Source organism: Brevundimonas sp. TWP2-3-4b2 (genome assembly GCF_049897345.1).
In the GTDB taxonomy this organism is placed as follows: domain Bacteria; phylum Pseudomonadota; class Alphaproteobacteria; order Caulobacterales; family Caulobacteraceae; genus Brevundimonas.
The window spans coordinates 613954-669439 of the sequence record NZ_JAFCWB010000001.1; the positions used below are offsets into that span (position 1 = coordinate 613954).

56 protein-coding genes (1 of these 56 cut by a window edge) are annotated in these 55486 nt (G+C 68.1%); 21 read left to right on the forward strand and 35 right to left on the reverse strand.

What is annotated here, in order from left to right; translation table 11 throughout:
- Positions 1-60, reverse strand: the 5' end (the start) of a protein-coding gene (rph, locus tag ACP7AS_RS02965) for a ribonuclease PH (RefSeq protein ID WP_426027341.1). The gene continues 657 nt to the left of window position 1, outside the view; only the first 60 of its 717 coding nucleotides appear in the window; it begins with the start codon at positions 58-60; its stop codon lies off the left edge, out of view.
- A 165-nt stretch (positions 61-225) separates the two neighbouring features.
- On the opposite strand from rph, the gene hrcA reads away from it, so the two are divergent.
- Entirely contained in the window at positions 226-1299 is a 1074-nt protein-coding gene (gene hrcA, locus ACP7AS_RS02970; protein ID WP_426027499.1) for a heat-inducible transcriptional repressor HrcA, read from the forward strand.
- 47 nt (positions 1300-1346) lie between these two features.
- Positions 1347-1928, forward strand: coding sequence for a nucleotide exchange factor GrpE (gene grpE, locus ACP7AS_RS02975; RefSeq protein WP_426027500.1), 582 nt, complete (start codon positions 1347-1349; stop codon positions 1926-1928).
- Positions 1929-1999: 71 nt separating this feature from the next.
- Here the strand turns inward: grpE and ACP7AS_RS02980 are convergent, their stop codons facing one another.
- The 3 genes from ACP7AS_RS02980 to ACP7AS_RS02990 form a co-directional block, all read right to left on the reverse strand.
- A complete protein-coding gene (locus ACP7AS_RS02980; protein WP_426027342.1) occupies positions 2000-2905 on the reverse strand; it encodes a dienelactone hydrolase family protein in 906 nt (301 codons plus the stop codon).
- 56 nt (positions 2906-2961) lie between these two features.
- Complete coding sequence (locus ACP7AS_RS02985; protein WP_426027344.1) at positions 2962-3597, reverse strand: alpha-ketoglutarate-dependent dioxygenase AlkB; 636 nt, start codon at positions 3595-3597, stop codon at positions 2962-2964.
- A gap of 86 nt (positions 3598-3683) precedes the next feature.
- Complete coding sequence (locus ACP7AS_RS02990) at positions 3684-4094, reverse strand: hypothetical protein (RefSeq protein ID WP_426027345.1); 411 nt, start codon at positions 4092-4094, stop codon at positions 3684-3686.
- A gap of 305 nt (positions 4095-4399) precedes the next feature.
- Here ACP7AS_RS02990 and dnaK point away from each other — a divergent pair, with 305 nt between their 5' ends.
- The 3 genes from dnaK (at position 4400) to dapB (ending at position 8504) form a co-directional block, all read left to right on the forward strand.
- Complete coding sequence (dnaK, locus tag ACP7AS_RS02995; RefSeq protein WP_426027347.1) at positions 4400-6313, forward strand: molecular chaperone DnaK; 1914 nt, start codon at positions 4400-4402, stop codon at positions 6311-6313.
- A gap of 188 nt (positions 6314-6501) precedes the next feature.
- The gene (gene dnaJ, locus ACP7AS_RS03000) at positions 6502-7683 is read left to right on the forward strand and encodes a molecular chaperone DnaJ (RefSeq protein ID WP_426027348.1); all 1182 of its coding nucleotides are present in this window, start codon (positions 6502-6504) and stop codon (positions 7681-7683) included.
- A 71-nt stretch (positions 7684-7754) separates the two neighbouring features.
- Positions 7755-8504 carry a 4-hydroxy-tetrahydrodipicolinate reductase gene (gene dapB / locus ACP7AS_RS03005; protein WP_426027349.1) on the forward strand — a complete coding sequence of 250 codons (750 nt, stop codon included), beginning with the start codon at positions 7755-7757 and terminating at the stop codon, positions 8502-8504.
- 167 nt (positions 8505-8671) lie between these two features.
- Here dapB and ACP7AS_RS03010 read toward each other — a convergent pair whose 3' ends face one another.
- The 18 genes from ACP7AS_RS03010 to ACP7AS_RS03095 form a co-directional block, all read right to left on the reverse strand.
- The gene (locus ACP7AS_RS03010; RefSeq protein ID WP_426027350.1) at positions 8672-9034 is read right to left on the reverse strand and encodes a hypothetical protein; all 363 of its coding nucleotides are present in this window, start codon (positions 9032-9034) and stop codon (positions 8672-8674) included.
- Between the two features lie 73 nt (positions 9035-9107).
- On the reverse strand, positions 9108-9557 hold the full coding sequence (dut, locus tag ACP7AS_RS03015; protein WP_426027351.1) for a dUTP diphosphatase: 450 nt from the start codon (positions 9555-9557) through the stop codon (positions 9108-9110).
- Between the two features lie 12 nt (positions 9558-9569).
- Positions 9570-10796: a bifunctional phosphopantothenoylcysteine decarboxylase/phosphopantothenate--cysteine ligase CoaBC gene (gene coaBC, locus ACP7AS_RS03020; RefSeq protein WP_426027501.1), complete on the reverse strand. Its 1227-nt coding sequence runs from the start codon at positions 10794-10796 to the stop codon at positions 9570-9572.
- A gap of 656 nt (positions 10797-11452) precedes the next feature.
- Positions 11453-11869 carry a helix-turn-helix domain-containing protein gene (locus ACP7AS_RS03025; RefSeq protein ID WP_426027352.1) on the reverse strand — a complete coding sequence of 139 codons (417 nt, stop codon included), beginning with the start codon at positions 11867-11869 and terminating at the stop codon, positions 11453-11455.
- Between the two features lie 159 nt (positions 11870-12028).
- On the reverse strand, positions 12029-13648 hold the full coding sequence (lnt, locus tag ACP7AS_RS03030) for an apolipoprotein N-acyltransferase (protein WP_426027353.1): 1620 nt from the start codon (positions 13646-13648) through the stop codon (positions 12029-12031).
- Positions 13623-14096 (reverse strand): rRNA maturation RNase YbeY, encoded by a 474-nt coding sequence (gene ybeY / locus ACP7AS_RS03035; protein ID WP_426027355.1) that lies wholly within the window; start codon positions 14094-14096, stop codon positions 13623-13625. The genes lnt and ybeY overlap by 26 nt, the downstream gene beginning before the upstream one ends.
- Positions 14093-15088: a PhoH family protein gene (locus ACP7AS_RS03040; RefSeq protein ID WP_426027356.1), complete on the reverse strand. Its 996-nt coding sequence runs from the start codon at positions 15086-15088 to the stop codon at positions 14093-14095. The genes ybeY and ACP7AS_RS03040 overlap by 4 nt, the downstream gene beginning before the upstream one ends.
- Positions 15078-16481, reverse strand: coding sequence for a tRNA (N6-isopentenyl adenosine(37)-C2)-methylthiotransferase MiaB (miaB, locus tag ACP7AS_RS03045; protein WP_426027358.1), 1404 nt, complete (start codon positions 16479-16481; stop codon positions 15078-15080). The genes ACP7AS_RS03040 and miaB overlap by 11 nt, the downstream gene beginning before the upstream one ends.
- A 64-nt stretch (positions 16482-16545) precedes the next feature.
- Positions 16546-17025, reverse strand: a complete 480-nt coding sequence (locus ACP7AS_RS03050; protein WP_426027360.1) for a Fur family transcriptional regulator — start codon at positions 17023-17025, stop codon at positions 16546-16548.
- 27 nt (positions 17026-17052) lie between these two features.
- The gene (locus tag ACP7AS_RS03055; RefSeq protein WP_426027361.1) at positions 17053-17478 is read right to left on the reverse strand and encodes a GNAT family N-acetyltransferase; all 426 of its coding nucleotides are present in this window, start codon (positions 17476-17478) and stop codon (positions 17053-17055) included.
- 14 nt (positions 17479-17492) lie between these two features.
- The gene (gene tsaB, locus ACP7AS_RS03060; RefSeq protein ID WP_426027363.1) at positions 17493-18176 is read right to left on the reverse strand and encodes a tRNA (adenosine(37)-N6)-threonylcarbamoyltransferase complex dimerization subunit type 1 TsaB; all 684 of its coding nucleotides are present in this window, start codon (positions 18174-18176) and stop codon (positions 17493-17495) included.
- Positions 18177-18201: 25 nt separating this feature from the next.
- Entirely contained in the window at positions 18202-18591 is a 390-nt protein-coding gene (locus ACP7AS_RS03065; RefSeq protein WP_426027364.1) for a helix-turn-helix domain-containing protein, read from the reverse strand.
- Between the two features lie 70 nt (positions 18592-18661).
- Complete coding sequence (locus ACP7AS_RS03070) at positions 18662-19261, reverse strand: helix-turn-helix domain-containing protein (protein ID WP_426027366.1); 600 nt, start codon at positions 19259-19261, stop codon at positions 18662-18664.
- A 78-nt stretch (positions 19262-19339) separates the two neighbouring features.
- On the reverse strand, positions 19340-19897 hold the full coding sequence (locus ACP7AS_RS03075; RefSeq protein WP_426027368.1) for a NifU family protein: 558 nt from the start codon (positions 19895-19897) through the stop codon (positions 19340-19342).
- A gap of 141 nt (positions 19898-20038) precedes the next feature.
- On the reverse strand, positions 20039-20509 hold the full coding sequence (locus tag ACP7AS_RS03080) for a universal stress protein (RefSeq protein WP_426027370.1): 471 nt from the start codon (positions 20507-20509) through the stop codon (positions 20039-20041).
- Between the two features lie 59 nt (positions 20510-20568).
- Entirely contained in the window at positions 20569-25449 is a 4881-nt protein-coding gene (locus ACP7AS_RS03085) for an NAD-glutamate dehydrogenase (RefSeq protein WP_426027371.1), read from the reverse strand.
- 198 nt (positions 25450-25647) lie between these two features.
- Positions 25648-26481, reverse strand: coding sequence for an outer membrane protein (locus tag ACP7AS_RS03090; protein ID WP_426027373.1), 834 nt, complete (start codon positions 26479-26481; stop codon positions 25648-25650).
- A gap of 322 nt (positions 26482-26803) precedes the next feature.
- A complete protein-coding gene (locus ACP7AS_RS03095; protein ID WP_426027375.1) occupies positions 26804-27934 on the reverse strand; it encodes an AI-2E family transporter in 1131 nt (376 codons plus the stop codon).
- Between the two features lie 104 nt (positions 27935-28038).
- Here ACP7AS_RS03095 and ACP7AS_RS03100 point away from each other — a divergent pair, with 104 nt between their 5' ends.
- Positions 28039-29616, forward strand: a complete 1578-nt coding sequence (locus tag ACP7AS_RS03100; RefSeq protein ID WP_426027376.1) for a helicase HerA-like domain-containing protein — start codon at positions 28039-28041, stop codon at positions 29614-29616.
- Positions 29617-29789: 173 nt separating this feature from the next.
- Here the strand turns inward: ACP7AS_RS03100 and ACP7AS_RS03105 are convergent, their stop codons facing one another.
- A complete protein-coding gene (locus ACP7AS_RS03105) occupies positions 29790-30929 on the reverse strand; it encodes an MltA domain-containing protein (protein ID WP_426027378.1) in 1140 nt (379 codons plus the stop codon).
- Positions 30926-31570: a TIM44-related membrane protein TimA gene (timA, locus tag ACP7AS_RS03110; RefSeq protein ID WP_426027379.1), complete on the reverse strand. Its 645-nt coding sequence runs from the start codon at positions 31568-31570 to the stop codon at positions 30926-30928. The genes ACP7AS_RS03105 and timA overlap by 4 nt, the downstream gene beginning before the upstream one ends.
- A gap of 190 nt (positions 31571-31760) precedes the next feature.
- Between timA and secB the strand changes: the two genes are divergently transcribed.
- Positions 31761-32270, forward strand: a complete 510-nt coding sequence (gene secB, locus ACP7AS_RS03115; protein WP_426027381.1) for a protein-export chaperone SecB — start codon at positions 31761-31763, stop codon at positions 32268-32270.
- Positions 32271-32408: 138 nt separating this feature from the next.
- Here the strand turns inward: secB and dnaQ are convergent, their stop codons facing one another.
- The 5 genes from dnaQ to ACP7AS_RS03140 all read right to left on the reverse strand — a co-directional run bounded on the left by dnaQ (position 32409) and on the right by ACP7AS_RS03140 (position 36079).
- Entirely contained in the window at positions 32409-33125 is a 717-nt protein-coding gene (dnaQ, locus tag ACP7AS_RS03120; RefSeq protein ID WP_426027382.1) for a DNA polymerase III subunit epsilon, read from the reverse strand.
- 5 nt (positions 33126-33130) lie between these two features.
- On the reverse strand, positions 33131-33772 hold the full coding sequence (gene coaE / locus ACP7AS_RS03125; RefSeq protein ID WP_426027383.1) for a dephospho-CoA kinase: 642 nt from the start codon (positions 33770-33772) through the stop codon (positions 33131-33133).
- Positions 33769-34560, reverse strand: coding sequence for a shikimate dehydrogenase family protein (locus tag ACP7AS_RS03130; protein WP_426027502.1), 792 nt, complete (start codon positions 34558-34560; stop codon positions 33769-33771). The genes coaE and ACP7AS_RS03130 overlap by 4 nt, the downstream gene beginning before the upstream one ends.
- Positions 34561-34562: 2 nt before the next feature.
- Positions 34563-35108: a Maf family protein gene (locus ACP7AS_RS03135; RefSeq protein ID WP_426027503.1), complete on the reverse strand. Its 546-nt coding sequence runs from the start codon at positions 35106-35108 to the stop codon at positions 34563-34565.
- An 86-nt stretch (positions 35109-35194) separates the two neighbouring features.
- Complete coding sequence (locus ACP7AS_RS03140; RefSeq protein ID WP_426027384.1) at positions 35195-36079, reverse strand: pyruvate, water dikinase regulatory protein; 885 nt, start codon at positions 36077-36079, stop codon at positions 35195-35197.
- Between the two features lie 483 nt (positions 36080-36562).
- Between ACP7AS_RS03140 and hemE the strand changes: the two genes are divergently transcribed.
- The 11 genes from hemE (at position 36563) to ACP7AS_RS03195 (ending at position 47040) form a co-directional block, all read left to right on the forward strand.
- Complete coding sequence (gene hemE / locus ACP7AS_RS03145) at positions 36563-37609, forward strand: uroporphyrinogen decarboxylase (protein WP_426027385.1); 1047 nt, start codon at positions 36563-36565, stop codon at positions 37607-37609.
- On the forward strand, positions 37606-38667 hold the full coding sequence (hemH, locus tag ACP7AS_RS03150) for a ferrochelatase (protein ID WP_426027386.1): 1062 nt from the start codon (positions 37606-37608) through the stop codon (positions 38665-38667). The genes hemE and hemH overlap by 4 nt, the downstream gene beginning before the upstream one ends.
- On the forward strand, positions 38667-39128 hold the full coding sequence (locus ACP7AS_RS03155) for a CopD family protein (protein ID WP_426027387.1): 462 nt from the start codon (positions 38667-38669) through the stop codon (positions 39126-39128). The genes hemH and ACP7AS_RS03155 overlap by 1 nt, the downstream gene beginning before the upstream one ends.
- 254 nt (positions 39129-39382) lie before the next feature.
- Complete coding sequence (gene rho, locus ACP7AS_RS03160) at positions 39383-40798, forward strand: transcription termination factor Rho (protein WP_426027388.1); 1416 nt, start codon at positions 39383-39385, stop codon at positions 40796-40798.
- Positions 40799-40838: 40 nt separating this feature from the next.
- Positions 40839-41066 (forward strand): DUF6489 family protein, encoded by a 228-nt coding sequence (locus tag ACP7AS_RS03165; protein ID WP_426027389.1) that lies wholly within the window; start codon positions 40839-40841, stop codon positions 41064-41066.
- Positions 41067-41210: 144 nt separating this feature from the next.
- Entirely contained in the window at positions 41211-42518 is a 1308-nt protein-coding gene (mnmE, locus tag ACP7AS_RS03170) for a tRNA uridine-5-carboxymethylaminomethyl(34) synthesis GTPase MnmE (RefSeq protein WP_426027390.1), read from the forward strand.
- Positions 42519-42622: 104 nt separating this feature from the next.
- A complete protein-coding gene (mnmG, locus tag ACP7AS_RS03175) occupies positions 42623-44479 on the forward strand; it encodes a tRNA uridine-5-carboxymethylaminomethyl(34) synthesis enzyme MnmG (RefSeq protein ID WP_426027391.1) in 1857 nt (618 codons plus the stop codon).
- A 53-nt stretch (positions 44480-44532) separates the two neighbouring features.
- The gene (gene rsmG, locus ACP7AS_RS03180) at positions 44533-45105 is read left to right on the forward strand and encodes a 16S rRNA (guanine(527)-N(7))-methyltransferase RsmG (RefSeq protein ID WP_426027504.1); all 573 of its coding nucleotides are present in this window, start codon (positions 44533-44535) and stop codon (positions 45103-45105) included.
- A complete protein-coding gene (locus ACP7AS_RS03185; RefSeq protein ID WP_426027392.1) occupies positions 45089-45901 on the forward strand; it encodes a ParA family protein in 813 nt (270 codons plus the stop codon). Before rsmG ends, ACP7AS_RS03185 begins: the two co-directional genes overlap by 17 nt.
- Positions 45902-45986: 85 nt before the next feature.
- Entirely contained in the window at positions 45987-46829 is an 843-nt protein-coding gene (locus ACP7AS_RS03190; RefSeq protein ID WP_426027505.1) for a ParB/RepB/Spo0J family partition protein, read from the forward strand.
- 25 nt (positions 46830-46854) lie between these two features.
- Positions 46855-47040 (forward strand): hypothetical protein, encoded by a 186-nt coding sequence (locus tag ACP7AS_RS03195; RefSeq protein ID WP_426027393.1) that lies wholly within the window; start codon positions 46855-46857, stop codon positions 47038-47040.
- 12 nt (positions 47041-47052) lie between these two features.
- Here the strand turns inward: ACP7AS_RS03195 and holA are convergent, their stop codons facing one another.
- From holA to ACP7AS_RS03215, 4 genes are all read right to left on the reverse strand, one after another.
- The gene (gene holA, locus ACP7AS_RS03200; RefSeq protein WP_426027394.1) at positions 47053-48105 is read right to left on the reverse strand and encodes a DNA polymerase III subunit delta; all 1053 of its coding nucleotides are present in this window, start codon (positions 48103-48105) and stop codon (positions 47053-47055) included.
- A 10-nt stretch (positions 48106-48115) separates the two neighbouring features.
- The gene (gene lptE, locus ACP7AS_RS03205) at positions 48116-48598 is read right to left on the reverse strand and encodes an LPS assembly lipoprotein LptE (RefSeq protein WP_426027395.1); all 483 of its coding nucleotides are present in this window, start codon (positions 48596-48598) and stop codon (positions 48116-48118) included.
- The gene (gene leuS, locus ACP7AS_RS03210) at positions 48595-51153 is read right to left on the reverse strand and encodes a leucine--tRNA ligase (protein WP_426027396.1); all 2559 of its coding nucleotides are present in this window, start codon (positions 51151-51153) and stop codon (positions 48595-48597) included. The genes lptE and leuS overlap by 4 nt, the downstream gene beginning before the upstream one ends.
- Before the next feature lie 62 nt (positions 51154-51215).
- A complete protein-coding gene (locus tag ACP7AS_RS03215) occupies positions 51216-51683 on the reverse strand; it encodes a DUF3576 domain-containing protein (protein WP_426027506.1) in 468 nt (155 codons plus the stop codon).
- 336 nt (positions 51684-52019) lie between these two features.
- Between ACP7AS_RS03215 and ACP7AS_RS03220 the strand changes: the two genes are divergently transcribed.
- Positions 52020-52412: an NtrZ family periplasmic regulatory protein gene (locus ACP7AS_RS03220; protein WP_426027397.1), complete on the forward strand. Its 393-nt coding sequence runs from the start codon at positions 52020-52022 to the stop codon at positions 52410-52412.
- Between the two features lie 6 nt (positions 52413-52418).
- Here the strand turns inward: ACP7AS_RS03220 and ACP7AS_RS03225 are convergent, their stop codons facing one another.
- A complete protein-coding gene (locus ACP7AS_RS03225; RefSeq protein ID WP_426027398.1) occupies positions 52419-53060 on the reverse strand; it encodes a thiamine phosphate synthase in 642 nt (213 codons plus the stop codon).
- Between ACP7AS_RS03225 and ACP7AS_RS03230 the strand changes: the two genes are divergently transcribed.
- Together ACP7AS_RS03230 and ACP7AS_RS03235 are read left to right on the forward strand one after the other, a co-directional pair.
- Positions 53059-53775: a YggS family pyridoxal phosphate-dependent enzyme gene (locus ACP7AS_RS03230; RefSeq protein ID WP_426027399.1), complete on the forward strand. Its 717-nt coding sequence runs from the start codon at positions 53059-53061 to the stop codon at positions 53773-53775. The genes ACP7AS_RS03225 and ACP7AS_RS03230 overlap by 2 nt on opposite strands.
- 62 nt (positions 53776-53837) lie before the next feature.
- Entirely contained in the window at positions 53838-54524 is a 687-nt protein-coding gene (locus ACP7AS_RS03235) for a response regulator transcription factor (protein ID WP_426027400.1), read from the forward strand.
- Position 54525: 1 nt separating this feature from the next.
- Here the strand turns inward: ACP7AS_RS03235 and ACP7AS_RS03240 are convergent, their stop codons facing one another.
- On the reverse strand, positions 54526-55320 hold the full coding sequence (locus ACP7AS_RS03240) for an exodeoxyribonuclease III (RefSeq protein ID WP_426027401.1): 795 nt from the start codon (positions 55318-55320) through the stop codon (positions 54526-54528).
- Positions 55321-55486: the final 166 nt, after the last annotated feature.

Sequence of the window (55486 nt, forward strand, 5' to 3'; positions counted from 1 at the left end):
CACCCCGGTCTCGAGCGTGACGGTGCGAAGCTGTTCGGGCGTACGTTCGGAGGGGCGCATGACGGTATTCCTTGGAAGCGGCAGCGGCGGTGCTTATCCTGAAACCGTGACCCTGTCCCCCGCATCTTCGGCCAGCCTCCATAACCGCCCGTCGGACGCAGGACCTGTGCGCTGCCGGAATGATGAGGCCCGGCGATGAAGCCCACGCTGCTGACCTCGACGGCGATGGAGACCGGCAGCCTCACCGGCCTGGACCAGCGCGCCCGCGACATCTTCCGCCGTATCGTCGAATCCTATCTCGAGACGGGCGACCCCGTCGGCTCGCGCACCCTGTCGATGACCGGCGTGTCGCTGTCGCCCGCCTCGATCCGCAACACCATGCAGGATCTGACCCTGGCGGGCCTGCTGGGCGCGCCCCACACCTCGGCGGGCCGGATCCCCACCCACGCAGGTCTGCGTCTGTTCGTCGACGGCCTGCTGGAGATCGGCGACATCGGGGCGGAGGAGCGGCGCGAGATCGACGCCCGGCTGGCCGCCAGTTCCGGCAAGAATGGGGGCCGCAGCTTCGATGAGGCGCTGAATGAGGCGTCGTCCCTGCTGTCGGGCCTCGCCGGGGGTGCCAGCATCGTCGCCAGCCCGATCCGCGACGCGGGCGTCAAACACGTCGAGTTCGTGGCCCTCGGCCATGACCAGGCGCTGGCGGTGCTGGTCGGCGATGACGGCTCGGTCGAAAACCGGCTGATGCCGCTGAAGGCGGGCGTCACCCCCTCGACCCTGACCGAGGCTTCCAACTTCCTCAATGCCCGCCTCAAGGGCCGCCCGCTGCACGAGGCGCGCACCGAGATGCGCACCGAGCTGGACGCCGCCCGACGCGAGCTGAACGCCGCCGCAGCCCGACTGGTCGAGGACGGCATGGCCGCCTGGTCGGGCGGGGCCGAACGCGAGCGGTCGCTGATCGTACGCGGCCGCGCCAATCTGCTGCATGATCGCGAGACGGCCGAGGATCTGGAAAAGGTCCGCACCCTGTTCGACGACCTGGAGCAGAAGGAACAGCTGATCGGCCTGCTGGACGGCGTCTCGACAGCGCAGGGCGTGCGCATCTTTATCGGCGCGGAGACACGGTTGTTTTCGCTTTCGGGTTCCGCCGTGATCGCGGCGCCCTATATGACCGGACGGCAGCGGGTCCTGGGTGCCATCGGCGTGATCGGACCCGCGAGACTGAACTATGCCCGCATCATTCCGTTGGTGGACTATACCGCCCGGGTGCTGGGGCGAATACTGGACGGACAAGAGACTTGAACCAGACACACGACGACTTCCCGGATTCCGAGGAACTGGCCGCCGACATCGCGGAGGCCGAGGCCAATGCCGAAGCCGGTCTTGACGACGGCCTTGGGCCTATCGACGCCCTGATCGCCGAGCGCGACCAGTGGAAGGACCGCGCGCTGCGGGCCGTCGCCGAGGCCGAAAACACGAAAAAGCGGGCCGAGCTCTCGAACAACGACGCCCGCGCCTATGCCATCCAGAAATTCGCCCGCGACCTGCTGGGCGTGGCCGACAATCTGGAACGCGCGCTGCAGGCCGCGCCGAAAGACGCCGATGCGGGCGAGGCCGGACTCGTCACCGGGCTGGAGCTGACCCAGAAGTCGCTGCTCCAGGCCTTCGAGACCAACCACCTCAAGCGTGTCGCGCCCGAGCCGGGCGAGGCCTTCGACCCCCACCTGCATCAGGCCATGATGGAACAGCCGTCCGACAGCGTTCAGGGCGGACAGGTGATCCAGACGCTCCAGCCCGGCTACGCCCTGTTTGGTCGTACGGTGCGCCCGGCCATGGTCGTGGTCGCCGCCAAGGGCTCCGGCGCCGCGGCCGGCAACGCGGCCTATGCCGCCACGGGCGCGACCGGCGGGAATTTCGACGGCAAGGCCTGAGGCCTGACAGCAGTGTGAAAGGTGGGCGAGGGATGAGCGCCGCTTGGCTCACCCCTTGCTCACGGGCTCTTTCACGCCTTCAGCCGGGCCTCGAACAGCGCCAGAAGCTTTGACCAGCCGTCCGCGGCATCGGCGGCGCGGTAGCTGTCGCGGTAGTCGGCATGGAAGCCATGCGGCGCGGCCGGATAGACGTCGATGCGGCTCTGCGTCTGGCCGGCCCGCTGCAAGGCCGCGCGCATGGCCTCGACGCTGTCCAGCGGAATGCCGCGATCGGCCTCGCCATAGAGGCCCAGCACGGGTGCCTTGAGGTCGTCGGCCAGATCCACCGGCCAGGGCTGGCCGCCGGCCGCCTGCTCCGGCGTGGCGGTAGCCGCGGGGGCGAGACGCCCATACCAGGCCACCCCGGCATCGATGGCGGCGAAGCGGGCCGCCGCCTGCCACACCACCTTGCCGCCCCAGCACCAGCCGGTGATGCCGACCTTGTCGGCATTGGCCCACAGTTGTGAACTGGCCCAGTCGAGGGTCGCGGCGACGTCGCCCATCACCTGCTCATAATTCGCCGCGGCCACAATCTGCTGGATCCGCGCCATGTCCGCGAGCGGTGCCGGATCCTCGACCCGCATGAAGAAGGCCGGCGCGATCGCGGCATAGCCCGCCTTGGCCAGCCGGCGGCAGACGTCGCGGATATATTCATGGACGCCGAAAATCTCGGACACCACCACCACCACGGGGAAGGGCCCTTCCCCGTTCGGACGGGCGACATAGGCCGGCAGAGCGAAGCCGTCCGGCGCGGGATAGGTCGTCTGCTGGATGGTCAGGCCGCTGTCGTCGGTGGTGACGGGGGCCGCCTGCCGCGCGAGCGCCGCCGGGGCGTAACCGACGAAGGCCAGGCCGCCCACCATGCCGGTCGCGAGGGCGCGGCGGCTGAAACGGAAGTCGTCGGCCTCGGGACCTTCGGGGCGGATCAGTTGGGTCACGGCAGGCTCCGGCTGGCAAAAGACAAATACTGGCCCGGTGTCCGGGAGGCGTCCATTCACGATTGCTGTGAAGCTGGCGCGGCCACCCGCAGCGTCAGATTGATGCGCCCGCCGCCCGGGACGAGGCTTGAGGAACCGGCGATCACCCGGTCGATGCCGTGCCGCGCCAGCCGCGCCGGCCCGGTCAGGGCGCAGACGTCGCCCGAGGACAGTTTCAGCGACCGGGTCGGCCCGCCCCCCGCCGCCCCGATCCGGAACACCGCCGCATCGCCGAGCGAGACCGACAGCACCGGTGCCGTCAGATCCGCCTCGTCGCGGTCCTGATGCAGGCCCATCTTCGCGCCCTCACGGTACAGATTGACCAGACAAGCGTCCGGCGGCTGGTCCGCGCCCGTCAGGTCTCGCCACAGCGCGAGCAGAAGGCCCGGAATCGGCGGCCAGTTCGACCCGGTCACCGGATGGGTCGACTGGTACCGGTATCCCGACCGGTCGGACACCCAGCCCAGCGGCCCCAGACCGGTCATCCGCACCGAGAACGGCCGCCCCCCCGGCGTCATCGGCTGATAGAAGGGTGCCGCCGCCTCGGCCGCCAGTACCTCGGCCAGCAGATCGGCCTGTTCGGACATGGAAAGGGCTCCCGGCCAGAACCGGAAGCCCTCCATTCCCGTATCGATCTCGGCGCGCGCGGACATCCGGCTTATTTGGGTGCCGCCCCCGCGGGCTCAAGCCATGCAAGACGCGGGCGCGCGGATTTTGAAGAGCGTTGACCGGTTGGCAATCAGCGCGTGTAGTAATAATCCGCGATCTCGCACACGTTGATATTGTTACGGATCAGGCTCTGACCGTTGGTGAACTCGGCCTTGAAGTCGAACAAACAGGCACCGGTCCCGTCGTCGATGTTCATGACGATGCTGTCGTTATTGGCCAGCACATCATCGCCGAGGATATCCTCTTCCCAGTCGCTAGTGCGGACGTTTGACGCATAGAAGCGCAGCATGGTCCAGCCGGTGCTGTTGTGGACACGCACGCGGCGGTTCTGGCCGTCGCGGGACTGCACCGGCGCGCTGACGGTGGCAGGCGCGACAGCGATGGACCGTTCGGGTGTCGTCGTGGTGGCGGCGGCGGCCGCGGTCGATGCCAGGGCCGCCATAACGAGGGCGGCACGGGCGATGGTCTTGCGAACGTTCATTCGGTTTCTCCCCGGATACCAGCCCCCCTGAGGCCGGTTAACGCTGCAATTAGTACACCAATGTTCGACGAAATCACCCCTGCAGATTCAGCAGCGAATCTTTTCCTCAAGGCGTTTGGGACTTGCAGGCCCGGGGGCGTTTCCCATATCGGCCACAACCGCCGTAAAACCCCGCACATCGTGGGGCTTTGGGGCCGGAACCGTACCAACCGACCAAAGACCCTGACACTGGGGGCGGTCACGCGCTGCGCTTCGCTTTAAAAGGCCGCCGCACCGCCCGCTGAAATGGAGTGAAAGACCTACACATGGCCAAGATCATCGGTATCGACCTGGGCACCACCAATTCGTGCGTGGCCGTCATGGACGGCAAGAATCCCAAGGTCATCGAAAACGCCGAGGGCAACCGCACCACGCCCTCCGTCATCGCCATCCAGGACGGCGGCGAGACCCTGGTGGGTCAGCCGGCGCGCCGCCAGGCCGTGACCAACCCCACCAACACCTTCTTCGCCATCAAGCGCCTGATCGGCCGCTCGTTCGACGACCCGGTGGTCGCCAAGGACAAGAAGATGGTCCCCTATGACATCGTCAAGGGCCCGACCGGCGACGCCTGGGTGCGCGCCAACGGCAAGGACTATTCGCCCCAGCAGATCTCGGCCTTCACCCTCGGCAAGATGAAGGAGGCCGCTGAGGCCTACCTCGGCGAGACCGTGACCCAGGCCGTCATCACCGTGCCGGCCTATTTCAACGACGCCCAACGTCAGGCGACCAAGGACGCCGGCAAGATCGCCGGTCTCGAAGTCCTGCGCATCATCAACGAGCCGACCGCGGCGGCCCTGGCCTATGGCCTGGACAAGAACGACGGCCAGAAGATCGCCGTCTATGACCTCGGCGGCGGCACGTTCGACGTCTCGATCCTTGAGATCGGCGACGGCGTCTTCGAGGTGAAGTCGACCAATGGCGACACCTTCCTGGGTGGCGAGGACTTCGACCTGCGCCTGGTCGACTATCTGGCCGACGAGTTCAAGAAGGAGCAGGGCGTCGATCTTCGCTCGGACAAGCTGGCCCTGCAGCGCCTCAAGGAAGAGGCCGAAAAGGCCAAGAAGGAGCTCAGCTCCACGACCCAGTACGAGGTCAATCTGCCCTTCATCACCATGAACGCCTCGGGCCCGCTGCACCTGAACATCAAGCTCTCCCGCGCCAAGCTGGAAGCCCTGGTCGACGACCTGGTCCAGCGCACCATCGAGCCCTGCGCCAAGGCGTTGAAGGACGCGGGCATGAAGGCCTCGGACATCGACGAGGTCGTGCTGGTCGGAGGCATGACCCGCATGCCGATGGTCCAGGAAGCCGTGAAGAAATTCTTCGGCAAGGAGCCACACAAGGGCGTCAACCCCGATGAAGTCGTCGCGCTCGGCGCGGCGGTTCAGGCCGGCGTGCTGCAAGGCGACGTCAAGGACGTGCTGCTGCTGGACGTGACCCCGCTGACGCTGGGCATCGAGACCCTGGGCGGCGTCTTCACCCCTCTGATCGAACGCAACACCACCATCCCGACCAAGAAGAGCCAGGTCTTCTCGACCGCCGACGACAACCAGTCGGCCGTGACCATCCGGGTCTTCCAGGGCGAGCGCCCGATGGCGGCCGACAACAAGGTGCTGGGCCAGTTCGACCTGATGGGTATCCCGCCCTCGCCGCGCGGCATGCCGCAGATCGAGGTCGCCTTCGACATCGACGCCAACGGCATTGTCCACGTGACGGCCAAGGACAAGGCGACCAACAAGGAACAGTCGATCCGCATCCAGGCCAATGGCGGCCTGTCGGACGCCGACATCGACAAGATGGTCAAGGAAGCCGAGGCCAATGCGGCCTCCGACAAGGCCAGAAAGGAAATGGTCGAGGCGGTCAACGCCGCTGACAGCCTGATCCACTCGACCGAAAAGGCCATGGCCGAACACGGCGACAAGGTCGGGGCCGAGGAGAAGGCCGCGATCGAGACCGCCCTGGCCGAATTGAAGACCGCCAAGGACAGCACGGATCCGGAAGACATCCGGACGAAGACCAACACCCTGGTCCAGGCCTCGATGAAGCTGGGTGAGGCCATGTACGCCTCGCAACAAGGCTCGGGCGACGGCGATGCGGCTGAAGCCCCCGCCGACGACGGCGTGGTCGACGCCGAGTTCGAGGAAGTCTCGCCGGACGCCGACGACGACAAGAAGAGCGCCTGACAGCCAACGGAGCCTCCCCCTCAGTGAGCGGGAGGCTCCGTCACGGTCTGCTTGCTCTGAGGCCGGCGGAGCCGTTTCATGAAACTTGCATCATTTCGCCGGGTGCCCATGTCAGCCCGGTCAGCCGTTTAGGTCGCCGCCCGGCAAGAGGCGTGGACCTTCGGCACGGGTAAGAGGACGAACGCCTGATGGCGACGCGTGACTATTACGAAGTTCTCGAGGTCGAACGGACCATCGACGCCGCCGGACTGAAGGTGGCCTATCGCAAACTGGCCATGCAGCACCACCCTGACCGCAACGGCGGGTGTGACGAGTCCATGGCCCGGTTCAAGGAAATTTCCGAAGCCTATTCCGTGCTCTCGGACGACCAGAAGCGCGCGGCCTACGACCGGTTCGGTCACGCCGGGGTCAATGGCGGCGGCGGCGGATTTGGCGGCCAGGGCCAGGGCTTTACCGACGTCAACGACATCTTCTCCCAGGTCTTCGGCGACGCCTTCGGCGACGTCTTCGGCGGACGGGGCGGCGGCGGGGCCCGCCAGCACGGCCCGCGCCGCGGTTCAGACCTGCGCTACGACCTCGAAATCACGCTGGAGCAGGCCTACAAGGGCGCCGACGTCGAGATCGCCATCCCGACCACCGCCACCTGCGAGACCTGCGAAGGCTCGGGCGCCAAGCCGGGCACCAAGCCAACCACCTGCAGCACCTGTCAGGGCGCGGGCCGGGTCCGGTCGGCCAACGGCTTCTTCCAGGTCGAGCGGACCTGCCCCCGCTGCGGCGGCCAGGGCCAGATGATCGCCGAGCCCTGCACCACCTGTGCGGGCCACGGACAGGTGCGCAAGAACCGCAAGCTTCAGCTGAAAGTCCCCGCCGGGGTCGACGACGGCTCGCGCATCCGCCTGTCGGGCGAAGGCGACGCAGGCACGCGCGGCGGCCCGCGCGGCGACCTTTACGTCTTCCTGTCTGTGACTCCCCACGAACTGTTCGAACGCGACAACCTCGACCTGCTGGTCACCGTCCCGGTGGCCATGACCACGGCCGCCCTCGGCGGTGAGGTCGACGCCCCGTGCCTGACGTCCGAGGCCTGCGACGGCCGCTGCAAGGCCCCGGTCACCGTCCCCGCCGGCTCCCAGACCGGCAAGACCGTGCGCATCAAGGGCAAGGGCATGCCCCATCTGAACGGCAAGAACCGCGGCGATCTGGTGGTCGAACTGTTCGTCGAGACCCCGACCGAGCTGACACCGCACCAGAAGGAACTGCTGCAGGAACTGGCCGCCTCGCTGGGCGAAAGCCAGACGCCGCGCAACTCGTCCTTCGCCGGCAAGGCCAAACGCTTCTGGGCCGACATCCTGGGCGCGGACGGCCCGCAGTAGGGTCCGGCATCCGGAAGATGACGGCGTCTGCGAATGCCGTCAGACTGACCGCGAACTGACAGGGGTCCGAGTTGAGCGCCATCTTCCATGCCGGCATCTCCGGGGCCCGCGGCCGTATGGGCCGGGCGGTCTCGACCGTTCTGGACGCGCGCGAGGACGTGGTGGTCGCCGCCCGGTTCGACCGTGGCGAGACACCCGACCTGTCGCTGTGCGACGTGATCATCGACTTCTCCACGCCGGACGCCTCCGTCGAACTGGCCCGGACCTGCGCCGCGCGGGGCGGCCCGGCCCTGGTGATCGGCTCGACCGGCCTCACGCCAGAGCAGGAGACAGACATCCACGCGGCGGCGGACAAGATCGCCATCGTCCGCAGCGGCAATTTCTCCCTGGGCGTCAACATCCTGATCGGCCTGGTCGAACACGCGGCCCAGCGGCTGGACCCGCGCGACTGGGACATCGAGGTGTTGGAAGCCCATCACCGCCGGAAGGCCGACGCACCTTCGGGCACTGCCCTGATGCTGGGCGAGGCTGCCGCCAACGGCCGCGGCGAGGATCTGGCCGATGTGCGGACGGCTCCGTATGACGGCATCACCGGCGAGCGCGAGCCGGGCAAGATCGGCTTCGCCTCGCTGCGCGCCGGCGGCATCATCGGCGAGCATACGGTCCTGTTCGCTTCGGAAGACGAGACCCTGACCCTCAGCCACTCGGCGATCGACCGGTCTCTGTTCGCGCGGGGGGCTGTGGCCGCCGCCGCCTGGGTCCGCAGCCGCAAGCCGGGGCTCTACGACATGCAGGACGTTCTTGGTTTTCGGCAGGCCTAGAAGAACCCTCTCCCCTTGGGAGAGGGCTTGAGCGCACGGCGGCGAAGCCGTCGTTCTTGCGCGAAAGGGTGTGGGTCGACCGTCTCGGGGCGGCTTCGCCGCCTCAACCAGCCGACCTACATCCGGCCCTCCGGGCCACCTTCTCCCAATGGGAGAAGGAACGATTTCTAGTGCGCGTGGCGATGGCGACGGCTGCCGCCGGTGAACAGCGACTTGATGAAGAACATCACCGCGATCACCACCGCGAAACCGAGGAACAGCGCCAGCACGGTCATCCAGAAGGCCAGGGTGAGCAGCGGCGGCATCACGAAGACACCGCCGTCCAGCAGCGGACGCAACAGGCCCACGAGGATGAAGACGAGGGCGGCCCCCAGCGAGGTGGACCAAAGCCGGCTCCAGGCGGGCATCATGAAGGTGGCGATCACCGCGATGACCAGACCCGTGACCTGATTGATGGTGTCGAACCCGCCCTGGGCGAGGCCAAACAGGCCGGTCAGAAACGCACCGATCGAATCGAACAGGGACTCCATAACGCCGACCTCCTTGATACGGCCAAGCCTGGCCGAACGCAGGGTTAACGCCGGTCGCGGTGAATGGCTCCGCTTATCGTCCGGTCGAGCCGAAACCCCCTGTGCCGCGGGCCGTTTCGTCCAGCGCCTCGACCTCGACCAGGGTCGCCTGTTCGTGTCTGGCAATGACCAGCTGGGCAATGCGCTCGCCGCGGCGGATGACGAACGGTTCCTGCCCGTGGTTGATCAGGATGACGCCGACCTCACCGCGATAGTCGCTGTCGATGGTGCCCGGCGAATTGAGACAGGTCAGGCCGTGTTTCAGCGCCAGGCCCGAGCGGGGCCTCACCTGGGCTTCGTAACCCGGCTCGAGCGCGATCCTGAGGCCCGTGGGCACCAGGGCGCGGGCCCCCGGGGCCAGTGTCATCGGCGACTCTTCGGCCAGGGCCGCCCTCAGGTCCATCCCGGCCGAACCCCCGGTCTCATAGGCCGGCAGGGGCAGGCCTTCGGCATGGGCAAGGCGTTCGACGCGGACGGTGGTCATGCGGACGGGCTCTCAGGCTTTGAAATGGTCGGCGATTCTGGCGGCCAGCTTGCGCGCCACCTCGGCCTTTGGCTGGCGCGGCCAGCGCTCCGCCGAACCGTCGCGGGTGAACAGGGTCACCGCATTGCCGTCGGCGCCGAACACGTCGTCGGACACGTCATTGCCGACAATCCAGTCGCAGCCCTTGCGCGACAGCTTGCTCCGGGCATTGGCCTCGAGCTCGGTGGTTTCAGCCGCGAAGCCGATGACCAGTTTGGGGCGCCGCTTGCCGGGGGCTGAAACGCTGGCGAGGATGTCGGGGTTCTCGATCAGGGCCAGCGAGGGCGGACCGCCGGGGGCCTTCTTGATCTTGCCCGAAGCCACGCCGTCGACGCGCCAGTCGGCCACGGCGGCGCTCATCACCGCGATATCGGCCGGCAGCCGGGCTTCGACCGCGGCCTTCATCTCGCGGGCCGTTTCGATCCACACCCGTTCGACCCCCACCGGGGCCGGCAGGGCGACCGGACCGGACACCAGGGTCACCTGGGCACCCAGCCGGGCCAGCGCTTCGGCGATCGCATAGCCCTGTTTGCCGCTGGAGCGGTTGGTCAGGCCGCGCACCGGGTCGATCGGCTCAAACGTCGGCCCCGCGGTCACTACCGCTTTCCGACCCGCCAGCGGACGGCCGTCCGGCCCTTCGAGCAGGCCCTCGATCACGCCCAGGATCGCCGCCGGCTCGGCCATCCGGCCGGGGCCGAACTCGCCGCAGGCCATTTCACCCTCATCGGGGCCGACCACGGCCACACCGTGGAAGCCGTCAAACCCCTTGAGCCGCTCCATATTGGCCTGCACCGCCGGATGCAGCCACATCCGCACATTCATGGCCGGGGCCAGCAGAACCCGCTTGTCCGTGGCCAGCAGGGTGGTCGAGGCCAGATCGTCAGCCAGTCCGTTGGCGGCCTTGGCGATCAACCCCGCCGTCGCCGGAGCGACCACCACCAGATCGGCCCAGCGCGACAGCGCGATGTGGCCCATGGCCGTCTCGTCCTCGGGCATGAACAGGGTCTGGCGCACCGGATGGCCGGTCAGGGCGGCCAGCGACAGAGGCGTGACGAACTCGGCCCCCGCGCCCGTAAGCACTGTCCGGACCTCGGAGCCGGCCTTCTTCAGCAGGCGTACCAGCTCCAGCGCCTTGTAGGCGGCGATGCCGCCGCCGACGATCAGCAGGATCTTGCGTCCGGACAGGGCGGCATGGGTCATGCGGGTCATCTAGCCATCCCGCCTCGCGCCGTCGAGAGATCGGGGTACGAATCGGAACATTGCCAGAACAAGAGACCTATGGTTATGGTGGTCGCGGGACTTTTCAACCATGGGAGGATTCAATGGTCTCCAGGTTCTGGATTGCGGGCGCGGCGATCATTCTTTTGGGTGGATCGGCCTGCGGCAACGGGGATACCGCGGTCGAGACGCGCGACCGTGAAAAGGACGGCTCGGGCACGCTCCTGACGGCCGCAGGCGGCGCACCGGCGGCGGCGGCGGCTGCTCCCATCGAGGCTGAACAGGCGCAACCCGTGCTGACCGGCAATCGCCGCGAGACGGTCGACGCCAAGATAACGCGCCTGTTTGAGCGCAACGGGTCCGATTTCGGAGCGCGCACGCCGCAGGATTATCTGGCCAGGGTCCAGGCCTTCACCGCTCGCCCCCCGGCCGGCACTGACCGCGTCGAGCGGCCCAACGGCGATGTGCTGCTGTATCAGGCCTCGACCAACACCTTCGCCGTGGTGTCACGCGACGGCGTGCCCAAGACGATGTTCAAACCGCGTGATGGCGCGGCCTACTGGTCGGAGCAAAGGACCGTGCACCGACCTTCGGCCAGAGACGGGCAACCTCGGATCAGTGAGGGGCCGGCGGACGGGTCAGACCTCGTCCGTCTCCTTGCGGTCGGCCATGTCACGCATCAGCTCGAGCGCCAGCTTTTGTTGTCGGCTGGACAGCTGGGGTGCCAGGCGGCTGATCTCGATGGTGTAGCGCGTGGCCGGAAAATCATGCTCGTAGGCCGCTCCGCCCTCGGTCACACCGGCCAGCTGGGCACCCGACAGGCCCTCGAAGAAATAGCCGATATCGACCTTGAAGAACCGCGCAATGTCCCAGAGCTTTGAGGCGGACACGCGGTTGGCACCCTTCTCGTATTTCTGGATCTGCTGGAAGGTCAGTCCCAGGGCACGCCCGAGGTCACTCTGGTTGTAGCCAAGCGCCAGACGCTTTTCGCAAACACGTCGACCCACATGTCGATCCACAGGATGAGGGCCGTCTTCGCCCTTGCCTCTCGCCATAGTCACTCGTCCTTCGGTTGGTACCGTTGAGCCTGAATGCGCCCGGCTTTGGCCGCTGTCATTAAAAAATGCAAAAACATCGGTGCCACGCACAACACGGGTTGCGTAACGGGTTCCATGCCTCGCGCGACGCGGGAAACTCGCCTGAAAAGCGAGCGCTCAGGAGCCCTGGACCGTCATCCGACGCCGGGTGAGTCGCCGCCACGGAGCCGCCACCGCAAGGCCGGTCAGCACCGCCAGCCAGAACAGAAGGTCGCCGAACCGTCCGTACGGCGTCACCCCGGTCGGCTCCGGCAGGCGCGCGTCGATGACGCCGCTCTCGCCCGGCTCCAGCCGCTGGTCCCCGACGACCTGTCCCCAGGGGTCGATCATGGCCGATACACCCGTGGGCGTGGCGCGTACGATCGGCAGGCCGGTCTCGATGGCGCGATAGCTGGCCAGGTTCAGATGCTGCAACGGGCCCGACGTGCGCCCGAACCAGGCATCGTTCGAGATGTTGACGATCCAGCCAGGCCGGCCCGAGGCGCCGGGCGTGAAGCCCGGATAGAGGCTCTCGTAGCAGATCAGCGGCTGGGCGCGCGGCGCTCCCGGAATATCAATCGGGGCCGGCAGGGGGCCGGCGCTGAAATCGCTCGGCATATGGGTCAGGCTGCGCACGCCCAGCGCCCCCATCAGCCCGCCGGCCGGCAGATATTCGCCGAACGGCACGAGCCGGTATTTGTCATAGGTGGCGGTGATGCGAAGACCGTCGGCACCCTCGTCCGTCAGCACGAACAGACTGTTGTAATAGCGCCCGCCCTCGGGAGCGGCGGGATCGGGAACCCCGCGCCCCAGCCCCATGATCAGGCTCTGCCCCGGCTGGACGGCGCGGGCGATAGCCGCCGCGTCCGGCGAGCCGGGCGCAAACACCTGATTGGCCGAGGCCGGCAGCGCCCCTTCGGGCCAGATGATCAGGTCCGGAACCAGCGCGCCGGGCCGGGCGGTCAGATTGACGTAGCGGTCGACGATCCCGCGATAGGCCTCCGGGGTCCATTTCGATTCCTGGGGCACATCGGCCTGGACGATACGCACCACGGTGTCGGTGTATTCGAGCCGCGCCTGTGACAGGCGGACGCTCCCGCCGATCACCAGGGCGACAAGCGCCAGCGCCCCCAGAACCGCCGCGCCGATGCGGCTCTTGCGCGGGCCGGCCCCCAGCAAGGGTCCGAACGCCGCCGAAGCCGCCACCGTGAGGAAACCAAGGCCATAGACGCCGGCCACGGCCGCGAACTGCGATCCCGCCGACCCTGCCCTCCAGCTGGCCCCGGCGGGGTTCCACGGGAAGCCGGTCAGAACATGGCCCCGCAGCCATTCCAGCAGGCAGAACAGGGCGGCGAAGACCAGCACCCGCTTGACGCCTACTGGCATGATCCACCGATACAGGGCCGTCGCCGTGCCCCAGAACAGTCCCAGACCAATGGGCAGCAGACTGGCCGCGAACGGGGCCATCCACGCCTGCTCCGGATTGACCATGAAGGCCTCGGCGACCCACCAGCAGCTGATAAAGAAATAGGCAAACCCCGCCAGCCAGCCCATCCAGAAGGCCCCGCGCACGCGCGTCGAGCGCTCGGACAGGAACATCAGCAGGGCATAGCCTAGCAGGCCCGGCAGGATGCCGAACGGCGGATGCGCCAGCGCCGCCGCCGCGCCCGCCGCCAGCGCCAGACCGATGCGGCCGAACCGCAGGATCAGCCGCGCCCGGGGGCCGTCATGGTCAAGCGTCACTGCAGGATCCGTCATCGGGCCTGTATGGGTCGGGGACGCCCAGGCTGGCAAGAATGGATCGCTCCTCGGCCTCCATCGCCTCGGCCTCGTCTTCAGCCATGTGGTCGCGCCCGAGAAGATGCAGGACACCGTGCACGGTCAGATGGCTCAGATGGTTCGACAGGGTCTTGCCCTGCGCCGCCGCCTCTTCGGCGCAGATTCCATAGGCCAGAACCAGGTCGCCCAGATGGGGGGAATGCCCCGGTATCGTCATTTCCGCCGCCGGGAATGACAGCACATTGGTCGGCCCGTCCTTGTCGCGAAACCGGCTATTAAGATCACCAACCGTGGCGTTGTCTGTCAGCAGGACGACCAGGTCACCCTCGACCCTGCCGAGCGCAGCCGTGGCCGCACGTTCCACCAGGGCCGTGGCCTCCGGAAGGGCAGCGCTCCAGGCCGCGTCCTCGATCTCGACCTCGATCACGCGTCCGGATCCTCAAGATCGGCGGGTGAGCGCCGGCCGGCCATGTCGGCGTCATAGGCGCGCACGATCCGCTCGACCATGGCGTGACGCACCACGTCCTGGGCCTCGAAACGCTGCACGCCGACCCCCTTCACATCCTCGAGGATGCGCAGGGCGTGTTTCAGGCCGGAATCGCGCGGGTTCAGCAGATCGACCTGCGACGGATCGCCGGTGACCACCATCCGCGCGCCCTCGCCCAGCCGGGTCAGGACCATCTTCATCTGCAGGCGCGAGGTGTTCTGGGCCTCGTCGACGATGATGAAGGCATGGGCCAGGGTGCGGCCGCGCATGAAGGCGATCGGTGCGGCCTCGATCTCGCCCTTGTCACGCCGGCGGCGCACGTCGTCGGGACCGAGGATGTCGTTCAGCGCCTCCCAGATGGGGGCCAGATAGGGGTCGACCTTCTCGTTCAGATCGCCCGGCAGGAAGCCCAGCTTCTCGCCCGCCTCGACCGCCGGTCGGGTGATGACCAGCCGGTCCACCTGTCCCCGGCGCAGCAGGGAGGCCCCGTAGGCCGCCGCCAGGAAGGTCTTGCCCGTCCCCGCCGGACCAACCCCGAAGGTCAGTTCGCAGCGCGACAGCAGCGACAGATAGTTGGCCTGGGCCGCCGTCTTGGGGGCGATGGCCCCGCGCCGTCCGACCGGCAGGGCGATGGCGTCGGGGGCGACACTCCCCTGCCCTGCCCGCGGCTGGGCCGTCGCTGCGCCCAGGGCGGTGCGCACGTCCGCCTCGGTGATCTCGGCGCCCGTCTCGGCGCGATTGGCCAGGGTTTCGATGACCCGCTTCGCCTGCGCCCGGTCGCGGGCCGAGCCGTTGATCGACACGCCGCCACCCGGGGTCTCGACCAGAACCTTGAAACGGTCCTCGATCAGGGCCAGGTGCCGGCTGCCGGGACCGATGACGGCGCGCAGGGCGTCGTCGCCCAGGGCCAGAAACTCACTCTCACGCGCCATCCAGTGCCATTTCCATCAGTCGGCCCTTCAGGGAATTCTGCTGGCCGTGTTTGATCAGGACCGGAACGATCCGGCCGATCAGATGATCCGCATCGTCGGCATGCACTGACTGTAGCCAGGGCGAGCGCCCGATGGCCTGCCGCCCGTGACGGCCCGGCTTCTCGAACAGGACGTCGACCGTCCGCCCGGTCTTGTCCATGTTGAAAGCCAGCTGCTGCTCGGCCAGCAGGGCCTGAAGCGCATGCAGCCGCTCGCGCGCGATCGCGGCCGGCACCGGCCCGGCCATGCTGGCGGCAGGCGTCCCGGGCCGGGGTGAATAGGCAAAGGCAAAGGCCGAGGCGTAACCGACGCGCCGCACCAGATCCAAGGTCTGCTCGAAATCGGCGTCCGTCTCGCCCGGGAAGCCGACGATGAAATCGCCCGACAGCGCCATGTCGGGCCGGACCGCGCGGATGCGATCGATCAAGGCGAGGTATTTCGTCCGTCCGTGCTTGCGGTTCATGAGCCGCAGGACGCGGTCCGACCCCGACTGCACCGGCAGGTGCAGCCACGGCATCAGGGCGTCCAGCTCGCCATGGGCGGCGATCAGATCGTCGGACATGTCGTTCGGATGGCTGGTCGTATAGCGGATGCGGTCCAGTCCGGGGATGTCGGCCAGCGCATAGGCCAGCCGCGCGAGGGTCGAGGGCGCGCCATCCAACCCCTCGCCGTCATAGGCGTTGACGTTCTGGCCCAGCAGGGTGACCTCACGCACCCCGCGCGCCGCCAGCTCGCGCGCCTCGGCCAGCACCGCCGCGACCGGTCGCGACCATTCGGCACCGCGCGTATAGGGCACGACGCAGAAGGTGCAGAATTTGTCGCAACCCTCCTGCACGGTCAGGAAGGCCGTCGGGCCGGTCACGCCGCGGGCCTTCGGCAGGGCGTCGAACTTTTCGACGGGGGCGAAATCGGCCCCGATCCGCTCGCCCCGCGCCCGCGCCGTGCGGGTCAGCAGTTCCGGCAACTGGTGATAGGCCTGCGGGCCGACGACGATGTCCACCGCCGGCTGACGCCGCATGATCTCTTCACCCTCGGCCTGGGCGACGCAGCCGGCGACGGCGATCGTCAAGCCCGGCTGACCGGCGGCCAGACGAATGTCGCGCAACTCCCGCAGCTTGCCGAGCTCGGAATAGATCTTCTCGGCCGCCTTTTCACGAATGTGGCAGGTGTTCAGGATGACGAAATCCGCGCTCTCGGCAGTGTCCGTCGCCGCATAGCCCAGCGGCCGCAGCACATCGGCCATGCGCTCGGAGTCATAGACATTCATCTGGCAGCCGTAGGTCTTGATGAACAGCCGCTTTGGCGCGGCCGGCCCGTCAGACGCCGACGCGGACGGGACGAGGGTCTCGGTCATGGCGCCGCTTCTAATCTGCCTGTGCGTGTCACGCCATGCCGCCGGCTACCGGACCCGACGCCCGTCAGCCTGCGTCTGAGGGGTCGATGCGTGCGGCAAAGCGTTTGAAGATCAGGCCGTCGCGCTTGCCCGGCTCGGCCCCGACGATCGGCTTGCCGTAGAGCTCCAGCTTGTGGCCGATCAGTTCGAAACCCAGCCGCTCGGCGATCTCGGTCTTCAGCCGTTCAATTTCAGCGTCGAAGAATTCAATGACCTCGCCGGACCGGGTGTCGATCAGATGGTCGTGGTGGTCGTCGCCCGCCTCTTCATAGCGGCTGCGCCCGTCTCCGAAATCATGCTTCTCGACGACCCCGGCCTCCTCGAACAGACGGACGGTCCGGTAGACGGTGGCGATCGAGATATGGGGGTCGATGGCGGCGGCTCGCCGATACAGTTCCTCGACGTCGGGATGGTCGTCCGCGTTCGACAGGACACGCGCGATGACGCGCCGCTGTTCGGTCATTCGCATGCCGCGGTCGGCGCAGAGTTTTTCGATCCGGTCCATGGACAGAGAATAGGCGGGCGGCCGCGCTTAGGGAAGCCGTCCGCTCAGGGTGAGGGCCAGGATCAGGGCGTCGGTCCGCGAACCGTCGGCTCGGGCATAGTAGCGGGGCCGGCGCCCGGCCTCGACGAATCCGGCGCGCTCATAGAGGCCCCGGGCCGCTGCATTGTCTTCGGCGACCTCGAGAAACAGCCGGGTCGCCCCTTGCATCGCCGCGACCGACGCGCCCCGGGCGACCAGGTCGGTGGCGATGCCGCGACGGCGGTCGGCGGGTCGCACGGCCAGCGTCAGGATCTCGGCCTCGTCGGCGACCGTCCGTACAAGGATGAAGCCCCCGGCGGCCTCGGCCATATGCACTCCGGCCTGACCCAGCAGGGTCTCGAAGGCCGCCGCGTCCCAGGGCGCATCGAAGGCTTCGGCGTGCAGCATCGCCAGGCGTTCGGCTGCGGTGTCCATCACGCCGGTCCCGCTCATGACGGCCGCGCGGGCCGGGCCTGACCGGGCAGCCGGGTGGACGGCACGGCATCGGGCGCGCGCAGATACAGGGGCCGGGGCGCGGCGGTCGCGGGATCGGCGGCCGCGACCAGACGGGCGAGCGCCCCGGGGTCCGGTCCGGCCCGTGGCTCGGCGGTCAGATCCGGGAAGGCTTCGGCGAACAGGGCCGCGCCGGACCCGATCAGTCGACTCCCGGCGGGCATCCCGCCGATCCTTGCCGCCGCCGCCTCCAGCGACAGGGCTTCGTCGGGACCCGATGCGACGCGGTCGACCATGAACCGGGCGTAGACCTGCCCCCGGCGGGCGTCGATCACGGCCGCGACCGGTCCCGCCCCGGCCGAGGCCGCCAGGGCCGCGAGACTCGAGATCCCCACCACCGGCCGGTCCAGCGCCGCGCCCAGTCCCTGGGCGAAGGCCAAACCGACGCGCAGGCCGGTGAACGATCCCGGGCCCACGGTCACGCCGATCCGGTCGATCGCATCGAAACCCGCACCGGCCTCGCGCATCGCCTCGCGCGCAAAGCCCGCCACCCGCTCGGAATGGCCCTTGCTCATCGGCTCCGACCGCAGGCCCAGGCAGCGCACGTCATCACCAGCACCGGCCTCGAACAGTCCGACCGTGCACAGGCCCAGCGCCGTATCGACGACCAGCACCCTCATACCGCCCGCCCCGGAGCCGCGCGGCTCAGGGGTCCCGCGACAGGGCCTGAACGATCCGCGCCACCGCCTTGCGCAGCTCGCGGTCCTCGATCAGCGGAAAGCCCGCGGCGACCGTGCGGCCGTCCACGGTCGCGGTGATGAAGCGCAGCATGGCCCAGCCGTCGTCGGCCGCACCGCGGGCCGTCTCCACCGGCGGAAAGAAGGTCTCGACCGAAGTCCCCAGCACCGTCGCCGCCCGATGCAGCCGTGAGGCCGAGATGCGGTTCTGGCCGGTCTCGTATTTCTGGACCTGCTGGAAGCTGATCCCCAGCTGCTGGGCCAGGGCGCTCTGCGACAGGCCCAGCGCCGACCGACGCAGGCCGATCCGCGCTCCGACATAGGCGTCCACGTCGTCCCGTCCGCCGATCCTGGCCATGGTCGTCCGTCTCCTGATCCACTCTGTATGGTTTCATGGAAACGAAATCGTTGCAACACATGAGTTTCATTCAACGCTCCAGACGCGCGACCACGGCGGAGACAGATCGCGTGTCGACGCGCGCGATCCTTTCCTCGACCGAAAGACCGCCGGGCCCACCGCGCACGACCAGCCCCTCGGCATCGGCCCGGTCGTAGAGCCGGACCCGCGTCTCGCCCCCCGCCATCTCGATAACGCAGCCCTGATCCCGCCGCGGCCAGCGGCCCGGCTCATATTCCAGCACCACGCCCGAGGCGGCCCAGGGCGCGAGATCGTCGTTGGACAGTTGCACCTGCAAACGCCCGGGCGGCGGCGTAGCCTCAGCCCTGAAAGGCCGACCACGGCTGGCCAGACCGGGCCCGTCCGCCGACGGCGACTCCCCCATCGCGGGCGACCCAGCGTGCACAAGGGCCAGGGCCTCGGCCGTGGATCCGATCGCACCGGTCAGGCGACGCTGGACGTCAGGGCGGAACAGGCCGGGGCGCTTGCCGGTCTCATAGAGGCCCCAGCCCTGACTGGTCATGCCGGCGCGCTGACCGGCCTCTGCCTGACTCAGGCCGGCTTCGCGACGCAGGGTCGCCAGCGCCTCGCCGAGCCGCCGCACGTCATCATCACTCTCGAACCGGGACATACAGGGATGATGGCGCCGTCCGGTCCGCGACGCGAGGACGGATTCGTTTCAGGGCCTCGGTACCGGTGCCGCTGGAATTCACAGCACCTGTTCGACGCGGGTCACTTCGGGGACGTAGTGTTTCATCATCTGCTCGACCCCGGCCTTCAGGGTCATGGCCGAGGACGGGCAACCGGCGCAGGCCCCGCGCATGCGCAGGGTCAGGACGCCCGTCTCCTCGTCGAAGGCGTCAAACAGGATATCCCCGCCGTCCTGGGCCACGGCCGGGCGCACGCGGCTGTCCAGCAGCTGTTTGATCTCGGCCACGACCTCGGAGTCCTCAACCGCACTGGCCTCCGTCCCCGGGGCCATGGTCCGCAGCAGGGGCGCGCCGGAGACGAACTGGTCCATGATGGCCGCCAGTATGGGGGCCTTCATCGCGCTCCACTCGGGCCCGTGGGCGTCCCGGGTCACCGAAACATAGTCATAGCCGAAGAAGACGCCGGTCACGCCCTCGAGTCCGAACAGCGTTTCCGCCAGCGGCGAGGCCGCCGCCTCGTCGGCGTTGACGAAGTCGGTCGGTGATTCGACGAGATCAAGTCCCGGCAGGAATTTCAGCACGTTCGGATTGGGGGTCGGTTCGGTCTGGATGAACATGACACTTAAGTGCGCCGCCGGAGCGGCGGGTTCAAGACCTGAGGAGCGGCTAGTGGCTGGCGACAGCCACGTCAGGCTTCGACAGCGAGTTGCCCCGGCCAGACCAGACACTCACCAGTCACTAGCCACTGACCACCTTCTTCACGCCAGGTCCTCGATGTCCTTCTCGGTCAGTTCGCCGGGAACGATGGTGACCGGCAGTTTGCGGCCGGTGAAGGCCGCGCCCTGTTTGACCACCGCCGAGACCAGGGGGCCGGCACCACGTCCGCCCCCGCCGGCGGCCAGCACGAGGATCTTGATCTCCGGGTCTTCGCCAACGACCTTGCGGATCGCCGCCTGGGCCTCGCCGCGCTCGATCAGCAGGACAGGCATGGCCCCTGACCGTTCCGCCGCCTCTTCCGCCCATCGGTTCAGGGCGGTCTCGGCCTCGAGCCGCGTCTGGCGCTCGATCTCCTCGCGCACGCCGGACCAGTGGGCGTCCGACGCCGCGGCCGGGATCACGTGCAGCAGGGCCACTCGTCCGCCGGTCGAGCGGGCGCGCCGCGCCGCATAGCGCAGCGCCGCCTCGAACTCGGGGCTGTCATCGACCACGACCAGAAATTTGCGCGGCATAGGCCTGTCCCCGGCTGATCGGTGTCGCGGAACCCGAGGGGTCAGAGCCCCGGAACCCCTTACCCCGCTGCGGACGCTATCTCACGAATGGCGCTGTTGGCGATGGTCAGTTTGGCGAAGGTCCAGCCCGAGCCCGAGGCCTCGATCTCGTCAACGGCGGCGCGCACACCCTCGACCGTGGCCTGGCGCGGCCCGATCCAGGCGTCGACGGCGGCCTCGGCCGTCGCCTCGCTGGCCCCCACGGAGACTTTCGAGGCCTTGGCGACGGCGCAGGTCAGCAACACCTGCTCGGCCATGAGATCCTCGATCAGCCGGCGCACCGCCAGCCGGTCGAAGTGATCCACAGTCGGCACAATGCCCGCCGCGGCCCGCAACCGGTCGAAATCGAAGGCCGCCCCCACCTGGTGGTAGAGCATCGCCATGGCCGGTTCGGGCCAGTCGGCCTCCCGGGCCAGATCGCCGATATCTGACGTCGCGACCAGCGGACGCAGCATGGCGAAGTCGCGCGCCATGGCCTCCGACGCGCCCAGGCCCACGAAGGTCTGGACCCGGCTTTCCAGCCGTTCCCGCTCGAAGCGCGACAGAACCGCCCCACCGGCCGCGCGCAGGGCGTCGGCCGCCGGGCGATAGGCGGCCGCCAGACCGTCGACCGTGGTCCCCGGCCGCATGGCCCGGCGTGCCAGCCAGAAGGTCTGCCGGCGCAGCACGGTGGCGATCTCCTGATAGAGGGCTGTCTGGGCCCCGGCCGTGACTTTCAGGTCCAGGGCCGACACCGCATCCCACGCCTCGTCGAGGCGGAAGACCTGCCGTGCCGCCTCGAAGGCGATGACCAGGGCGTTGGTGTCGCAACGCGCGGACTGACGCAGTCGCTCGGGGAAGGTCGGTCCGGCCATGTTGACGATCTCGTTCGACAATATGGTCGAGACGATTTCGCGGCGCAGCCGGTGCCGCTGCATGTCGGCCTCGTATTTCGCCAGCGGTGCCGGGAAATAGCGCACCAGGGTCTGTTTGAAGAAGGCGTCGTCCGGCGCGGCCGAGCCGACGATCTCGTCAAACAGCTCCAGCTTGGAATAGGCCGTCAGCACGGCCAGTTCGGGCCGGGTCAGGGCCTGGCCCGCAAGCTTCATCTCGGCGATCTTCAGGTCGTCGGGAAGGCCCTCGACCTTGCGGTCCAGCTTGCCCCTGGAGCCCAGCCACTGCATGAAGCGCTGCTCGGAATCGAGCGCGCCCGGTCCCTCGGCCTCCTGCAACGAGACGGCCAGGGTCTGGTCGTAGTTGTGGACCAGCACCTTCAGACCGACCTCGTCGGTCATCGAGGCCAGCAGCGCGTCGCGGTCCCCCGCCTTCAACGCGCCCGAAGCGATCGCCGCCCCGGTCAGGATCTTGATGTTGACCTCATGGTCGGACGAATCCACGCCCGCCGAATTGTCGATGGCGTCCGTATTGATGCGTCCGCCGCTTCGGGCGAAGGCGATGCGGCCCGCCTGGGTCAGGCCCAGGTTGGCGCCCTCCCCGATGACCCTGGCCAGCACCTCGCCGCCGTCGATGCGGATGGCGTCATTGGCCTTGTCACCGACCTGGGCGTCGGTCTCGGTCGGAGCCTTCACATAGGTGCCGATGCCGCCGAAATAGAGCAGTTCGGCGGGGGCCTTGAGGATGGCCTTCATCAGCGCCGCCGGATCGACCACATCGTCCTGGATACCGAGCGCCGTCTTGATCTCGGGGCTCAGCTCGATCGACTTGGCCGAACGAGGGAAGATTCCGCCGCCCTTCGATATCTTCGACCGGTCGTAGTCCTGCCAGGACGACCGCGGGAGTTTGAACATCCGCTCGCGCTCGATCCAGCTGGAGGCCGGATCCGGGGTCGGATCGATGAAGATGTCGCGATGGTCGAAGGCCGCGACCAGCTGGATCTGTTTCGACAGCAGCATGCCATTGCCGAACACGTCGCCGCTCATGTCGCCGACGCCGACGACGGTGAAGGGCTGGCTCTGGATGTCCTTGCCCATCTCGCGGAAGTGGCGCTTGACCGCCTCCCACGCCCCGCGGGCGGTGATGCCCATGACCTTGTGGTCGTAACCGACCGACCCGCCGGACGCGAAGGCGTCGTCCAGCCAGAAGCCGTAGTCACGCGACACGCCGTTGGCGATGTCGGAGAAGGTCGCCGTACCCTTGTCGGCGGCCACGACCAGATAGGGATCGTCGCCCTCGAAGCGGATCACCTGCGCCGGCGGTACCACAGCACCGGATTTGTCGATGTTGTCGGTGATGTCGAGCAGGCCCGACAGGAAGGTCCTGTAGGCGCGGATGGCCTCGGCCTGCTGGGCGTCCCGGTCGCCCCCGGCACGGACGATACCGGCCAGATATTTCGGGAAGAAGCCGCCCTTGGAGCCGACGGGCACGATGACGGCGTTCTTGACCTGCTGCGCCTTGACCAGACCGAGCACCTCGGTGCGGAAGTCGTCGCGGCGATCCGACCAGCGCAGTCCGCCGCGCGCCACCGGTCCGAACCGCAGGTGCGCACCCTCGATGTGCGGAGCCCAGACGAAGATCTCGCGGAACGGCTTGGGCAGGGGCAGGTCGGCCAGTTCGCGCGAGGCGATCTTGATCGAGATATGCGGTTTCGGCCGGCCATCCGCGCCGGTCTGATAATAGTTGGTGCGCTTGATCGCCTGGACCAGCAGCGACAGACGCCTCAGCGCCCGGTCGTGATCGAGGCTCTTCACGTCCTGCAGCAGGGTGTCGATCTTCTTGACCCATCTGGCGACAGCGGAGTCACGGCTGGCGGCGTCGCCGCCCTGCGTCAGATCGAATTTCGCCTCGAACAGCGCCAGGATGGCCCGCGCCACGGCCGGATAGTCGCGCAAGGCTTCTTCCTGCACCGCCTGCGACGGGTCCAGCCCGGTCTGCTGGCGATAGCGGGCCAGGGTGCGGACCAGGGCGGCCTCACGCCAGTCTACGCCCAGCTCCAGCACCAGCCGGTTGAAACCGTCGCTCTCGGTCAGGCCCGTCCAGACGGCGGAGAAGGCGGCCTCGAACGGGCCCTTCACGTCCTCGAATTTCAGGTCGCTGCCGCGCGGGTCCTCCATCAGGAACTCGTGCACATGGATGTCGGCGTCGCCCGCCGGATGGAGGGCGTGGCCCCATTCCTCAAGCGTCTTCAGCCCCATGTCGGCCAGGATCGGCAGGACATCCGACAACGGCACGGCCGAACCGCGGCGATAGAGTTTGAAACGAAGATTCAACGGCCCGTCACGCTCGGTGCGGAAGGCGCGAACGACCACGGGATCGCCGCCGTCATTCAGGCCCGAGTCGTTCAGGGCGTCGACCGCCATCAGGTCGCGCACGGCCTCATCGGCGTCATAGCGGTCGCGATAGCCGGCGCCGAAGGCCTCGGCCCAGCGCGCGCTCAGCGGTCCGACGGCGACGTCGTCCACATCGGCGGCGCGCAGGGCGCTTTCGAAACGGTCGACCCAGCTGCGCCCGGCCTCGGCGACCTCGGCTTCCAGCGCGGCGTGATCCGGGCACGGATGATTACCGGGCGTGATGCCGATGATATAGTGGATGCGGACCAGCGGCTGGTCCGAAAGCTGCGGATACCAGGCCGACAGGCGCCCGCCCCAGGCCCGGGACAGAATGCCGCCGATCCGTTCACGGACCGAAGCGTCGAACCGCTCTCGCGGGATGAAAGCCAGAACCGAAACGAAGCGGTCGAACGGGTCCGTGCGGGTGAAGACCTTGATCCGCGGGCGGTCGTGCAGATGCAGGATGCCGCGCGCGATCTCGAGCAGCTCGTCCTCGCTGATCTGGAAAAGCTCGTCGCGAGGATAGTTCTCGAGAATATTCTTCAGCCGCTTTTCGCTGTGGCTGCCCGGTGCCTTGCCGGCCCGGGTCAGGGCGTTGGCGACCTTGCGGCGGACCAGCGGCACCTGGGTCGCGGTCTTGTCATAGGCCTCGGCGGTGAACAGCCCGACAAACCGCGTCTCGCCCGACGGGCGGCCGTCGGCACCGAACCGCTTGACGCCGATATAGTCCATATAGGCCCGGCGATGGACCCGCGAGCGGATGTTGGCCTTGGCCACGGTGACCGGCTCGGACAGGTCCAGCTGCTTCTTCATGGACCGGGTCAGAACGGCGGGTTCGTTGGCGCGACGCAGCACCGTCTGCTCCGGATCCGCCAACACGCCCAGGCCCGCGCCCGACTGCGACAGCGGGGCCTCGGCCTCGTAACCCCCCTCCTTGTTGCGCGGATAGTCGTAGTCACGGGCACCGAGGAAGACGAAATGATCGGACTGCAGCCAGTTCAGGAAGGCCAGGTTCTCGGCCAGAACCCCGGCGTCTACGCCCGGCGGCGAGGTCTCGAGATGGCTGATCGAGCGCGCCATCAGGGCGTTCATCGCCGCATGGTCCTCAACCGCGCTACGGACGTCGGCCATGGTCTGGGCCAGGGCTTCGCCGAGGGCGTCGCGGCGCTCCTGGGGCAGGGGGTCGACCACGACGATGATCACCGAGACGCGTGTGTCGTCGTGTGTCCCACCGTCGCGGCCGATGACCGGGTGGTACATGGAGCGAACGGTCACCCCGGCCTCGGCCAGGGCTCCCATGACGCTGTCGACGAGGAAGGGCCGGTCATCCTGAACGATCGCCAGAGTGTCATATCCGGTCGGGCGGCCATCGGACCCGGTCAGCGGCCCCAGGCTTATGCGCGGCGGCTCACCCGCCGTCCGTCCGTCGGCCGAACGCCAGACCGACGCCAACAGGAAGGCCAGATCGGGCCCGCCCAGTTCGGGGGCCTCATCGGCGGCATAGTCTTCCCACGCCTGGGCCAGATAGGATTTCGCGTCCGGACCCGGGGGGCCGCCGACAACCTTCCCGAAACCGGCCTCCAGCGCCTCCAGCGTGATCGCCTGAGGAAGCTTGACAGCCGAATCGCCGGACATGGGCAGGTCTCTTGCAGTCGCGGTCGCGTCATCGGCCGCCGGATGGGACGCCAGACTAGGCCGCTTCGCCACAGGGGCAAGAGCGCTGTCCGACGGTCGCCTGACTAGGCCAGCGGGCGCGCCACGGGAACCCCCAAAACGACAACGCCGGCCCCGTTTCCGGAGCCGGCGCGCCGAGCGTCGATCGCTCTGAAGGGTCTAGAAGCGAACGTTCATGCCGATACGGACGGCATGCAACTCCAGTTTGTCATTGCTGCGTGTCATATCCGTCCCGACCGTGTTCGGAGCCAGAATAAAGGGGTTGCCGGTGGGGGCCGACCCCGGTCCGACCCGGACCACATAATCGTCCTGTTGCAGGTTCGAATAGAGATACTCGCCGGTCAGCGACAGGTTCGGAGCCAGACGCCATTCGACGCCGCCGCCCAGTTGATAGCCGTCGGCCTGGTCGTCATCCTTGCGGACCGTGAAGCTGTTCGTGGTGTTGGTCGTGCGGAAGCTGTTCTTGACCTTGGCGGTCGCCGCGCCGCCGGTCGCATAGAGCAGGGCCGGGCCGACCGGCAGGCCGACGCGGGCGCGCAGGGCGGCCATGTTCTCGACCTGGCGCGTGAAGACATAGGCGGCCGGGGTGGAGCTGAACGCGGTGACGGAATCTTCCACGTCCATGGCGCTCAGTTCGCCGACCAGACCCACGACCACACGGCCGAACTGCATATCGTAGCCGGCACGGATGGAGGCTTCGACTCCGGTCGAATCGCCGTCGCAGCCGCTGCTCACGGCCTGGGCGTTGGCCGCGCCATCGCAGGAACCCGGGGCGAAGGCGTTCGCACCCGTGCTGGTCGAGACGGTGTCGTCGAACTGGCCGTCAAAATCACGGTCGAAGACGAGGCTTTCATCGGCCTCATCGTTCTCGACGACGCCACCGGAGATACCGATGTAAGGGCCGCTCCAGTCGGGAGCGGATTGGGCGAGGGCCGGCGCGGCAACACCGGCCAGCAGGATCGTCAGGGACGCGACGGACAAAGTCTTGATCATGGAAATTTCCTTGGAGCAGTCGCGGCCGGGGGGACCGCGCTTCGCTCTTCCGCCGCCGCTAACGTGACCGACCCGGGCGCGTTCCCCGTCGATCTCACCGCGCGGGTGAAGGGGATGTCCCTGTGGCCGCGATGTCGCGCCGCATGCCGGATACGACAAGGCCGCCGAACTTGCGTTCGGCGGCCTGCTACGGACCGGTGCCCAGGAGGGGGGAGGGTTGGCACCGATCTGTCCACCGCGGCCTTGGGGGGGAGGGGAACGGGCCGCGGCGACAGGGATGAAATAGGCACCGGATGTGGCCAATCAAGGGCAGTCGCGGGCGTCAGTCCCCGGCGGCCTGCGGCGGGTTGACGCGGTCACGTTTGACCCGCGAGGGCCGGGCAGGGGCCTCATCGGCATAGGGTTCACCATCGCCCGACAGGAGGATCGCCATCCATCGCGATCCACGGAACTCCGCCAGGATGGCCATGGCCATGACCGCCAGCGGCGTCGACAGGAACATCCCGACCACGCCCCACAGCTTGCCCCAGAAGGCGAGGGCCAGCAGCACCACCACGGGGTCGATGTTCTGGTTGTCGCCCTGCATGCGCGGCTGGATCAGATTGCCGCTGATGAACAGGATGGACTGAAGGCCGACCAGAAGCACAGCCGCCTGCCAGTAGGTATCAAACTGGACCAGGGCGAACAGCGGCGGCGCGAGTCCCGCCACCGCCCCGCCCAGCACCGGGATGAAGGCAACGATGAAGATGACGAAGGTCCAGAACTCGGCGTTCTGAAGTCCGACCGCGCGCATCATCAGCCAGGCCGCGGCGCTGATCATCGCCCCGGTCACGGTCTGGACCCAGATATAGCCCTCGACCCCGCCGCGAACCCGGTGGAACACTTCCAGCGCCTCGTCCCGGCGTTTGTTGTCCGGGAACATATTGACCATCTTGCGCCGGAAACCGCCCTGGGAGGCCAGAAGGAAGCCCAGATAGACCAGAACGAAGAAGGCACCCGTGACCACGCCCTGGGCCTGGCGCGCGACCACGGCGATATAGCTGCGCACGTCCAGCTGGGCGATCAGCTGCTGGGCGGTCGGGGGGTTGGCGACATTGAACATGCGCGCGCCGTCGATCAGGATCTGGTCGATGCGCGGGCCGATATTGTTGCTGACCCCGTCCGCCTCCTGGAAGAAGCCCGCCGCGCCGTTGATGATGATCCAGATCGAGGCCCCGAAGGCGGCGATCACCACAAGCAGCGCCGCGATCCCGGCCCAGCGCCGCGAGACCGGCGTGCGGTCCTCAATAAACCGCTTCACCCCGTCGATCATGATCAACAGGAAGATGGCCATGGCCAGGGGCGTCAGGATGTCCGCCAGCCAGTAGATCGCGGCGCCCGAGGCGACGATGGCCAGGGTCACCACCGCGTTGCGCGAGACGGTCGGACTGGGAATGATGGAAGGGGCTTTCATGCCCTCATCGTCGGCGGCGTCGCCGGTTCGGTCAATCATCCTCGACAAGGTGCTTGAAGCCCGGCGGCGGTCGCGAGAGTGTGGCGCTCCATTAGGAGCCTTCCATGACCGACGCGCCCGGCCTCTTCCTCGGCCAATCCATCGACAGCGGGGCGAGCCTGCCGGAAACCCTTCTGCTGAACCGCGCCAACCGCCACGGCGTGGTGGCGGGGGCGACCGGTACCGGCAAGACGGTGACCCTGCAGATCATGGCCCAGGGCTTTTCGGACGCCGGCGTCCCGGTGTTCTGCGCCGATGTGAAGGGCGACCTGTCGGGCATCTGCGTACCCGGGTCGCCGAACGAGAAACTGCTGGCCCGCGCCGCGTCGATGGGGCTGACGCTGCAGCCGAAGGCCGCGCCCGTCGTCTTCTGGGATCTGTACGGTCAGAAGGGCCATCCCATCCGCACCACCATCAGCGAGATCGGGCCGGTGCTGCTGGCCCGGATGCTGAACCTCAACGAGGTTCAGGAGGGGGTCCTTGCGGTCCTGTTCCACGTCGCCGACAGCGAAGGGCTGCTGCTGCTCGACCTCGACGACCTGCGCGCCATGCTGGCCTATGTGGGGGAAAACGCGGACCGCATCGGCCGCGAGGTCGGCAATGTCGCCCCCGCCTCGATCGCCTCGATCCAGCGCGCCCTGCTGCAGCTGGAACAGGAGGGCGGCAAGGCCTTCTTCGGCGAACCGGCCCTGCGGCTGGAGGACATGATGCGCACCGGGCTCGACGGTCGGGGCCAGGTCAATGTGCTGGACGCGACCCGGCTGATGAACAGCCCGCGCCTGTACGCGGCCTTCCTCCTGTGGCTGCTGTCGGAACTGTTCGAACAGCTGCCCGAGGTCGGCGACCCTGAAAAGCCGCGTCTGGTCTTCTTCTTCGACGAGGCCCACCTGCTGTTCAACGACACCTCGGACTCCCTGCGCGAAAAGGTCGAACAGGTCGTCCGCCTGATCCGCTCCAAGGGTGTCGGCGTCTATTTCGTCACCCAGAACCCGGCCGACATTCCCGACAGCGTCCTGGCCCAGCTGGGCAATCGCATCCAGCACGCGCTGCGGGCCTATACCCCGTCCGAGCAGAAGGGTCTGAAGGCGGCGTCCGAGAGCTTCCGCCCCAACCCCGCCTTCGATACCGCCGAGGCCATCCAGGGGCTGGGCGTCGGCGAGGCCCTGGTCTCGACTCTCGACGCAAAAGGCGCGCCCAACATCGTCGCCCGCACCGCCATCCGTCCGCCGGACAGCCGGCTGGGACCCGCCACCGATGCCGAACGCGCCGCCGTCATGGCCGCCAGCCCGGTGCGCGGCCTCTATGAGACCATGGTCGACCGCCAATCCGCAGAGGAAATCCTCGCCGCCCGCCGCGGCGAACAGGATCAGGCAGCCGCCGACGCCAAACTGGCTGAAGCCCGCGCGAAAGCCGACGCGGCCGCCGCCAGGGAGGCAGACAAGGCCGCCGTCGTCCGCGAGCGGGAGGCGGCCCGCGATCAGGCCCGCTACGACCGCGAAGCCGCCCGCCCCCGCGCCGCGCCCCGCCGCTCGACCCGCGAGACACCGATCGAGGCGGCCACCAAATCGGTGCTGAGAACCGCGGGATCGACGCTGACACGGGAGCTGTTGAGGGGTCTGTTGGGCGGGTTGAGACGGCGCTAGAAGCCAAACGGAAGGGCCCCGAAAATTTCCGAGCATCCCCGCGAAGGCGGGGACCCAGGCTTTTGCCCCGTCTTCGGCGTTTGGGTCAGCGCCGGTTCATTCATCCCGTCTTGTTGCAGCTCAAACCTGGGTCCCCGCCTTCGCGGGGATGCTCGGTTTTTGGCCGCTCGAGCCTAGTCCTTCGGCACCAGCCGCCACATCCTGAGCGGATGCCTGACCGCCCCGGCCTCGACGCCCGCCGCCTCGCCGCGGCCCATATAGAGGTCGGCGCGCACCGGGCCGCGGATGGCGGAGCCGGTGTCCAGCGCCATGACCAGTCCCTGATAGCTGCTCCGGGCCCCGGCCAGATTGCCGCCGTCGGCGGAAATCCACACCGCATCGCCATAACGCCAGCTGGCGGGGTCGACCGCAATCGCGCGGCGCGCGGGCAGGGGGATGCCTGCTGCCCCTTCGGGATCGCCCCCATCGTCGGGGTCCAGTTTGAAGAAGATGTAGCGCGCGTTCAGCGCCATGATCTCGCGGGCCTCATTGCCCCGATGCGCCGCCAGCCAGGCGCGGATGGCGTCGCCCGAGGTCCCGTTCGGCGGTAGCAGGCCGCGCTCGGCCATCGGCCGGGCGATGCCGGTAAAGGGCCGGCCGTTGTCGGCGGCATAGGCGGCGCGCACCCGCGACCCGTCCTCCAGCGTCAGATAGCCCGAGCCCTGGATCTGCATAAAGAACAGGTCCTCGGCGCGCATCCACGCCAGCGGCGGCGCGCCCGACGCGGCCAGGGGATCCGCCTCGATCTCTGACCGGACCGGCCGGGTCTGGCCGCGCGTCCAGCCGGACGGTCTCGCCAGCACCGGCATGTCGAACTCGGCGTCGGCCACGGTGCGGGCAGCATATTCGGGCGCGAAATAGGCCGTCAGCAGACCTGGCCCGCCGTCAGCCGTCTCCGCCGCCACGACGGTGAAGCCGGTTTCGAGGAAAGTACGGGCCGCAGAGGGCGTCACCGGCTTCGAGGTCTGTTTGATCAGCATCGCCCGGGCGCACTGGACCCGGGCGGCCGCTTCGCGCGCCACCGTGCAGCCCGTCGCCCAGGCCTCGAACGCCGCAAGGTGATCCTCGTGGTCCCAGCCGGGCAGGGTGGCCGGGCTCAAGGCCTCGGCCGGGGCCGGAGGCGGAGAGACGGTCCCGGCCGCTGGCGGGGTCGCAACCACAGGCGGAGCGGCGGGCGTCGTGGCGCACGCCGCGAGCAGCATCGTCAGGGTCAGGGCGACGGCGCTGATGTTGCCGCCGGGAACTCGCCAGCGGCGCACGCCGCCGCCGATCATGCGGCGGCGGGTTCGGTGCGGGCCAGGACCCAGTTGGGATCGCTGGCACCGAGCGTCCGCTCGAAGGTCCACAGTTCGGCGACCCGGCGTTCCTCGATCTGGGGCTCGGCGGAGGCATCGGCCGGGGTCACCGTGTTGCGCAGCTCGGCCAGGAACCGGACCTTGGCCGTAGCGCGATTGTCCTCCGCCGAGGCCTGTTCGAGGTCGGCGCGGGCCGGATGGAGGAATTCGGCGACCTCGGTCTCGGCCCGGCTTTCGCGCGCCGCTATGCCGGCTTCGAAAGATCCCATCACGGTCGGGGTCAGCAAGGGCTTCAGCGTCTCGCGATCCCCGGCGGCATAGGCGCGGACGATGGTCTCGTGCGCTTGGCGGGCCCCCTCGAGGAAGCGGACGGGGTCGAAATTGGGATCGCGGGCCTTCAGGCTGGCGATGGAGGCCAGGGTGACGGCGTCCAGCACGCCGGGACGGGCGGCTGCGGGCTCGGCCCGCGCCATGGCGGGCACCGCGAGGGGTTTGGCGCGCGCATCCTCTTCCGGCTGGCGGCCGACCTTCTTGCCCAGCACATTATAGAGCATGAACAGGACAACCGCGGCGAGGACGGCGAAGATGACGATCTGGATCTGGACCGGCGGCACTGGCAATCCTTGATTGGCGCCCGCGAAGCGGCGGGCGCGGCGGAAGACGATTAGGGGCTGATATAGGGGCGCGCAACCTGAACCGCCCATGAGCATGGGTGAGCGTCGTTGCCGCACCCTGCACCTCGTGCTAGTCGCCGCGCCTTCCGGGGTGCCTGAAAAGGTGCCGTTCACCCTCTGCAGACAGACCCGACCGATGACCGACGCCGCTCCTCCTGCTGACCCCATGGCCGCCGACGCCGCCCCCCAGGGGCCGCCAGGCCCGGGCTTCCGCATCGTCGCCCAGTACGTCAAGGACCTGTCCTTCGAAAACCCCAAGGCCCCCGACAGCCTGCGTGTTGACGGCAAGCCGGGCATCGACATGGGCGTCGAGATGAACGCCCAGGGGCGCCCCGATGGTCTGTTCGAGGTCGAACTGCGCCTGACGATCAAGGCAACGACCGACGCCATGACCGTGTTCAACGTCGAACTGCTGTACGGCGGCCTCTTCGCCCTGCAGGGCGTGGCCGAGCAGGACATCGAGCCGCTGCTGCTGATCGAATGCCCGCGCTATCTGTTCCCGTTCGCCCGCGAGATCATCGCCCGCGCCACCTCGGACGGCGGCTTCTACCCGCCCTTCATGCTGGACCCGATCGATTTCGCCGGCATCTACGTCGCCCGCCAGCAGTCCATCGCCCGCGGCCCGGCGGACGCAGGACAGGCATAGCTGAATTCACCCTCCCCTTCATGGGGAGGGTGGCTGAGCCGAAGGCGAAGGCGAAGCCGGGTGAGGAACGTCTGACACACCCCACCCTGTCGCCGCTTCACGTCGACATCCCTCCCCACAAGGGCGAGGGAGAAGCCGTCAGCCAGCCTCGATCTCTACCCCATAGCCCTTCCACAGCGACCAATCCTTCAGGATCGCCCGCAGGAAGGCCTCATGCGCCGCCTGTTCTGCCTCGCCACCGCGGGGCTCCAGAGGGCGGGGGCGAAGCGGGTAGCCCGAAGCCGCATGAGCCGCGGCGGCGGCGCTGATCGGGCGCGAGGACGACAGGTCCAGCCGCCGCTCCTTGCCGCCCTTCAGCTCCAGATAGACCTCGGCCAGCAACCGGGCGTCGATCAGGGCCCCGTGCAGGCTGCGCTCGACGAGGCTGATCTTGTAGCGTTTGCACAGGGCGTCCAGCGAGTTCGCCATGCCCGGAAACCGCGCCTGGGCCAGCTTCAGCGTGTCGATCCAGCGATCTTCATGGAACAGGGCGCGACCGCAGCGACCGAACTCATGATCGATGAAATTACGGTCGAACTGGGCGTTGTGGGCGATGATCGGGGCATCGCCGATGAAGTCACACAGGTCGATGACGATCTCGGCGAATTTCGGCGCGTCCCGGACCTTGTCGTCGGTGATGCCGTGCACCCGGATGGCGTCGGCCGGGATCAGCCGCTCGGGATGAATCAGCCGGTGGAACGTCCGCCCCGTGGGCAGCAGGTCCTCGATCTCGATACAGCCGACCTCGATCATCCGGTCGCCCGTCTTCGGGTCAAAGCCGGTGGTTTCGGTGTCGAGAACGATTTCGCGGGACATGCCCCTTAATGGAGGGGTTCGGTCACTTCCGAAAGACCAGGCCGGGGTCGAGACCATCCCTCAGCCAGAACCATCCCCACGATTTCCTTGACCCGGGCCCGCGCCGCCTCCGGCCCGTCGCCGGTGTCGATCACAAAGTCCGCCCGACGGCGCTTTTCGGCATCGGGCATCTGGCGCGCCAGGATCGCCTCGAACCGCTCGCGGGTCATGCCGGGCCTGGCCAGCACCCGGGCCGCCTGGACCTCGGCCGGTGCCGTCACCACCACCACGGCATCGACGGCCCCGTCGCCGCCGGTCTCGAACAGCAAGGGAATGTCCAGCACCGCCAGTTTGATGCCGCGCGCCTCCGCCGCCGCCAGATCCTCCATCCGGCCGCGCAGCACCAGCGGATGGACGATCTCCTCAAGCCGGCGAAAGGCCTGATCATCCCGACCCAGCGCCTCGGCCAGCCGGGCCCGGTCGACGACGCCGTCGATCACCACGCCCGGGAAAGCATCGCCCACCGGCCTTACCGCCGCACCCCCCCGGTCATAGAGCCGGTGCACGGCCGCGTCGGCGTTCCAGATCAGGGCTCCGGCGTCGGCGAACATCTCCGTAGTCGTCGACTTGCCCATGCCGATCGAGCCCGTCAGGCCGAGAACGATCATGCCACCGCTCCCAGAGCGGCCAGCGCCACAGTGCGGACGTCCACCACAGGCGGTGCCAGACCGAACAGGGCCTGAAACGACGGTCGCGCCTGACCGATCAGCATGGCCAGGCCGTCCACCGTGGTCAGGCCCCGGGCCCGGCCATCCGCCAGAAAGCGCGTGAGCAGCGGCCGGTAGGTCATGTCCATCAGCACCGCATCGGGCCGCAGCGCCTCGAGATCGATCTCGGGCGGCACGCTGAGGGCATTGATCACCAGCGCCGCCTCGCACAACGCCCCGGAACCGATCACGGCCACGCCCAGCTCGTCCGCCAGCGCCTGCGCCCGCTGGACCGTCCGGTTCAGGATGCCGACCTCCGCCCCCGCCGCCTTCAGCGCCGCCGCCGCCGCCCGGGCCGCCCCGCCGGCCCCCAGCACGACCAACGCCTGGCCTGTGACGTCCAGCGCTGGAGCCTGTTCGGCCAGCGCGGCCATCAGCCCAGCGCCGTCTGTACTGTCGGCCCGAACCCGGCCGGCCTCGAACACCAGCAGATTGGCCGAGCCGCAGGCTCGCGCCGTAAGACTGACCTCGTCGGCGAGTGCCAGAGCCTGTTCCTTGAACGGGGCGGTGACATTCAGGCCGCGCAACACACCCCGGCGCCCCTCGCTGACCAGTTCGGCGAAAGCCGCATGATCCGCGGGCCCGAAGGCGCGATAGACCGCGTCCAGACCCGCCGCCGCGATCCATGCCGCATGGATGACCGGACTCAACGAGTGCGCGATCGGCTGGCCCGCAACGCCCGCGACCATGGTCACGACCGCAGTACCCCGGCGCGCCGCAGCTCGGCCAGAACCGGCCACAGGGGCAGGCCCAGAACGGTGAAATAATCGCCCTCCACCGCCTCAAACAGCTGCGATCCCATCCCTTCCAACCGGTACGATCCGACACAGGCCAGCAGCCCCTCGCCCTCGGTCTTCAGATAGGTCTCGAGGAAAGCATCGGAAAAATTCCGCACGCGCAGGGTCGCCGTATCGACGCCCGACCAGACCACCTGGCCATTGCGCGCGAGGGCGGCCCCGGAATGCAGCTGGTGGACGGTGCCGCGCATCGCCGTCAGCCGCGCCCGCGCCTCGTCCAGCGAGCCGGCTTTCGAGACCAGTCCGCCCTGGAACGACAGGGTCTGGTCCGCGCCCAGCACCCAGGCCTCGGCGTCATGCCGCGACACGGCCAGCGCCTTGACCCGTGCCAGTTCGACCGCCAGTCCCGCAGCATCGGCCGGATCATGCGTCGCCTTGACGGCCGCCTCGTCGACGTCCGCGACCTGAACCGCGAACGGCACGCCGGCCCCTTCCAGCATGGCGCGACGGGCCGCGCTCTTCGACGCCAGGATCAGCCGCTCGCCGGAGTCATGGGCCCGGGGGGGCGATGGGATATCGGGCAGGCTCACCACGCGGCTCCCAGCCGTCGGGTCCGACGTTCATTCAGGAGGTTGAGGATCCCCGCTGCCGTTTCTTCCACGGAACGTCGGGTCACATCGATCACCGGCCAGCCCCGTCGTTCGAAGGCGCGCCGCGCCTTGACCGTCTCGTCACGCACCGCGTCATGGTCGATATAGGATGACGCCCGCGTGGCGTTCAGGCCGTCCAGCCGGTTCTTGCGGATCTGAACCAGACGGTCCGGCGAGACCGTCAGGCCCACGATCAGGGGGTTCTTCAACCCCACCAGTCGCTCTCCATCTTCCTGACCCGGGACCAGCGGCACGTTCGCAGCCCGGATACCCCGATGGGCCAGATAGATGCAGGTCGGGGTCTTGGACGTGCGGCTGACCCCGCACAGGACCACGTCGGCCCCCTCCAGCTGGGCTGATGTACCCTGGCCGTCATCATGGGCCATGGCAAAGTCCAGCGCCGCGATCCGGTTGAAATAATCGTTATCCAGCGCATGCTGGGCCCCCACCCGTGTCGACAGGGCGGCACCCAGATAGCGCGACAGCGCCCCGACGAGGGGGTCCAGTGCTGCGATCTGGGGCATGTCCAGGGTCCGGCAACCGACCTCAAGCTGTTCGCGCAGGTCGCGGTCGACCAGGGTGTGCAAAACCACGCCGGGCGAGGCGGCGATCTCCTGCAGCACCCGATCCATCTGCTTGTCGTTCCGCACCAGGGCATAGATGTGCTCGATCGGAATGACGCCGTCGAAGCGCGCCACCACGGCCTTGGCCATGGCATTCAGGGTCTCGCCGGTGGAATCCGACACCAGATGGACGTGGAAATAGGTCGCCAGCCGCGATGGTCCCGACGCGCGGCCCCCGCCTGTTGCACCCGGCATCATCGGCGGCTGTCCATATGTTTCAGTCTCCTGTGGACGGGCGGGGCGCCGTTGGTCTGCGGCTGTCGGCTTTTTCCTATAGCCGGGCCGGACGAGGGCGGCGAGCGGGGATAGGGGTGGACAGGGTGCTCACCTCGCGGCCGGTTCATCCCAAAGATCGGACCCGACCCAGGTTCGCCTGTGGAGAGTCTTAACAAGACCTTAACGGCCCCCAGACCGGATCGGGCCTTCCGCGTCTGAAACTCAGCCCGTGGAGCCTCAACAGGAACTATCCCCGTTTTCACCAGCCGGGTGGAGCGCTGTGCACTCACTGTGACCGTTTGCGGAAAACCCGTCCGCACCCGCCCGATACACCCGGCTTATCCCCGCCATCCCCCGCCCTGTCTTCTACCTCCGAGTCTTCAAATCTTTTCTTGAGAAGGATTGGAGGGTGCGACATGGGCCGGGCTTGAGCCCGACACGAGCCGCAGGTAGGACCGGTGTGATATGACCGTCTCGCACCCCACACCCCTGCTTCTCAAGGTTCTCGCTGGCGAGACGCCGTCGCGTCCGCCCGTCTGGTTCATGCGTCAGGCCGGGCGCTACCTGCCGGAATACCGGGCCTTACGGGCGACAACGCCGGACTTCATCTCGTTTTGTCTGGATCCCGAAAAGGCCGCCGAGGCGACGCTGCAGCCGATGCGGCGCTTCGGCTTCGACGCGGCCATTGTCTTTGCCGACATCCTGCTGATCCCCCGGGCTCTGGGCCAGCACGTCTGGTTCGAGGCCGGCGAGGGGCCGAGGCTGGGCGCATTGCCGTCGGTGGAGGCCATGCGCGACCTGACCGCCGGGGCGGGCGAAGCGCTGAAAGAGGTTGGCCAGACCCTGTCGATCGTGCGGTCGCAGCTGGAGCCTGATCGGGCCCTGATCGGTTTCGCCGGGGCCCCGTGGACGGTCGCCACCTATATGCTGGACGGCGAGGCCCGGACCATCGGCAAGGGCGAGCGGGCCCAGGCCCGAACCTACGCTTATGCCGAGCCCGAAAAGGTCGCGGCCGTTCTGGACGTGCTGGTCGAGGCCACGGCGCATTATTTGAAGATGCAGGCTGACGCCGGGGCCCAGGTGCTCAAAATCTTCGAGAGCTGGGCTGAAGGCCTGCCGGAAGATTTGTTCGAGACCCTGGTCCTGCGGCCACATCAGAAACTGGTGGGTCGCGTCCGCGAGCTCGGCGTCACGGTTCCCCTGATCGGCTTCCCGCGGGGGTCTGCGGCCCTGGCCGAGCGCTATGCGGCCGAGGTCGATGTCCAGGCGGTCGCCCTGGACACCGCCTGCACGCTCGAAATCGGGCGTCGTGTTCAAGCGATCAAGCCGATCCAGGGGGCGCTGGATCCCCTGCTTTTGCGCGCCGGCGGCCCCATGCTGGACCGTCGAGTCGATCAGCTGCTCGAGGCCTGGGGGCAGGGGCCGTGGATCTTCAACCTCGGCCACGGCATTCTGCCTGATGTTCCGATCGCCCATGTCGAACAGGTACTGAAGCGGATCGGCGCCCAATGACCACAGCGTCCGCCGGACGCCGGATCGCGGTCGTCCTGTTCAATCTCGGTGGCCCCGACGATCAGGCCACGGTGCGGCCCTTCCTGTTCAACCTGTTTCGGGATCCGGCGATCATCGGCCTGCCCGATCCGTTCCGGACCTGGCTGGCGGGTCTGATTTCCAGCCGACGCGAGACCAGCGCACAGGCCAACTACGCCCTGATGGGTGGCGGTTCGCCTCTGCTGGCCGAAACCCGCAAACAGGCCACGGCGCTGGAACAGATGCTGGCGACCCGGCTGCCGGGCGACGAGGTCCGGGCTTTCATCGCCATGCGCTACTGGTCGCCCCTGACGGAACAGACGGCGGCGGACGTCGCCGCCTTTGCGCCCGATGAAATCGTCCTGTTGCCGCTCTACCCCCAGTTCTCGACCACCACGACCGAGTCCTCGTTGAAGGCCTGGCACAAGACCTACAGAGGTTCGGGGGCCAGCCGGACCGTCTGCTGCTACCCGCAGGGGTCGGGCTGGATCGCGGCCCAGGCGGACTCAGTCCGGTCCAAGCGGGCCGAAGCCGGCGATCGTCCTGTCCGCGTATTGTTTTCGGCCCACGGTATCCCCGAAAGCCTGATCACGAAAAAGGGCGACCCCTATCAGGAGCAGATCGAGGCGACCTGCACCGCCATCGCCATCGCCGCCGGCCTGGTCGAACGCGATGCGGACTGGGCGATCTGTTACCAGAGCCGGGTCGGACCGATGAAATGGCTGGGCCCGTCGACGCCGGAAGCCATCGAGAAGGCGGCCAAGGACGGCCTTGGTGTGATCGTGACGCCCGTCGCCTTCGTTTCGGAACATATCGAGACCCTGGTCGAACTGGACATCGAATACGCTGAACTGGCCCACAGGCTGGGGATCGAGACCTGGTTGCGCGCGCCCGCGGTCGGTGTTGCGCCTGTCTTCATCACCACACTCGCGGATGCCGCGGCCCAGGCGCTGGATCGCAGCGGCATCGCACCCTTCGGTCCGGGCTGCCAGGCGAACTGGAAGGCCTGCCCGCGCACCTGCGACAAGAGGGCGGCCTGATGTTCGACATCGTCCGGGGACTGCATATTCTTGCCGTCATCGCCTGGATGGCCGGCCTGCTGTTCCTGCCGCGTCTGTATGCCTATGACGCCGAACAGACCGACAAGGCCGAGCCGTTGCGCTCGGAGATGCGGGGTCTTCTGCGGGTGTGGCAGACCCGGCTGATGAAGATCATCCTGCGCCCTGCCATGCTCCTGTCCTGGATTTTCGGCGTCTGGATGATCGTCCTGCATGTCCAGGGTCAGGGCTGGCCCTTTTTCGCCCAGCCCTGGATGATCGCCAAACTGGCAGGCGTGGCGGCCCTCACGGTCTGGCACGAATATCTCGGGATCGAGCTCAAACGTGTGCAGGCCGGGATCTCCACCCGGTCGGGGAAATTCTGGCGCATGACCAATGAGATCCCCTTCGTGATCGCCGTCGTCATGGTCCTGTCGGTGACGACAGAGTGGACCTTCGGCTAGCCCGACACGCCAGGATCGTTCCAGGAGCCGGGCAGAGACCGCCCTGTCCCGCTTGACCTGACCCGCGTCGCGTGGTTTCGCTGGCTGCGAACCGCCCTGCACGGAGTCTGGGGCGGTCCCTCTCTCTGCGACGCCCGCCGATCCGGCCGGGACGACCCGTCGCCTTCCCATCCGGCCGCAAGGCCAGACATTCCCAGCCGTCCAGACCTCGCCCTGCGCGAGCGCCCGGGCGCGCATGCTTGATGAAGACATCCATGACCGACGTCCGCGACACCGATCCCACCGCCCCTGAAGCCGAAACCGTCGAAGGCGAGCAGCCGACGACGGATGTCGCCGCCGCCGACCTGCCCATGGTCGACCAGGAATCGGGTGACGACGAGGACGACGGCGAACCGATCGTCCCCAACGGACGGATCACCCTGCAGGAACTCAACGACAAGACGCCCGAGGAGCTGGTCGCCTTTGCCGAGAGTCTCGAGATCGAGAACGCCGGCAACATGCGCAAGCAGGACCTGCTGTTCGCCATCCTCAAGACCCTGGCGGACGAAGAGGTCGAGATCATCGCCTCGGGGACGCTGGAAATCCTGCCCGACGGTTTCGGTTTCCTGCGCAGTCCTGACGTCAATTATCTTCCGGGCCCGGACGATGTTTACGTCTCGCCGTCGCAGATCCGCCGCTTCGGCCTGCGCTCGGGCGACACGATCCACGGGGCCGTGCGTGGCCCGCGTGAGGGCGAGCGATATTTCGCACTGCTCAAGGTCGATACGATCAATTTCGAGGACCCGGAAACGGTCAAGACCAAGGTCCTGTTCGACAACCTGACCCCGCTCTATCCGGAAGAGCGGTTGCATATGGAAATCCAGGACCCGACGCTGAAAGATCGTTCGGGCCGGGTCATCGACATCGTCGCCCCGCTCGGCAAGGGCCAGCGCTGCCTGATCGTCGCCCCGCCGCGGGTTGGCAAGACGGTGATGCTGCAGAACATCGCCAAGTCGATCGAGAAGAACCACCCGGAAGTCTATCTGATCGTCCTGCTGATCGACGAACGGCCGGAAGAGGTCACCGACATGCAGCGCACGGTGAAGGGTGAGGTCATCGCCTCGACCTTCGACGAACCGGCCACCCGCCACGTCGCCGTCGCCGAAATGGTGATCGAGAAGGCCAAGCGGCTGGTCGAGCACAAGCGGGACGTTGTCATCCTGCTCGACTCCATCACCCGCCTGGGCCGCGCCTACAACGCCACCGTTCCGTCGTCGGGCAAGGTCCTGACCGGCGGCGTCGATGCCAACGCCCTGCAGCGTCCGAAACGCTTCTTCGGCGCGGCGCGTAACGTGGAGCAGGGTGGCTCGCTGACCATCATCGCCACCGCCCTGATCGACACCGGCAGCCGGATGGACGAGGTCATCTTCGAAGAGTTCAAGGGCACGGGTAACTCGGAAATCGTGCTGGACCGCAAGGTCGCCGACAAACGCATCTTCCCGGCTATCGACGTGCTCAAGTCCGGCACGCGCAAGGAAGAGCTGACCACGCCCAAGGATCAACTGGCCAAGACCTATGTCCTGCGCCGGATCCTGAACCCGATGGGCCCGCAGGACGCGATCGAATTCCTGATCGACAAGCTGCGTCAGTCCAAGAACAATGCGGACTTCTTCCAGTCGATGAACACCTGATGCGGCTTCGGCTGTTTCACGTGAAACACGGAGCGGCGGCATGAAGGTCAATATCGAGATCGAATGTGAACCGGCCGAGGCGCGCGCCTTCCTCGGCCTGCCCAACGTCGAGCCGCTGAACGATCATCTGGTCGCCGAGATGAAGCGCCGCATGGACGAGAACATCAGCGCCATGCAGCCCGACGAGCTGATGAAATCCTGGACCAGCTTCGGCATGCAGGCCCAGGACCAGTTCCGCAAGTTGATGGAGGCGGCGGTCAAGCCGTGATCCGACGTCTCCTCCCCCTTTATGGGGGAGGGGGACCGCGAAGCGGTGGAGGGGGCCAGGCCCCGTCACCGGCGGATGCGTTCAGCCCCCTCCGTCACGCCGCTGACGCGGCGCGCCACCTCCCCATAAAGGGGGAGTAGACAGATGACCGACACCATCTTCGCCCTCGCCACCCCGCCCGGCCGGGGGGCCATCGCCATCCTCCGCCTGTCCGGCGCGGACACCCCCGCAGCCCTGACGGCCCTCGGTGCCAGCCGCCTGAAACCACGCCTCGCGTCCCTGCGCACCCTGGCCCACGCTGGCCGGCCCATTGATCAGGCGCTGGTTCTGAGTTTTCCGGCCCCGAACAGCTATACTGGCGAGGACTGCGCCGAACTTCACCTCCACGGCGGTCGCGCCGTGGTCGAGGCCGCGAGCCAGGCCCTGATCGCCCTTGGTCTTCGCCCGGCCGATCCGGGTGAATTCACCCGCCGGGCGTTCGAGAACGGCCGGATGGATCTGGCCCAGGCCGAGGCTGTCGCCGATCTGATTGACGCCGAGACCACGGCCCAGGCCGCCCAAGCGCTCGGTCAACTGGACGGGGCCCTGAGCCAGACCTACACCGGTTTCCGCCGCGACCTGCTCAAGGCGATGGCCCTGGTCGAGGCCGAGATCGATTTTCCGGATGAGGAGATCCCCGACAACCTGGCCCGCGCGGCCGGGCCCGTACTGGATAGCCTGATCACCGACCTGCGGGCCGCGCTGGCCGACGCGCGCCGGGGAGAACGGGTTCGTGAAGGCTATCGCATTGTCCTGATCGGCGAGACTAACGCCGGCAAGTCCTCGCTGTTCAACGCCCTGATTGCGCGAGAGGCCGCCATCGTCACCCCGATCGCCGGCACCACCCGCGACGTCCTCGACGCCGACCTGATCATCGGCGGTTATGCGGTCACCCTGTCGGACACCGCCGGACTGCGGGAGAGTGAGGACCTGGTCGAGGCCGAGGGCGTGCGTCGGGCGCGGGTGCGCGCCGAACACGCCGATCTTCGGCTGTGGGTTCTGGCCCCGGGTGATCCCGAGGGCGCGGCGGCGGCGTTCGCCCGGCGTGATGATCTGGTGGTCCTGACCAAGGCCGACCTCGGAGTCGTGGACGCGCCCCTCGACCGTGAGACCCTGACCGTCAGCACCATCACGGGGGAGGGGCTCGCCGCCCTGCACGACTGGATCGCCGCCCGTCTGGCGCGCGACCTGTCCGGTGCGGATTTTCCGGCCGTGACGCGCGAACGGCACCGCCGCCGCCTGACCGAGGCCCTGATCGCCGTCGAGGCCGGTCGCCTGGCGCTGGACATCGCGCCCGAGATGGCCGGGGAGGATCTGCGTCGGGCGGCCGAGGCCCTCGCCCGCGTGACCGGGGCCATCGGTGTCGAGGATATTCTGGGCGAAGTCTTCTCGACCTTCTGCATCGGCAAGTAGGAGCCGCCACCTCCCCATCGCTACGCGACGGAGCGGTTGTTCCACGTGAAACATCGACCCGCCGCCGGTGGCATTCGGGTCCCTTTTCCCCTATGTCCCCGGCCATGAAATCCTTCGACGTCATCGTCATCGGCGGCGGACACGCCGGCTGCGAGGCCGCGGCGGCCTCGGCGCGTGCCGGTGCCCGGACGGTGCTGCTGACGCAAAAGCTCGAAACCATCGGAGAGATGTCGTGCAATCCGGCCATCGGCGGTCTGGGCAAGGGCCATCTGGTGCGCGAGATCGACGCCATGGATGGCGTCATGGGTCGGCTGGGCGACGTCTCCGGTATCCAGTTCCGCCTGCTGAACCGCTCCAAGGGCGCGGCGGTTCAGGGCCCGCGCAGCCAGATCGACCGCCGTCTGTATCGCGAGGCCATGCAGGCCGAACTGGCGGCGACCCCCAATCTGACCCTGATGGCGGGCACGGCTGAAAGCCTGCTGCTGGACGGCAACCGCGTCGCCGGCGTGGTCACGGGCGAGGGGACCGAGGTCCACGCCGGTGCCGTGGTCCTGACCACGGGCACCTTCCTGAACGGCGTCATCCACAAGGGTGACCAGCGCATTCCGGCCGGCCGCCACGGCGAGGCCCCGTCGACCGGTCTCGCGGCTGACCTCTATGGTGCGGACCTGCAGATGGGTCGGCTCAAGACCGGTACGCCCGCGCGCCTCGACGGCCGGACCATCGCCTGGGATCAGCTGGAGATGCAGGCGGCCGATGCCGAGCCGGTGCCGTTCAGCTTCCTGACCGACCGGATCGATGTCCCCCAGATCGCCTGCGGCGTGACCCATACGACCGAGGCCACACACCGGATCATCGCCGACAATCTCGGTGACAGCGCCGTCTATGGCGGCCACCTGTCCGGCCGCGGCCCGCGTTACTGCCCCTCGATCGAGGACAAGGTCGTGCGGTTTGCCGACAAGACCTCGCACCAGATCTTCCTCGAGCCCGAGGGTCTGGACGATCCGACGGTCTATCCCAACGGGATCTCGACCTCGGTGTCCGACGCCACCCAGGCGGCCTTCCTGCGGACGATCCCGGGACTGGAGACGGTCGAGGTGTTCCGCTTCGGCTATGCCATCGAGTATGACTATGTCGACCCGCGCGAGCTGACCCCGGCGCTGGAGGTCAAGAAACGGCCCGGCCTGTATCTGGCCGGCCAGATCAACGGCACCACAGGCTATGAGGAGGCAGGGGCTCAAGGGTTGATCGCCGGCCTGAACGCCGCCCGCGCCGCCGCGGGAACCGACCCGGTCATCCTCGGCCGCGACCAGGCCTATATCGGCGTCATGATTGACGATCTGGTCACGCGCGGTGTGACCGAGCCCTACCGGATGTTCACCAGCCGGGCGGAGTACAGATTGACGCTGCGGGCCGACAATGCCGATCAACGGTTGACGCCGCTGGCGATGGAGGCCGGAATCGTCTCGTCCCGTCGGACCGAGGCGTTCCGGGCCAAGTCGGCCCAGCTGGCCGAGGCTGCGGCTGTTTCACGTGAAACCCTGTTCACGCCCAAGGAGGCGGGGGCGCTCGGAATCACCGTCAACGCCGACGGTCAGAGGCGCTCGATCCGGGATCTCCTGGCCTTCCCCGGTGTGACCCTGAAGTCGTTCGAGGCCCTGCGTCCGGAGATCGCCGGATGGCCAGCCCAGGTGCGTCAACAGGTCGAAATCGACGCGGGCTATGCCGGCTATCTGGACCGTCAGGCCTCGGACGCCGAGGCTCTGCGGCGCGAGGAGGCCCTGGCCCTGCCGGTGGATCTCGACTATGCCGCCATCGGCAGTCTCTCGAACGAGGCGCGCGAGAAGCTGACCCTGGTCCAGCCGCGCACCCTGGGCCAGGCCGGACGTATCGAGGGCATGACCCCCGGTGCCTTGACCGCACTGCTGTCGCACGTGAAGCGGGCGAAGGTGGCGGCGTGAGTCTGGTGGACGCAGCCGCTTTTCAGGCCAGCTACAACGCCGCGCCGGCGCAGATGGCGGACCTCGAGACCTTCGTCCGGCGCCTGACCGAGACGAATGCGGTGATGAATCTGGTTGGACCCGACAGCCTGCCGGATGTCTGGAACCGCCACATTTGGGATTCCGCCCAGCTCATCGAGATGAAGCCGGACGCGAACACCTGGGCCGACCTCGGTGCCGGGGCCGGATTTCCGGGTCTGGTCCTGGCGATCCTGCTGAAGGATCGCGCCGACAGCCATGTCTGGCTGATCGACAGTCTCGGCAAGCGCTGTCGCTTCCTGCAGGAGGTGGTCGACGCCCTGTCGCTGCGGGCCACGGTCGTCAACGGTCGGGCCGAGGAGCAGAGGATCAAGGTCGATGTCGTGACCGCCCGTGCCCTCGCACCGATGGAACGGCTGCTGGCCTATGCACAGCCTTATCTACAGCGCGGCGCACAGGGGCTGTTTCTCAAGGGGGAAAAGGCCGAGGCTGAGTTGATCGAAGCCCGAAAGGTCTGGCAGTTCGATAGTGACCTCTCCGTCTCGCGCAGTGACCCGCGCGGCCGTATCGTTTCCGTCCGGAGCCTGCGACGTGTCCCTCAACGGTAAGACTCGCGTTCTCGCTGTTTCGAACCAGAAGGGCGGCGTGGGCAAGACCACGACGGCGATCAATCTCGGCACCGCCCTGGCCGCGATCGGCGAAAAGGTGCTGATCGTCGACATGGATCCACAGGGCAATGCGTCCACGGGTCTGGGTGTTCCACGTGAAACACGGCGGGTGACCATCTACGACGTCATCGTCGACGGACGCTCGGTGGACGAATCCGCCGTGCCGACCTCGGTGCCCGGCCTGCACATCATTCCCGCCGACGCTGACATGTCGGGCGTCGAGATCGAGCTGAGCCAGGCGGATCGCCGCTCCTTCCGCCTGCGCGACGCGCTGGCCGGCCAGGGCGCGGACGGCCAGACCCGGTATGACTATGTGCTGATCGACTGCCCGCCGTCGCTGAACCTGCTGACCCTGAACGCCATGGCTGCGGCCGATGCGGTTCTGGTGCCGCTGCAGTGCGAATTCTTCGCGCTGGAGGGCCTGACCCAGCTGATGAAGACCATCGAGATGGTGCGTCAGAGCCTGAATCCGACGCTGGAGATCCAGGGTCTGGTCCTGACCATGTACGACCGGCGCAGCGCCCTGTCGGGTCAGGTCGCCGCCGACGTCCGCAGCCATTTCGGCGACAAGGTCTATGAGGCCGTCATTCCGCGCAATGTGCGCGTGGCCGAGGCCCCGTCGTTCGGCAAGCCGGCCTTGATCTATGACCTGAAATGCGCGGGCAGCCAGGCCTATCTGCGCCTGGCCCGCGAGGTCGTGGCGCGCGAAAAATCACGCCGCCTCCAGGCCGCCTGACGATGAACAGAAGAACGGAATCAGTGTCTTGAGCGAACGTCAACGCGGGCCCCAACGGGGCTTGGGCCGGGGTCTTTCCGCCCTGCTGGGTGAACAGGTGGCCGAGAGCGCTCCGGTCGACGGCGCGGCCGCACCCACGGGCGTGACGATGGCCCCGATCGAGAGCCTGAAGCCCAATCCGGATCAGCCGCGCAAGACCTTCAACAAGGACGACCTCGACGAACTGGCGGCCTCGATCCGCGACAAGGGGGTGCTGCAGCCTATTCTGGTGCGAACCCAGCCCGGCGAGGACGGCGTCTGGCAGATCATCGCCGGCGAACGCCGCTGGCGCGCGGCGCAGGCGGCGCGGCTGACCGAGGTCCCGATCATCATCAAGGAGATGGACGACGTCGCCATTTTCGAGGTGGCGATCATCGAGAACGTCCAGCGCAGCGACCTCAATCCGCTGGAAGAGGCCGAGGCCTTCCGGGTGCTGATGGAGCGGTTCGGCCGGACGCAGGACGCGGTGGCCGGTGTGGTCGGCAAGAGCCGCAGCCATGTGGCCAACACCCTGCGCCTGCTGCAGCTGCCGGAACGGGTGCTGTTCTATGTCCGCGAGGGCAAGCTGTCCGCGGGCCACGCCCGGGCCCTGATCACCGCGCCGGATCCCGCCGACCTGGCCGATCGGGCCTATATGGACGGACTCAGTGTGCGCCAGACCGAGGCGCTGGCGCGCCGTGCGGCCGAAGGGCCCAGGGCCCGCGCCGCGAAGCGTCCGTCCGGAGACAGTGAAGGCGCGGCCGACATCGCTGCCCTTGAACAGGACCTGACTGATGCGCTGGGCCTCAAGGTGCAACTGGCCGACAAGGGCGGCAAGGGCGAGCTGGTGCTGACCTATGGTTCTCTGGAACAGCTGGATGACCTGTTCCGGCGGCTGATGCGGGGCTGACCGCAACCTGTGCTAGGCTGTTGTCATGACCGAAAAGCCCAGCAATCCGACCGCCGAAGCCATGAAGAAGGCGCTCGCCGCCAAGAAGGCCGGGGGCGGGCCGTCCCACGGCGGTCTCCACGGCTCGGCCCGGGCCGAGGAAAAGGCCCAGCAGGCGCGCAGCGCCGCCCTGGCCAAGCCGGCCTTCCGCAAGGCGTCGAAGCGGGGCTAGGTCCGCCGGGGCCTAAAGCCCCAACCGTCGGGCCCGCGCCGCGATTTCCAGCAGCAGACGTTCGGCGATCAGCTGGTCCGGCAAGCCCGTGGTCTTGGTCGCGATGTCGGCGGTGTTGACGCTGTCCAGCACCCTGTCGAGGTCCTCGAGGCGCCAGCTGCGCGCCTGGCGCAGCATTTCCGCCTCCTGCTTCCAGAAAACGCCCGCCGCCTTGGCCGCCTCCTTGGCCCCGGAGCCGTTGGCCTGAAGTACATGGATACGGCGCAGCTTGCCGAGATGGATGGAGGCCTGTCTCACCGCCATGACAGGGGATTCTCCCTCGGCCAGGGCCCGGCGCAGGCCGGACTGGGCCGGGGCAGGGCGGCCACCGAAAGCCTGCAGGGCCGCGTCCTGCAGCGAGGCGTCGGCCTCGACCCCCAGGTGTTGCTCCAGTTCCGCGACACCGATGGTCTTGCCCGAGCCGGGGCCGATGTAGAGGGCCAGCCGCTCGATCTCCTGCCGCATCAGACCGCGCTCGCGCGGCAGGCGGCTGACGAAGCGGTCAAGGGCGTCGCCGGTCAGACCGACCTTGTCCGCCGCGAGGGCTTCGCGCGTCATCCGGGCGATGTCGCCGGTCTCATCCTCATAGCAGGCGATGCCGACGGCTTCCTTCGCCCCTTCGGCGGCCTTGCGCAGGGCGGAGTCGCGACCCAGGGCACCCGCCTCGATCACCAGCATGGCGTCGGGGTTGTACAGCCCTTCGGCATGGGCCTTGACCGCGGCGGCCAGCATCTTGTCGATCGACGCCTTCTCGGATCCCAGCCGAATGCGCACCAACCGGCGGCCGCCGATCATGCTGAGGGCCGTGAGCGCCTCTTCCAGCCGCGCGTCGTCGCCGTCGATGTCGCTGTCGGTCAGCACGGTGACGTTGAACGGGTCATTCAGGTCGGGCGTGATCGCCTTGCACAGGATCGCGGCGCGTTCGGCGACGCCCGAGCGGTCCTTGCCGTGAATGACGGCGGCCCGGACGCCCCGGTCAGGCGACGACAGGAAACGGTCCACCTCGGGTCGCTTGGCCAGGATCATCGCGCGACCCTCAAGGCCGGGCCGAAAGCGCCCGCAGGATGTCCAGGCGGATCAGGCGCGCCAGTTCGGCGGCGGCGCGTTCCTCGCCGTCCTGCTGGGCGGCGATGGCGGCATAGGGCTGGTCGGCGGCCGCATAGGTGGTGGTCACGGTCTCGACGCCGGCGACGGTGGCCCCGCCGCTCGTGGGAGTCAGCGTCCAGGCTCCGCGAACCGTCAGTTCATAACGGGTGGCGGTGTCGTCGATCTGGCGGCCCAGCGGCTTGCGTGACTGCTCGAGCACCGTCTGCAGCCGCCACAGCGGGGCCTGGGAGCCGTCGCGGCCCAGGGCGTCTTCCAGCTGCTCGCGGACGCAATAGCCGAGCCGGTCATCCTGGGTCGTCACCGCGATGCGCGAGAGCGATGATCCTGCGCCGGCGTCGCCGTACAGGGGCGTAAAGCCGCACGCGGAAAGTCCCATGATCGAGACAAACGCCAGGGCGAGGGCGTACCTCATCCGACCACCAGATTGACGATGCGATCCTTGACCACCACGATCTTCCTCACCGTCTGCCCCTCCAGCCGCGCCTGCACATCGGCGTCGGCCATGACGATGGCCTCGACCTCGGCCGGTTCCAGGCCCCGCGCGACGCGAATCTCGCCCCGGCGCTTGCCGTTGACCTGGATCGGCAGGACCACCTCGTCGTCGGCCGCCAGGGCCGGATCATGTTCCGGCCAGGGCGCGTCCAGTACCATCCCCTGTTCCCCGAGGCGCGTCCAGCATTCCTCGGCGAGGTGGGGGGTGAAGGGCGCGATCAGCCGGGTCAGGGCCGACAGGGCCTCACGCCGCGCCGCGCCGCCCGCCTTCGGCGTGTCCCGCACCGTGGCGATAAAGCCGTACAGCTTGGCGATGGCGGAGTTGAAGCGGAAGGCGACGACACCTTCCGACACCGCCTTGATGGCCTTGTGGGTCTCGCGGATCAGGGCTGCATCGGCGTCGGTGTCGCCGACCGCGTTCGGGTCAAAACCGTCGACCTCGGCCCAGACTCGCTGGACGAAACGGCCGGCCCCCTCGACCCCGCCGGGGGTCCATTGCACATCCCGCTCGGGCGGGCTGTCGGACAGGACGAACAGCCGGCCTGCGTCGACGCCGAAAGCCTCGACGATCTCCTGCGGGGCGACGACGTTCTTTTTCGACTTCGACATCTTCTCGATGTCGCCGATGATCAGGGTCTCACCGGTCGAGCGCTGCAGGGCCGAGCGTTTGCCGGCATCGTTGGTCAGTTCGACGTCTGTGGGCTCGACCCAGAGGCCGTCGGCGCGGCGGTAGGTTTCGTGGACCACCATGCCCTGGGTGAACAGGCCGGCGAACGGTTCCCGGACCGACATCAGTCCGGCGTCGCTGAGGGCGCGCGAGATGAAGCGGGCGTAGAGCAGGTGCAGGACGGCGTGCTCGACCCCGCCGATATACTGGTCGACGGGCAGCCATTTGTCGGCGGCGGCGCGGTTGATCGGCTCGGCGGCCGTCGGGTCGGTGAAGCGGGCGAAATACCAGCTGGAATCGACGAAGGTATCCAGTGTGTCGGTCTCGCGCACCGCCGCGCCGGCGCAGGTCGGGCAGGTGACGTGCTTCCAGGTCGGGTGACGGTCCAGCGGATTGCCGGGCGTGTCGAAGGTCACGCCCTTCGGCAGTTCGACGGGCAGCTGGTCGGCGGGGACAGCGACGGGGCCGCAGGTGGCGCAATGGATCACGGGAATGGGACATCCCCAATACCTTTGCCGGCTGACGCCCCAGTCCCGCAGGCGATAGATGGTCGCGCCCTGACCCTGGCCGGCCGCTTCAATGCGGGCGATGGCGGCGGCCTTGGCCGGCTCGATCTCCATCCCGTCCATGAAGTCGGACTGGAACAGCTGACCCGGACCGACATAAGCTTCTGTTCCAACAGAGAAATCTGTGTCGGCGTCGTCAGGTCTCACGACCGGGATAACCGGCAGTCCGTATTTGCGCGCGAAGTCGAGATCGCGCTGGTCATGGGCCGGGCAGCCGAAGATCGCACCGGTGCCGTATTCCGAGAGGATGAAGTTGGCGATCCAGACCGGGACCTCGCGGCCGTCGAACGGATGAACGACCGTCAGGCCCGTGTCGAAGCCGATCTTCTCGGCCTGTTCGATCTCGGCCTGGGTCGAGCCGCCCTTGCGGCATTCGGCGACGAAGGCGGCGGCGGTCGGGTTCGCTTCGGCGATGGCGCGGGCGACGGGGTGGTCGGGGGCCACGCCCATGAAGCTGGCCCCGAACAGGGTGTCGGGGCGGGTGGTGTAGATCTCCAGCCCGTCCGGCGCGGCGGCGGGTGCGTCTCCGGCCCATTTCCACGTCATCTGCAGGCCCTTGGACCGGCCGATCCAGTTCTCCTGCATCAGGCGGACCTTGTCGGGCCAGCGGCCTTCCAGTTCCTTCAGCCCCTCGATCAGGTCGTCGGCATAGTCGGTGATCCGCAGGAACCACTGGTTCAGCTTGCGCTTCTCGACCACCGCGCCGGAGCGCCAGCCGCGCCCGTCGACGACCTGTTCATTGGCCAGGACGGTGTTGTCGACCGGGTCCCAGTTGACCACCGAGTCCTTGCGATAGACCAGGCCCCGCTTGAACAGCTCGAGGAACCAGGCCTGCTGCTTGCCGTAATAGGCCGGGTCGCAGGTGGCGAACTCGCGGCTCCAGTCCAGCGACAGTCCGAGCAGCTTCAGCTGGTCGCGCATGGCGGCGATGTTGGACCAGGTCCAGTCCCCCGGATGGATGCCGCGCTCGATGGCGGCGTTCTCGGCCGGCAGGCCGAAGGCGTCCCAGCCCATCGGATGCAGGACGTCGAACCCCTGGGCCCGCTTGGAGCGGGCCACCACGTCACCCATGACGTAGTTGCGGGCGTGGCCCATGTGGATGGCTCCCGACGGATAGGGAAACATCTCCAGCACATAGTATTTCGGCTTGCCGGTTCCCTCGGTGGGGGTGCGGAAGGCGCCAGCCGCCGCCCAGCGGGCTTGCTGGCGGGGTTCGGCGGTCTTGGGCTCGTATCGGGCCACGGTAATCCTTCAGGGTCGCTCCTGAAGGCGGGGCCAGAAGGAGGCGGTGTTGGCGGGGTGGGTTAGCCGGCGTTCTGGAGGTTGAGCTGCCGCGCCTTGGTGAGGATGGCGTTTTCCAGATCGGTTTCGGTCTGGGCGGCCACCCGCGCCGCGACCCATTGGCCGGATGCGTCGCGGACTTCCTTGGTCACCGTCACGTTCAACGCATCGGCGCGCAGACGGGTGTCGAGGATGAAGACGGTGGCCTTGAAGCGCTCGTTCGGCGTCGCGGGATCGCTGTACCAGTCGTAGTTGACGACGCCACCCCAAGGATCGGCATTGGCCAGGGGCATGAAGCCCATGGTGTCCAGTGTTGCGCGCCACAGGAAGGCATTGACGCCGATGCCGGGCCGGTTGGCGGACTCCCGGGTCGGTCCACCGCCGCCGAAGACGTCACCCACCGTCGGTCCGAAGGGGCGCTCGGCCGAGCACGCGCCCAGCAGCACGCCCGAGGCGATGAGGGCGAACGTCGCGCCGCGAACCAGCACCATCGAGAAACTCCATTCGATCGAGACGTGAGGCGGACCGGTTCCACCCACGCGCCGGCTCGCCCGAACATGGGTCGCAGCCTCGGCGAGGCTCTATAACACGGCGAAAAGGGGCGATGACAAGGCGAAGACGCGTCTGCCGCCCAAGGATCGTGTCCGGCACCGGGCGTTCGCGCGGCGCGCGAGCTGCGAGGCCGTGACGCTCGCGCCACAGGAGTCCCCGGAGTCGACGGGAACCCCGCCCGAGCGGCACCGTTTCGTTGACCGCGCCGACAACCGGTGTCTAGTGGCATCAGAGTGATCACCACGGGATCCCCGTGGCGACGAAAAGGGCAGGACATGCGCAAGAACAGCGCCGTCATCGCTGGACTGGCCGCGGGGCTCACGCTCCTGGCCGTCGCCGACGTCGCGTCGGCCCAGACCGCTGCCCGCACCCGTGCACCCGCTGTGTCCCTGAGCGAAGCCCAGTCCGCCCGTGCGGCCGCGGGGCCGTCGCGACTGCGTTTCACCGAGCGCGGCCGCTGGGGTCTCGATCTGAACATGAGCCAGCCTGAAACCCGCGACAGCAATGTCGGCGACGTCGAGGCCGGGGCCTATTACCGCATTAATCCGCGCCTTCGCGTCGGGGCCGCCGCCGGTCTGGCCGAAACGGACACCGATCCCGCGCGCGGCCCGCAGACCGAGCGCCGGTCGGCTCCGCGCTTCCGGCTGGAATCGATCTTCCGCTTCTGACGCGGGTCAGGGGCCGAAAGCGGCCTGTATCGAGGCGACCCCCGCCAGTCCGCACGCGCCCGAGCCAATCAGGGTCTGTGCGTTTCGGGCATCGATCCCGCCCAGCGCATAGGCGGGACAGGATCCTGACACCGCCGCCGCGTGGAAACCTGGAATGCCCAGTGGCGTGGCCGCGGCCGAGCGCCCGCCCGCCGCAAATACCGGCGACAGCACCCGGGCGTTCAGGTGGGCGATCTCCAACGCCGACCCGGCGTGCGCCGCGCCGGTGATCAGCCAGTCGGGATGGGCCTCTGACAACTGCGAGGCCTGATCCAGCGCCCGTTCGGGCAGGTGGACGCCCTCGGCACCCACGGCCTCGGCCAGGTCCGCATCCAGGCCGATCAGCAGAAACACGCCCCGATCCCCGGTCGCGTCGCGCAGCCTCCGCGCCGTGTCGTGGGCTCCGATCCTGCCGAAATGGCGGAACACCACGGCCGCGCCCGCCGGCAGGCGCGCCGCCGTCTCCCATGGGCGCGGGGTCCGGTCGGGATCGGTGAAGAACAACAGCGGCGGAAGGTCCCGGTGCCCCTGTGCCCGGCTGACTTTGGCGGCGTCGCGTGCAAGGACACGGGCGACTTCCCACAGGATTTCGGCGTCCGAGCGGTTCATGGCCTCCTCATCCCCCGATCATGACGACGCGTCCAGCGTCGCCGGCCGCCTCGGGGCGATCCGGCGGCGAATGACGCAGGCCTGTCTGGCGGCCGGACGCGAACCCGGGGACGTCATTCTGACCGCCGTGACCAAGACCCAGCCAGCCGAAGCGATCGACGCCATCCTCGCGGCCGGCCAGCGGGTGTTCGGCGAGAACCGCGTGCAGGAAGCGCAGACGCGCTGGACGGATCGCCGGGTCGCGCTCGCGAATCTGGAACTGCGCCTGATCGGGGCGCTGCAGACCAACAAGGCCGCAGACGCCGTCGCCCTGTTTGACGTCATCGAGACGCTGGACCGGCCCCGGCTGGCCGAGGCGCTTGCGGCCGCTGCCGGCAAGGCCGGCCGGACGCTGCGGGTGCTGGTCCAGGTCAACACCGGAGCCGAACCACAGAAGGCCGGCGTTCTGCCCGACGAAGCCGACGCCCTGATCGCCCAGGCCCGGTCGCTGGGCCTGACGGTCGAGGGTCTGATGTGTATTCCACCGGCGGACGAGGCCCCGAAGGCGCATTTCGACCTGCTGCGCCAGATCGCGCGCCGCAACGGACTCGCGGTGCTGTCGATGGGGATGAGCGGCGACTACGAGACCGCCATCCGCCTCGGCGCGACCCATGTTCGCGTCGGATCGGCGCTGTTCGGGGAACGAAACACCCCCCAAACCCCCTCTATGGACTGAAAACCGCTCCGCTTGGGTTCCGACCCTTGGCGGAACGGGCAACGCTCTCCATTCTGGTACTCATGCCTACGCCCAAGACGATCCTCATCATCGACGACGACGACGACCTGCGCGAGGCGCTGGCCGAACAGCTGGCGCTGCATGAGGCCTTCCGGCCGGTGCAGGCCGCGACCGCGACCGAGGGCGTGCGCATGGGCCGCGAGGTCCGGGCCGACCTGATCCTGCTGGACGTCGACCTGCCCGACATGGACGGCCGCGAGGCCTGCCGGTTGTTGCGCAAGGACGGCGTCTCGACCCCGATCATCATGCTGACCGGCCAGTCGTCGGATTCCGACACCGTTCTGGGGCTGGAGTCGGGGGCCAATGACTATGTCACCAAGCCCTTCCGTTTCGCCGTCCTGCTAGCCCGCATCCGTGCCCATCTGCGCAGTCACGAACAGTCTGAGGACGCCGTCTTCCGCATCGGCCCCTATGAGTTCCGGCCCGCCGCTAAGGTTCTGATCGACGACAAGGGTCGCAAGGTGCGGCTGACCGAGAAGGAAACCAGCATTCTGAAATACCTCTATCGCGCCGGGGCCAAGGCCGTGTCGCGCGAGGAGCTGCTGACCGAGGTCTGGGGTTACAACGCCGGCGTCACCACCCACACCCTGGAAACCCATATCTACCGCCTGCGCCAGAAGATCGAGCCCGAACCCGGCCAGACGCGGCTGCTGGTGACCGACGCGGGCGGCTACCGCCTGCAGCCTTGATCTAGACGTCCAGATCCATCGTCACCGGCGCGTGGTCGCTGGGCTGGGTCCATTCGCGGACCGTATCGTGGATGCGGGCGCTGCCGGGCGTGACCGCCGGGGTCAGGCCGGGTGAGGTCCACAGGTGATCGAGGCGCAGGCCGCGGTTGGACTTGCGGAAGTCGGCGGCGCGATAGCTCCACCAGCTGGCCAGTTTCTGAGGCTCGGGAATCTGGTCGCGGACCACGTCGGCGAAACCGCCGGCGGCCTGCAGCCGGCGCAGGGTCTCGACCTCAACCGGGGTGTGGCTGACGATCTTCGACATGTAGCGGTGGTTCCAGACGTCATTCTCGCCCGGCGCGATGTTGAAATCGCCCGCCAGGACCAGCGGCCGCTGCTTGTCGCGCCCGGCCATTTCGGCGGTCAGCCTCTCGTAAAAATCAAGCTTGTGATCGAATTTCGGGTTCAGCGCCCGGTCTGGCACGTCGCCCCCCGCGGGGATGTAGAAATTCTGCACCTCGACGCCGTCGACTATCACCCCGACGCAGCGGGCATGGCCCTCGCGGCAGACGTCGAGGACCGGCGCTTCGGTGACCGGCTTGCGGCTGGCGATGGCGACGCCGTGCCAGCCCTTCTGCCCGCCGATCTTCAGGTGGGGCAGGCCCATGGCTTCAAAGGCGGCACGCGGAAACTGGTCCTCGAGGCATTTGATCTCCTGCAGGCACAGGAGGTCGGTTCCGCTCTCGGCGACGAAGCGCGCGACCTGGTCGATGCGCAGACGAACGGAGTTGATATTCCAGGTAGCGATACGAAGCATGGAATGGCTCTAGCAGCCCGTTGGGCCGCGCACACCACAGGGCGCAACCGCGCTCAAGCAGCGAGCCGCCGCGCGGCGAGCGGTAGCGCTCCTGGCGACATCGTCGCCGGACAAAAAAGCGCCCGGTCGCGGGACCGGGCGCTGGAAGGTTTGTCTCTCGCCGCCG

Excerpts from the sequence above, each read along its gene's own strand:
- ACP7AS_RS03105 (WP_426027378.1), bottom strand. The coding sequence starts at position 30,929 with ATGATCGGCGGCGGCGTGCGCCGCTGGCGAGTTCCCGGCGGCAACATC.
- rsmG (WP_426027504.1), top strand. The coding sequence starts at position 44,533 with ATGGCGGACCTCGAGACCTTCGTCCGGCGCCTGACCGAGACGAATGCG.
- ACP7AS_RS03090 (WP_426027373.1), bottom strand. The coding sequence starts at position 26,481 with ATGATCAAGACTTTGTCCGTCGCGTCCCTGACGATCCTGCTGGCCGGT.
- ACP7AS_RS03080 (WP_426027370.1), bottom strand. The coding sequence starts at position 20,509 with ATGCCGCGCAAATTTCTGGTCGTGGTCGATGACAGCCCCGAGTTCGAG.
- ACP7AS_RS03050 (WP_426027360.1), bottom strand. The coding sequence starts at position 17,025 with ATGGACCGGATCGAAAAACTCTGCGCCGACCGCGGCATGCGAATGACC.
- ACP7AS_RS03140 (WP_426027384.1), bottom strand. The coding sequence starts at position 36,079 with ATGATGCCGGGTGCAACAGGCGGGGGCCGCGCGTCGGGACCATCGCGG.
- dut (WP_426027351.1), bottom strand. The coding sequence starts at position 9,557 with ATGACCACCGTCCGCGTCGAACGCCTTGCCCATGCCGAAGGCCTGCCC.
- ACP7AS_RS03220 (WP_426027397.1), top strand. The coding sequence starts at position 52,020 with ATGCGCAAGAACAGCGCCGTCATCGCTGGACTGGCCGCGGGGCTCACG.
- ACP7AS_RS03055 (WP_426027361.1), bottom strand. The coding sequence starts at position 17,478 with ATGGACACCGCAGCCGAACGCCTGGCGATGCTGCACGCCGAAGCCTTC.
- mnmE (WP_426027390.1), top strand. The coding sequence starts at position 41,211 with ATGACCGACACCATCTTCGCCCTCGCCACCCCGCCCGGCCGGGGGGCC.
- dnaJ (WP_426027348.1), top strand. The coding sequence starts at position 6,502 with ATGGCGACGCGTGACTATTACGAAGTTCTCGAGGTCGAACGGACCATC.
- ACP7AS_RS03010 (WP_426027350.1), bottom strand. The coding sequence starts at position 9,034 with ATGGAGTCCCTGTTCGATTCGATCGGTGCGTTTCTGACCGGCCTGTTT.
- ACP7AS_RS03100 (WP_426027376.1), top strand. The coding sequence starts at position 28,039 with ATGACCGACGCGCCCGGCCTCTTCCTCGGCCAATCCATCGACAGCGGG.
- tsaB (WP_426027363.1), bottom strand. The coding sequence starts at position 18,176 with ATGAGGGTGCTGGTCGTCGATACGGCGCTGGGCCTGTGCACGGTCGGA.
- miaB (WP_426027358.1), bottom strand. The coding sequence starts at position 16,481 with ATGACCGAGACCCTCGTCCCGTCCGCGTCGGCGTCTGACGGGCCGGCC.
- dnaQ (WP_426027382.1), bottom strand. The coding sequence starts at position 33,125 with ATGTCCCGCGAAATCGTTCTCGACACCGAAACCACCGGCTTTGACCCG.
- ACP7AS_RS03040 (WP_426027356.1), bottom strand. The coding sequence starts at position 15,088 with ATGGCGCGTGAGAGTGAGTTTCTGGCCCTGGGCGACGACGCCCTGCGC.
- ACP7AS_RS03130 (WP_426027502.1), bottom strand. The coding sequence starts at position 34,560 with ATGGTCGCGGGCGTTGCGGGCCAGCCGATCGCGCACTCGTTGAGTCCG.
- ACP7AS_RS03075 (WP_426027368.1), bottom strand. The coding sequence starts at position 19,897 with ATGTTCATCCAGACCGAACCGACCCCCAATCCGAACGTGCTGAAATTC.
- coaBC (WP_426027501.1), bottom strand. The coding sequence starts at position 10,796 with ATGACCCATGCCGCCCTGTCCGGACGCAAGATCCTGCTGATCGTCGGC.
- secB (WP_426027381.1), top strand. The coding sequence starts at position 31,761 with ATGACCGACGCCGCTCCTCCTGCTGACCCCATGGCCGCCGACGCCGCC.
- hemH (WP_426027386.1), top strand. The coding sequence starts at position 37,606 with ATGACCACAGCGTCCGCCGGACGCCGGATCGCGGTCGTCCTGTTCAAT.
- ACP7AS_RS03065 (WP_426027364.1), bottom strand. The coding sequence starts at position 18,591 with ATGGCCAGGATCGGCGGACGGGACGACGTGGACGCCTATGTCGGAGCG.
- hemE (WP_426027385.1), top strand. The coding sequence starts at position 36,563 with ATGACCGTCTCGCACCCCACACCCCTGCTTCTCAAGGTTCTCGCTGGC.
- ACP7AS_RS03135 (WP_426027503.1), bottom strand. The coding sequence starts at position 35,108 with ATGCTGGAAGGGGCCGGCGTGCCGTTCGCGGTTCAGGTCGCGGACGTC.
- ACP7AS_RS03230 (WP_426027399.1), top strand. The coding sequence starts at position 53,059 with ATGGCCTCCTCATCCCCCGATCATGACGACGCGTCCAGCGTCGCCGGC.
- ACP7AS_RS03225 (WP_426027398.1), bottom strand. The coding sequence starts at position 53,060 with ATGAACCGCTCGGACGCCGAAATCCTGTGGGAAGTCGCCCGTGTCCTT.
- ACP7AS_RS03195 (WP_426027393.1), top strand. The coding sequence starts at position 46,855 with ATGACCGAAAAGCCCAGCAATCCGACCGCCGAAGCCATGAAGAAGGCG.
- ACP7AS_RS03155 (WP_426027387.1), top strand. The coding sequence starts at position 38,667 with ATGTTCGACATCGTCCGGGGACTGCATATTCTTGCCGTCATCGCCTGG.
- ACP7AS_RS03165 (WP_426027389.1), top strand. The coding sequence starts at position 40,839 with ATGAAGGTCAATATCGAGATCGAATGTGAACCGGCCGAGGCGCGCGCC.
- coaE (WP_426027383.1), bottom strand. The coding sequence starts at position 33,772 with ATGATCGTTCTCGGCCTGACGGGCTCGATCGGCATGGGCAAGTCGACG.
- ACP7AS_RS03085 (WP_426027371.1), bottom strand. The coding sequence starts at position 25,449 with ATGTCCGGCGATTCGGCTGTCAAGCTTCCTCAGGCGATCACGCTGGAG.
- ACP7AS_RS03215 (WP_426027506.1), bottom strand. The coding sequence starts at position 51,683 with ATGGTGCTGGTTCGCGGCGCGACGTTCGCCCTCATCGCCTCGGGCGTG.
- ACP7AS_RS03235 (WP_426027400.1), top strand. The coding sequence starts at position 53,838 with ATGCCTACGCCCAAGACGATCCTCATCATCGACGACGACGACGACCTG.
- hrcA (WP_426027499.1), top strand. The coding sequence starts at position 226 with ATGGAGACCGGCAGCCTCACCGGCCTGGACCAGCGCGCCCGCGACATC.
- ACP7AS_RS02985 (WP_426027344.1), bottom strand. The coding sequence starts at position 3,597 with ATGTCCGCGCGCGCCGAGATCGATACGGGAATGGAGGGCTTCCGGTTC.
- ACP7AS_RS03025 (WP_426027352.1), bottom strand. The coding sequence starts at position 11,869 with ATGGCGAGAGGCAAGGGCGAAGACGGCCCTCATCCTGTGGATCGACAT.
- lnt (WP_426027353.1), bottom strand. The coding sequence starts at position 13,648 with ATGACGGATCCTGCAGTGACGCTTGACCATGACGGCCCCCGGGCGCGG.
- holA (WP_426027394.1), bottom strand. The coding sequence starts at position 48,105 with ATGATCCTGGCCAAGCGACCCGAGGTGGACCGTTTCCTGTCGTCGCCT.
- rho (WP_426027388.1), top strand. The coding sequence starts at position 39,383 with ATGACCGACGTCCGCGACACCGATCCCACCGCCCCTGAAGCCGAAACC.
- ACP7AS_RS03095 (WP_426027375.1), bottom strand. The coding sequence starts at position 27,934 with ATGAAAGCCCCTTCCATCATTCCCAGTCCGACCGTCTCGCGCAACGCG.
- lptE (WP_426027395.1), bottom strand. The coding sequence starts at position 48,598 with ATGAGGTACGCCCTCGCCCTGGCGTTTGTCTCGATCATGGGACTTTCC.
- dnaK (WP_426027347.1), top strand. The coding sequence starts at position 4,400 with ATGGCCAAGATCATCGGTATCGACCTGGGCACCACCAATTCGTGCGTG.
- ACP7AS_RS03070 (WP_426027366.1), bottom strand. The coding sequence starts at position 19,261 with ATGTCCCGGTTCGAGAGTGATGATGACGTGCGGCGGCTCGGCGAGGCG.
- mnmG (WP_426027391.1), top strand. The coding sequence starts at position 42,623 with ATGAAATCCTTCGACGTCATCGTCATCGGCGGCGGACACGCCGGCTGC.
- ACP7AS_RS02990 (WP_426027345.1), bottom strand. The coding sequence starts at position 4,094 with ATGAACGTTCGCAAGACCATCGCCCGTGCCGCCCTCGTTATGGCGGCC.
- ACP7AS_RS03240 (WP_426027401.1), bottom strand. The coding sequence starts at position 55,320 with ATGCTTCGTATCGCTACCTGGAATATCAACTCCGTTCGTCTGCGCATC.